General features: G+C 71.2%; 45 protein-coding genes. 4 read left to right on the top strand and 41 right to left on the bottom strand.

The genetic code is table 11. The features are described from left to right. Positions 1-75: 75 nt before the first annotated feature. From metK to pyrR, 13 genes are all read right to left on the bottom strand, one after another. The gene (metK, locus tag ACWFR1_RS31770) at positions 76-1,284 is read right to left on the bottom strand and encodes a methionine adenosyltransferase (RefSeq protein WP_453557322.1); all 1,209 of its coding nucleotides are present in this window, start codon (positions 1,282-1,284) and stop codon (positions 76-78) included. Positions 1,285-1,568: 284 nt separating this feature from the next. Beyond that, positions 1,569-2,804 (bottom strand): bifunctional phosphopantothenoylcysteine decarboxylase/phosphopantothenate--cysteine ligase CoaBC, encoded by a 1,236-nt coding sequence (gene coaBC / locus ACWFR1_RS31775; RefSeq protein WP_453557324.1) that lies wholly within the window; start codon positions 2,802-2,804, stop codon positions 1,569-1,571. 96 nt (positions 2,805-2,900) lie between these two features. Then, positions 2,901-3,173 (bottom strand): DNA-directed RNA polymerase subunit omega, encoded by a 273-nt coding sequence (gene rpoZ, locus ACWFR1_RS31780; RefSeq protein ID WP_017242218.1) that lies wholly within the window; start codon positions 3,171-3,173, stop codon positions 2,901-2,903. A 65-nt stretch (positions 3,174-3,238) separates the two neighbouring features. Next, entirely contained in the window at positions 3,239-3,826 is a 588-nt protein-coding gene (gene gmk / locus ACWFR1_RS31785) for a guanylate kinase (protein WP_453557326.1), read from the bottom strand. A gap of 49 nt (positions 3,827-3,875) precedes the next feature. Beyond that, positions 3,876-4,199: an integration host factor gene (locus ACWFR1_RS31790; protein WP_121828861.1), complete on the bottom strand. Its 324-nt coding sequence runs from the start codon at positions 4,197-4,199 to the stop codon at positions 3,876-3,878. A 330-nt stretch (positions 4,200-4,529) separates the two neighbouring features. Then, positions 4,530-5,360 (bottom strand): orotidine-5'-phosphate decarboxylase, encoded by an 831-nt coding sequence (pyrF, locus tag ACWFR1_RS31795; RefSeq protein WP_453557392.1) that lies wholly within the window; start codon positions 5,358-5,360, stop codon positions 4,530-4,532. Between the two features lie 53 nt (positions 5,361-5,413). After that, on the bottom strand, positions 5,414-6,523 hold the full coding sequence (locus ACWFR1_RS31800) for a quinone-dependent dihydroorotate dehydrogenase (protein WP_453557328.1): 1,110 nt from the start codon (positions 6,521-6,523) through the stop codon (positions 5,414-5,416). Positions 6,524-6,777: 254 nt separating this feature from the next. Next, positions 6,778-10,086 (bottom strand): carbamoyl-phosphate synthase large subunit, encoded by a 3,309-nt coding sequence (gene carB / locus ACWFR1_RS31805; RefSeq protein ID WP_453557330.1) that lies wholly within the window; start codon positions 10,084-10,086, stop codon positions 6,778-6,780. Further along, on the bottom strand, positions 10,079-11,242 hold the full coding sequence (carA, locus tag ACWFR1_RS31810) for a glutamine-hydrolyzing carbamoyl-phosphate synthase small subunit (RefSeq protein WP_453557332.1): 1,164 nt from the start codon (positions 11,240-11,242) through the stop codon (positions 10,079-10,081). The genes carB and carA overlap by 8 nt, the downstream gene beginning before the upstream one ends. Beyond that, complete coding sequence (locus ACWFR1_RS31815) at positions 11,239-11,817, bottom strand: PH-like domain-containing protein (RefSeq protein WP_453557334.1); 579 nt, start codon at positions 11,815-11,817, stop codon at positions 11,239-11,241. The genes carA and ACWFR1_RS31815 overlap by 4 nt, the downstream gene beginning before the upstream one ends. Then, a complete protein-coding gene (locus tag ACWFR1_RS31820) occupies positions 11,814-13,100 on the bottom strand; it encodes a dihydroorotase (RefSeq protein WP_453557336.1) in 1,287 nt (428 codons plus the stop codon). Before ACWFR1_RS31820 ends, ACWFR1_RS31815 begins: the two co-directional genes overlap by 4 nt. Positions 13,101-13,102: 2 nt before the next feature. Further along, positions 13,103-14,092, bottom strand: coding sequence for an aspartate carbamoyltransferase catalytic subunit (locus ACWFR1_RS31825; RefSeq protein WP_453557338.1), 990 nt, complete (start codon positions 14,090-14,092; stop codon positions 13,103-13,105). An 84-nt stretch (positions 14,093-14,176) separates the two neighbouring features. Next, positions 14,177-14,740 (bottom strand): bifunctional pyr operon transcriptional regulator/uracil phosphoribosyltransferase PyrR, encoded by a 564-nt coding sequence (gene pyrR, locus ACWFR1_RS31830; RefSeq protein WP_453557340.1) that lies wholly within the window; start codon positions 14,738-14,740, stop codon positions 14,177-14,179. Between the two features lie 245 nt (positions 14,741-14,985). On the opposite strand from pyrR, the gene bldD reads away from it, so the two are divergent. Further along, complete coding sequence (gene bldD / locus ACWFR1_RS31835; protein ID WP_015032294.1) at positions 14,986-15,486, top strand: transcriptional regulator BldD; 501 nt, start codon at positions 14,986-14,988, stop codon at positions 15,484-15,486. A gap of 212 nt (positions 15,487-15,698) precedes the next feature. Here the strand turns inward: bldD and nusB are convergent, their stop codons facing one another. From nusB to ACWFR1_RS31910, 15 genes are all read right to left on the bottom strand, one after another. Continuing rightward, positions 15,699-16,136 carry a transcription antitermination factor NusB gene (gene nusB / locus ACWFR1_RS31840; RefSeq protein ID WP_453557342.1) on the bottom strand — a complete coding sequence of 146 codons (438 nt, stop codon included), beginning with the start codon at positions 16,134-16,136 and terminating at the stop codon, positions 15,699-15,701. Between the two features lie 2 nt (positions 16,137-16,138). Further along, on the bottom strand, positions 16,139-16,705 hold the full coding sequence (efp, locus tag ACWFR1_RS31845; protein ID WP_024758650.1) for an elongation factor P: 567 nt from the start codon (positions 16,703-16,705) through the stop codon (positions 16,139-16,141). 49 nt (positions 16,706-16,754) lie between these two features. Further along, the gene (locus ACWFR1_RS31850; RefSeq protein WP_453557344.1) at positions 16,755-17,867 is read right to left on the bottom strand and encodes an aminopeptidase P family protein; all 1,113 of its coding nucleotides are present in this window, start codon (positions 17,865-17,867) and stop codon (positions 16,755-16,757) included. Between the two features lie 76 nt (positions 17,868-17,943). After that, positions 17,944-19,014, bottom strand: coding sequence for an AAA family ATPase (locus ACWFR1_RS31855; protein ID WP_453557346.1), 1,071 nt, complete (start codon positions 19,012-19,014; stop codon positions 17,944-17,946). A gap of 160 nt (positions 19,015-19,174) precedes the next feature. After that, a complete protein-coding gene (gene aroQ / locus ACWFR1_RS31860; protein ID WP_453557348.1) occupies positions 19,175-19,621 on the bottom strand; it encodes a type II 3-dehydroquinate dehydratase in 447 nt (148 codons plus the stop codon). Continuing rightward, positions 19,618-20,715: a 3-dehydroquinate synthase gene (gene aroB, locus ACWFR1_RS31865; RefSeq protein ID WP_453557349.1), complete on the bottom strand. Its 1,098-nt coding sequence runs from the start codon at positions 20,713-20,715 to the stop codon at positions 19,618-19,620. The genes aroQ and aroB overlap by 4 nt, the downstream gene beginning before the upstream one ends. Continuing rightward, positions 20,712-21,233, bottom strand: a complete 522-nt coding sequence (locus ACWFR1_RS31870) for a shikimate kinase (protein WP_453557351.1) — start codon at positions 21,231-21,233, stop codon at positions 20,712-20,714. The genes aroB and ACWFR1_RS31870 overlap by 4 nt, the downstream gene beginning before the upstream one ends. Beyond that, entirely contained in the window at positions 21,230-22,414 is a 1,185-nt protein-coding gene (gene aroC, locus ACWFR1_RS31875; protein WP_453557353.1) for a chorismate synthase, read from the bottom strand. The genes ACWFR1_RS31870 and aroC overlap by 4 nt, the downstream gene beginning before the upstream one ends. 114 nt (positions 22,415-22,528) lie before the next feature. After that, complete coding sequence (locus tag ACWFR1_RS31880) at positions 22,529-22,777, bottom strand: hypothetical protein (protein ID WP_453557355.1); 249 nt, start codon at positions 22,775-22,777, stop codon at positions 22,529-22,531. Positions 22,778-22,824: 47 nt separating this feature from the next. Continuing rightward, positions 22,825-23,652, bottom strand: coding sequence for a shikimate dehydrogenase (locus tag ACWFR1_RS31885; RefSeq protein ID WP_453557356.1), 828 nt, complete (start codon positions 23,650-23,652; stop codon positions 22,825-22,827). Then, positions 23,649-25,442 carry an endolytic transglycosylase MltG gene (gene mltG, locus ACWFR1_RS31890; protein ID WP_453557358.1) on the bottom strand — a complete coding sequence of 598 codons (1,794 nt, stop codon included), beginning with the start codon at positions 25,440-25,442 and terminating at the stop codon, positions 23,649-23,651. The genes ACWFR1_RS31885 and mltG overlap by 4 nt, the downstream gene beginning before the upstream one ends. 101 nt (positions 25,443-25,543) lie before the next feature. Continuing rightward, a complete protein-coding gene (gene ruvX / locus ACWFR1_RS31895; RefSeq protein WP_099054263.1) occupies positions 25,544-26,008 on the bottom strand; it encodes a Holliday junction resolvase RuvX in 465 nt (154 codons plus the stop codon). 2 nt (positions 26,009-26,010) lie between these two features. Beyond that, a complete protein-coding gene (gene alaS / locus ACWFR1_RS31900) occupies positions 26,011-28,680 on the bottom strand; it encodes an alanine--tRNA ligase (protein ID WP_453557359.1) in 2,670 nt (889 codons plus the stop codon). Further along, positions 28,680-29,036 (bottom strand): DUF6167 family protein, encoded by a 357-nt coding sequence (locus ACWFR1_RS31905; RefSeq protein WP_453557360.1) that lies wholly within the window; start codon positions 29,034-29,036, stop codon positions 28,680-28,682. Before ACWFR1_RS31905 ends, alaS begins: the two co-directional genes overlap by 1 nt. 6 nt (positions 29,037-29,042) lie before the next feature. Next, positions 29,043-29,480: a DUF948 domain-containing protein gene (locus tag ACWFR1_RS31910; protein WP_453557362.1), complete on the bottom strand. Its 438-nt coding sequence runs from the start codon at positions 29,478-29,480 to the stop codon at positions 29,043-29,045. A gap of 166 nt (positions 29,481-29,646) precedes the next feature. On the opposite strand from ACWFR1_RS31910, the gene ACWFR1_RS31915 reads away from it, so the two are divergent. After that, the gene (locus tag ACWFR1_RS31915) at positions 29,647-31,878 is read left to right on the top strand and encodes an ATP-binding protein (protein ID WP_453557364.1); all 2,232 of its coding nucleotides are present in this window, start codon (positions 29,647-29,649) and stop codon (positions 31,876-31,878) included. A 49-nt stretch (positions 31,879-31,927) separates the two neighbouring features. On the opposite strand, the gene rpsD is transcribed toward ACWFR1_RS31915, so the two are convergent. The 5 genes from rpsD to ACWFR1_RS31940 all read right to left on the bottom strand — a co-directional run bounded on the left by rpsD (position 31,928) and on the right by ACWFR1_RS31940 (position 37,076). Then, entirely contained in the window at positions 31,928-32,542 is a 615-nt protein-coding gene (rpsD, locus tag ACWFR1_RS31920) for a 30S ribosomal protein S4 (RefSeq protein ID WP_024758279.1), read from the bottom strand. A gap of 369 nt (positions 32,543-32,911) precedes the next feature. Beyond that, positions 32,912-34,264, bottom strand: a complete 1,353-nt coding sequence (locus ACWFR1_RS31925) for a replication-associated recombination protein A (RefSeq protein ID WP_453557394.1) — start codon at positions 34,262-34,264, stop codon at positions 32,912-32,914. 42 nt (positions 34,265-34,306) lie between these two features. Further along, a complete protein-coding gene (locus ACWFR1_RS31930) occupies positions 34,307-34,933 on the bottom strand; it encodes a vitamin K epoxide reductase family protein (RefSeq protein WP_453557366.1) in 627 nt (208 codons plus the stop codon). A gap of 161 nt (positions 34,934-35,094) precedes the next feature. Beyond that, complete coding sequence (gene hisS / locus ACWFR1_RS31935; protein ID WP_453557368.1) at positions 35,095-36,357, bottom strand: histidine--tRNA ligase; 1,263 nt, start codon at positions 36,355-36,357, stop codon at positions 35,095-35,097. A gap of 11 nt (positions 36,358-36,368) precedes the next feature. Further along, on the bottom strand, positions 36,369-37,076 hold the full coding sequence (locus tag ACWFR1_RS31940) for an MBL fold metallo-hydrolase (RefSeq protein ID WP_453557370.1): 708 nt from the start codon (positions 37,074-37,076) through the stop codon (positions 36,369-36,371). A 163-nt stretch (positions 37,077-37,239) separates the two neighbouring features. Here ACWFR1_RS31940 and ACWFR1_RS31945 point away from each other — a divergent pair, with 163 nt between their 5' ends. Further along, entirely contained in the window at positions 37,240-38,034 is a 795-nt protein-coding gene (locus tag ACWFR1_RS31945) for a peptidylprolyl isomerase (RefSeq protein ID WP_453557372.1), read from the top strand. A gap of 201 nt (positions 38,035-38,235) precedes the next feature. After that, positions 38,236-39,465 (top strand): DUF349 domain-containing protein, encoded by a 1,230-nt coding sequence (locus tag ACWFR1_RS31950; RefSeq protein ID WP_453557374.1) that lies wholly within the window; start codon positions 38,236-38,238, stop codon positions 39,463-39,465. Positions 39,466-39,551: 86 nt separating this feature from the next. Here ACWFR1_RS31950 and ACWFR1_RS31955 read toward each other — a convergent pair whose 3' ends face one another. The 8 genes from ACWFR1_RS31955 to ruvC form a co-directional block, all read right to left on the bottom strand. After that, positions 39,552-42,035 carry a RelA/SpoT family protein gene (locus ACWFR1_RS31955; protein WP_453557376.1) on the bottom strand — a complete coding sequence of 828 codons (2,484 nt, stop codon included), beginning with the start codon at positions 42,033-42,035 and terminating at the stop codon, positions 39,552-39,554. Positions 42,036-42,289: 254 nt separating this feature from the next. Further along, complete coding sequence (locus ACWFR1_RS31960; protein ID WP_453557378.1) at positions 42,290-42,841, bottom strand: adenine phosphoribosyltransferase; 552 nt, start codon at positions 42,839-42,841, stop codon at positions 42,290-42,292. After that, the gene (gene secF / locus ACWFR1_RS31965; RefSeq protein WP_453557380.1) at positions 42,838-43,908 is read right to left on the bottom strand and encodes a protein translocase subunit SecF; all 1,071 of its coding nucleotides are present in this window, start codon (positions 43,906-43,908) and stop codon (positions 42,838-42,840) included. Before secF ends, ACWFR1_RS31960 begins: the two co-directional genes overlap by 4 nt. Before the next feature lies 1 nt (position 43,909). Continuing rightward, positions 43,910-45,673 (bottom strand): protein translocase subunit SecD, encoded by a 1,764-nt coding sequence (gene secD / locus ACWFR1_RS31970; protein ID WP_453557382.1) that lies wholly within the window; start codon positions 45,671-45,673, stop codon positions 43,910-43,912. 144 nt (positions 45,674-45,817) lie between these two features. Next, on the bottom strand, positions 45,818-46,306 hold the full coding sequence (yajC, locus tag ACWFR1_RS31975; protein ID WP_453557384.1) for a preprotein translocase subunit YajC: 489 nt from the start codon (positions 46,304-46,306) through the stop codon (positions 45,818-45,820). A gap of 165 nt (positions 46,307-46,471) precedes the next feature. Continuing rightward, positions 46,472-47,572: a Holliday junction branch migration DNA helicase RuvB gene (gene ruvB / locus ACWFR1_RS31980; RefSeq protein WP_453557386.1), complete on the bottom strand. Its 1,101-nt coding sequence runs from the start codon at positions 47,570-47,572 to the stop codon at positions 46,472-46,474. 86 nt (positions 47,573-47,658) lie between these two features. Next, positions 47,659-48,291, bottom strand: coding sequence for a Holliday junction branch migration protein RuvA (ruvA, locus tag ACWFR1_RS31985; protein ID WP_453557388.1), 633 nt, complete (start codon positions 48,289-48,291; stop codon positions 47,659-47,661). Further along, positions 48,288-48,926: a crossover junction endodeoxyribonuclease RuvC gene (gene ruvC, locus ACWFR1_RS31990; RefSeq protein ID WP_453557390.1), complete on the bottom strand. Its 639-nt coding sequence runs from the start codon at positions 48,924-48,926 to the stop codon at positions 48,288-48,290. The genes ruvA and ruvC overlap by 4 nt, the downstream gene beginning before the upstream one ends. Positions 48,927-49,084 lie beyond the last annotated feature (158 nt).

Here is a 49,084-nt window from a genome sequence, read left to right on the forward strand (position 1 = left end):
CCCCTGAGGGGTGCCGGGCTTCCGTCACGTGCGGCCTGGAGTTCCGGGAGCCCTCAGGCTCCGGGACTCCGGGGATTACAGACCGGCGGCCTTCTTGAGAGCGTCCACGCGGTCGGTGCGCTCCCAGGTGAAGTCGGGCAGCTCGCGGCCGAAGTGGCCGTAGGCGGCGGTCTGGGCGTAGATCGGGCGGAGGAGGTCGAGGTCGCGGATGATCGCGGCCGGGCGGAGGTCGAAGACCTCGCCGATGGCGTTCTCGATCTTCTCGGTGTCGACCGTGTGCGTGCCGAAGGTCTCGACGAACAGACCGACGGGCTCGGCCTTGCCGATCGCGTAGGCGACCTGGACCTCGCAGCGCGAGGCGAGGCCCGCGGCGACGACGTTCTTGGCGACCCAGCGCATGGCGTAGGCGGCCGAGCGGTCGACCTTCGACGGGTCCTTGCCGGAGAAGGCACCGCCGCCGTGGCGGGCCATGCCGCCGTAGGTGTCGATGATGATCTTCCGGCCGGTGAGGCCGGCGTCGCCCATCGGGCCGCCGATCTCGAAGCGCCCGGTCGGGTTCACCAGGAGGCGGTAGCCCTCGGTGTCGAGCTTGATGCCGTCGTCGACGAGCTGCTGGAGCACGTGCTCCACGACGAACTCGCGGATGTCGGGGGCGAGCAGCGACTCGAGGTCGATGTCGGAGGCGTGCTGCGAGGAGACGACCACCGTGTCGAGGCGGACGGCCTTGTCGCCGTCGTACTCGATGGTGACCTGGGTCTTGCCGTCGGGACGCAGGTACGGGATGGTGCCGTTCTTGCGGACCTCGGTGAGGCGGCGCGAGAGACGGTGCGCGATGTGGATCGGCAGCGGCATCAGCTCGGGCGTCTCGTCGGAGGCGTAACCGAACATCAGGCCCTGGTCGCCGGCGCCCTGCTTGTCCAGCTCGTCCTCGTCGCCCTCGACCCGCTTCTCGTACGCGGTGTCGACACCCTGCGCGATGTCCGGCGACTGCGACCCGATGGACACCGACACGCCGCAGGAGGCGCCGTCGAAGCCCTTCTTCGAGGAGTCGTAACCGATCTCGAGGATCTTGTTCCGGACGAGGGTGGGGATGTCCGCCCACGCCTTGGTGGTCACCTCACCGGCGACGTGCACCAGGCCGGTGGTGATCAGCGTCTCGACGGCGACGCGCGAGGTGGGGTCCTCTCGCAGCAGTGCGTCGAGGATGGTGTCGCTGATCTGGTCAGCGATCTTGTCGGGGTGCCCCTCGGTGACGGACTCCGAGGTGAACAGACGACGGGACACAACGCTCCCTGGGGTTGCAGCGGCTGCTGGCTACTCGTGACGGACCGGCAGGGGGCTGCGCCCCGCGACGTTCCACGAACAGTCTATCGGTCGTGGTCGGGCAATGGACCAGGTGTCTCGCCTGGCGAATGGTCGGGCGTGACCGGAACCGGCCTCGGGCCCGGCGGAGGCGCCTCTTCCGGTGCGGCGTAAATCACTCGCGAGTCGGCGTTTCCCGCCCTGCGGCGCGCCTCCGCAGGGTGACATCTCGCCAAGATCACGCCCCGCCGGGCCGGCGGGATCCGTCAGGTCGAGGAGAGCGGGGCGGGCTGCGCGGCAGGGCGGAGGAGCGGCAGGACCAGGTCCCAGACCGTCTCGGCGAGCGCTTCCTTCGGTCCGTACGGTACGGGGGTCTCGGCACCGTCCGCCGCGAGCACGACGGCTTCGTTCTCCTCGGAGCCGAAGGTCTGGCGCTCCCCCACCTCGTTGACGACGAGCAGGTCACAGCCCTTGCGGCGGAGCTTCTCGCGTCCGTTGGCGAGGACGTCGTCGGTCTCGGCGGCGAAGCCGACGACGACCTGACCCGGCAGGGCGCGGTCGGCGGAGAGCTCGGCGAGGATGTCGGGGTTGCGGACGAGCTCGACGGTCGGCGCTCCCCCGTCGTCCTTCTTCTTGATCTTGCCGGAGGCGTAGACGGCCGGGCGGAAATCAGCCACGGCGGCGGCCATCACCACGGCGTCGGCGTCACCCGCCGCCTTGAGGACGGCCTCGCGGAGCTGGAGCGCGGTGCCGACGTGCACGACGTCGACCCCGGCGGGGTCGGGGATGCCGGTATTGGCCTCCACGAGCGTGACCCGGGCCCCCCGCGCGGCGGCGGCCCTGGCGAGGGCGTACCCCTGCTTGCCGGAGGAGCGGTTGCCCAGGTAGCGGACCGGGTCGAGGGGCTCGCGCGTACCGCCCGCGCTGACCACGACGTGACGTCCGGCGAGGTCGGGGGCGGCGACGCCACGCGCGAGGACGCGTCGGCAGACCTCGAAGATCTCACCGGGGTCCGGCAGCCGGCCCTTGCCGGTGTCGACGCCCGTGAGGCGGCCGACGGCGGGCTCGATGACGACGGCGCCACGGCGGCGCAGCGTGGCCACGTTCTCCTGGGTGGCCGGGTGCTCCCACATCTCGGTGTGCATCGCCGGGGCGAAGACGACGGGACAGCGCGCGGTGAGCAGTGTGTTGGTGAGGAGGTCGTGGGCGAGGCCGTGGGCGGCCTTGGCGAGCATGTCGGCGGTGGCGGGGGCGACGACGACCAGGTCGGCGCCCTGGCCGATCCGTACGTGCGGCACCTCGTGGACGGACTCCCACACCTCGGTCGAGACGGGGTGCCCGGAGAGCGCGGACCAGGTCGCGGCGCCGACGAAGTGGAGGGCGGAGTCGGTGGGCACGACCCTTACGTCGTGGCCCGACTCGGTGAGCCGGCGCAGCAGCTCGCAGGCCTTGTAGGCGGCGATGCCGCCGCTGACCCCCAGAACGACCTTCGGCTTCGTCACCACTGCCACTCCCCGCACTCGGTTGCCTACGACTCCATGAGACACCAAAGGCCCGGCGGATGTTCCGCCGGGCCTTCGGTGACAAGCGTTACGTGCTTACTGCGCCGGGCCCTCGATGGCCTCGGACGTCAGCAGACCCGCGTTGATCTCCCGCAGGGCGATCGAGAGCGGCTTCTCGTGGACGTGGGTGTCGACGAGCGGACCCACGTACTCCAGCAGGCCCTCGCCGAGCTGGGAGTAGTACGCGTTGATCTGACGCGCGCGCTTGGCCGCGTAGATCACGAGGCTGTACTTCGAGTCGGTTGCCTCGAGCAGCTCGTCGATCGGCGGGTTGATGATGCCCTCGGGCGCAGTCATGGAAGAGGACACGCTCTACCTTCCGAAGAATGGAAAAAAGATCAGACGATTACTGTGGATTCCAGGGGCCCGCGGCGTCAGCCGCTAATGTCCGGGCCCTCAGAAGACAGCAGCATCAACGTTAGCAGCTCGCGGGCGACGTCCTCGACGGAGGTGTTGACGAGTGTGGTGTCGAACTCCGATTCGGCCGCCAGCTCGATCTTCGCGGCCGCCAGCCGGCGCTCGATCACCTCGGGCGACTCGGTGCCGCGGCCGGTGAGCCGGCGGACCAGCTCCTCCCAGCTCGGCGGCGCCAGGAAGACCAGCTGGGACTCGGGCATCGAGTCCTTGACCTGGCGGGCGCCCTGGAGGTCGATCTCGAGGAGTACGGGCTCACCCGAGTCGAGGCGGTCGAGGACCGCGGCCCGCGGGGTGCCGTATCGGTTGCCCGCGAACTCGGCCCATTCGAGGAGTTCGCCGTTGGCGATCAGCTTGTCGAACTCGTCGTCCGCGACGAAGAAATAGTGGACGCCGTGCTTCTCGCCGGGGCGGGGCTTTCGTGTCGTGGCCGACACCGAGAGCCAGACCTCGGGGTGGACCTTGCGCATATGAGCGACGACCGTGCTCTTGCCGACCCCTGAGGGGCCGGAGAGCACGGTCAGCCGCGGACGTACCTCTGCTGCCATGCAGCGATTATTCCAGCTTTACCGGTGTGCCCGGGACGCGCGTCCCGGATCAGGCGCCGGTGCTGCCGAACTCGCGCTCCAGGGAGGCGATCTGGTTGGAGCCGAGACCACGGACACGGCGGCTCTCGGAGATGCCGAGGCGCTCCATGATCTGCTTGGCGCGGACCTTGCCCACGCCGGGCAGGGACTCGAGCAGTGCGGAGACCTTCATCTTGCCGATGACGTCGTTCTCCTGCCCGGTCTTGATGACGTCGTGGAGCGACGCGCCGGAGTGCTTGAGTCGATTCTTGACCTCGGCCCGCTCCCGGCGAGCCGCGGCGGCCTTTTCGAGCGCGGCTGCGCGCTGTTCAGGGGTAAGGGGCGGAAGAGCCACGCCTACGTCACCTCGGATGTCGATCTGTCGGATACGGACCGGTGAGGAACCCAGCGCCCCACACCAGTGGAGCAACGTTCAACGGAGTGGCCGCTGAACGCCTGCTCTGCCCCGGAGACTAGCGGCCGAGGCCGCTCCAGTCAGCGAGTACAGCGGAAAAGTCCTGGTCAGCATCGACCGACCAGGACTTTTCCGGCATAACGACCCGGTTTTGAGCCAAGTTTTCGTCAAGTGGCGAGACGGCTGGTGAGACGGTTCCTCTCTCCGGGCCGATTCACGGGTCGATCCGCTCCCACCTGCGGATTGACCGCGAGCCCGGCGAGAACACGCTCACGCGCCGACGGCCGCGCGGATCTCGTCCGCGTACCGGTCCGCCGAGGCCCGCAGGGCGGACACATCGGGACCGTGACGGAGAACACCCCGACTGACGTTCGGGACGACGTTGCGGACCGCGGCGCCGAAGACGGCGGGGAGGTCGGCCGGGGTGGCGCCCTGGGCGCCGATGCCGGGGGCGAGGAGCGGACCGTTGATGTCCAGGTCGAACGAGGACAGGTCGCCGAGCGTGGCGCCGACGACCGCGCCGAAGGAGCCCATGGGGGTCTCCCCCGCGTTCTCCTCGGCGAGGTGCGCCAGCATGGTCGCGCCGATGGTGCGCCCGTCCTCGCGGACGGCCCGCTGGACCTCCGCGCCCTCCGGGTTCGAGGTGAGCGCCAGGACGAAGAGCCCGGCCCCGGACTCCCGGGCCAGGTCGACGGCCGGCTTCAGGGAGCCGTAGCCGAGGTACGGGGAGACCGTCAGCGCGTCGGAGAAGAGCGGCGAGTCCTTGCGCAGGAAGGCCTCCGCGTACGCGGCCATCGTGGAGCCGATGTCGCCGCGCTTGGCGTCCATGACGACCAGGGCGCCCTCGGCGCGCAGATCGGCGACGGCGCGCTCCAGGACGGCGATGCCGCGCGAGCCGAAGCGCTCGAAGAAGGCGGCCTGCGGCTTGAAGACGGCGACGGTGCCGGCGAGGGCCTCGACGACCGTGAAGGTGAAGCGCTCCAGGCCGGCGATGTCGTCGGTCAGGCCCCAGGCGTCGAGCAGGGCGGCGTGCGGGTCGACGCCGACGCAGAGGGGGCCGCGCTCGTCCATGGCGGAGCGCAGGCGGGTACCGAATGTCAGGGGCCGCCCGGAGGGCGTCGGTGAGGGGCGGTGGTCGGGCGACGGGAGGGCAGTCACTTGGCGGCCTTTCGGGAGTCGGCGCCGACGGCCTCGGCGAGGGTGGCGTACGGGGAGGCGGCGAGGCGCGCGGCGAGGCCCTTGTGGATCGCGCGGGCGTAGAACGGGCCCTCGTAGATGAAGGCGCTGTAGCCCTGGATCAGGGTGGCACCGGCGAGGATGCGCTGCCAGGCGTCCTCGGCGTTCTCGATGCCGCCGACGCCCACCAGGACCAGCCGGTCCCCCACGCGCGCGTGGAGGCGGCGCAGGACGGCCAGGGAGCGCTCCTTGACGGGCGCGCCGGAGAGGCCGCCGGTCTCCTTGACCAGAGCAGGGTCGGAGGTCAGGCCGAGGCCCTCGCGGGCGATGGTGGTGTTGGTGGCGATGATGCCGTCGAGGCCGAGCTCCAGGGCGAGGTCGGCGACGGCGTCGACGTCCTCGTCGGCGAGGTCGGGGGCGATCTTGACGAGGAGGGGGACGCGGCGGTCGGTGACCACGCGGTCGGCCGCCTCCCGTACCGCCGTGAGCAGCGGGCGGAGGGACTCCGTGGCCTGGAGGTTGCGCAGGCCGGGGGTGTTCGGTGAGGAAACGTTCACGACCAGGTAGTCGGCGTGCGCGGCGAGGCGCTCGGTGGACTTCACGTAGTCGGCGGCGGCCTCGGCCTCCGGGACGACCTTTGTCTTGCCGATGTTGACGCCGACGACGGTCCTGAAGACGGGCACGCGTGCGTGGAGGCGGTCGGCGACGGCGGCGGAGCCCTCGTTGTTGAAGCCCATGCGGTTGATCAGGGCGCGGTCGGGGACCAGCCGGAAGAGGCGCTTCTTGGGGTTGCCGGGCTGGGCCTCACCGGTGACCGTGCCGATCTCGACGTGGTCGAAGCCGAGCATCGCCATGCCGTCGATGGCGACGGCGTTCTTGTCGAAGCCGGCGGCGAGGCCGAAGGGGCCGTGCATCCGCAGGCCGAGGGCCTCGGTGCGCAGTTCCTTGTACCGGGGCGCCAGGACGGCGGCGACGAAGGTCCGCAGGACGGGGACGCGGGCCGCGAAGCGGATCCAGCGGAAGGCCAGGTAGTGGGCCTTCTCGGGGTCCATGCGCTTGAAGACGAGGTCGAAGAAGAACTTGTACATGTGATTCCGGTCCAGGTGTGCTCATGAAGAGGGGGACACCGCGGTGTCTCCGGTGTCCCCCCTGCTTCGTACGGGCTGCTAGGGCGTGTTGCGAAGGTCCCGTCTGCCGGGCGACGCCTGGCACGCACGCTCGCCGCGTTGTCGGGATCATCCCGATACACCAGTATCGGGACGACCCTCCGCCTTGCGATCGCACGCACCAGACGCCGCCCGGCCTGCCCTCCGGGCAGACGACGCTACTTTCGAAACACGCCCTAGTCGCGGGCCGCGGTCAGATGCTCCGCGTGTTCCTGGAGCGAGCGGACGCCGACGTCGCCGTGGTTGAGCGCGTCGATGCCCTGGACGGCCGCGGCGAGCGCCTGGACCGTGGTGAGGCACGGGACGCTGCGCGCCACCGCGGCCGTACGGATCTCGTAGCCGTCGAGGCGGCCGCCGGTGCCGTACGGGGTGTTGACGATCAGGTCGACCTGGCCGTCGTGGATCAGCTGGACGATGGTCTTCTCGCCGTTCGGGCCCTCGCCCTCGCTGAGCTTGCGCACGACGGTGGCGTTGATGCCGTTGCGCTTGAGGACCTCGGCGGTGCCGGAGGTGGCGAGCAGCTCGAAGCCGTGGGCGACGAGCTCGCGGGCCGGGAAGATCATCGAGCGCTTGTCGCGGTTGGCGACGGAGATGAACGCGCGGCCCTTGGTGGGCAGCGGGCCGTAGGCGCCGGCCTGCGACTTGGCGTACGCCGTGCCGAAGACCGCGTCGATGCCCATGACCTCGCCGGTGGAGCGCATCTCCGGGCCGAGGACCGTGTCGACGCCGCGGCCGTGGATGTCGCGGAAGCGCGACCACGGCATGACGGCCTCCTTGACGGAGATCGGCGCGTCGATCGGCAGGGTGCCGCCGTCGCCGTTCCTCGGCAGCAGGCCCTCGGCGCGCAGCTCGGCGATGGTGGCGCCCAACGAGATGCGGGCGGCGGCCTTCGCGAGCGGCACGGCGGTCGCCTTCGAGGTGAAGGGGACGGTCCGGGAGGCGCGGGGGTTCGCCTCGAGCACGTACAGAATGTCGCCGGCCATGGCGAACTGGATGTTGATCAGGCCGCGGACGCCGACGCCCTTGGCGATCGCCTCGGTGGAGATGCGCAGGCGCTTGATGTCGAAGCCGCCGAGGGTGATCGGGGGCAGGGCGCAGGCCGAGTCGCCGGAGTGGATGCCGGCCTCCTCGATGTGCTCCATGACGCCGCCGAGGTAGAGCTCCTCGCCGTCGTAGAGCGCGTCGACGTCGATCTCGATGGCGTCGTCGAGGAAGCGGTCGACCAGGACCGGCCGGGTGGGGCTGATCTCGGTGGACTCGGCGATGTACGACTCCAGGCGGGTCTCGTCGTAGACGATCTCCATGCCGCGGCCGCCGAGCACGTACGACGGGCGTACGAGGACGGGGTAGCCGATCTCGTCGGCGATGGCCTTGGCGCCGGCGAAGGTGGTCGCGGTGCCGTGCTTCGGGGCGGGGAGGCCGGCCTCGGCGAGGACCCGGCCGAAGGCGCCGCGGTCCTCGGCTGCGTGGATGGCCTCGGGCGAGGTGCCGACGACCGGCACGCCGTTGTCCTTGAGCGCCTGCGCCAGGCCCAGCGGGGTCTGGCCGCCGAGCTGGACGACGACACCGGCGACGGGGCCGGCGAGGGTCTCGGCGTGGACGATCTCCAGCACGTCTTCCAGCGTCAGCGGCTCGAAGTACAGGCGGTCGGAGGTGTCGTAGTCCGTCGAGACGGTCTCGGGGTTGCAGTTGACCATCACGGTCTCGTAGCCCGCGTCGCTCAGGGCGAAGGAGGCGTGGACGCAGGAGTAGTCGAACTCGATGCCCTGGCCGATGCGGTTCGGGCCGGAGCCCAGGATGATCACGGCGGGCTTGGTGCGCGGTGCGACCTCGCTCTCCTCGTCGTACGAGGAGTAGAAGTACGGGGTCTTGGCGGCGAACTCGGCGGCGCAGGTGTCGACCGTCTTGTAGACCGGGCGGACGCCGAGGGCGTGCCGGACCTCGCGGACGACGTCCTCGCGCAGACCGCGGATCTCGGCGATCTGGGCGTCGGAGAAGCCGTGCCGCTTGGCCTCGGCGAGGATCTCGGGGTCGAGCTTCTCGGCGCCGGCCAGCTCGTCGGCGATCTCCTTGATCAGGAAGAGCTGGTCGACGAACCACGGGTCGATCTTCGTGGCGTCGAAGACCTCCTGCGGGGTGGCGCCCGCGCGGATCGCCTGCATGACGGTGTTGATTCGGCCGTCGGTGGGGCGGACCGACTCGGCGAGGAGCTCGGCCTTGTCGCCGGGCTCGCCGACGAAGGTGAACTGCGAGCCCTTCTTCTCCAGGGAGCGCAGGGCCTTCTGGAGCGCCTCGGAGAAGTTGCGGCCGATCGCCATGGCCTCGCCGACCGACTTCATGGTCGTGGTCAGCGTGGAGTCGGCGGAGGGGAACTTCTCGAAGGCGAAGCGCGGGGCCTTGACGACGACGTAGTCGAGCGAGGGCTCGAAGGACGCCGGGGTCTTCTCCGTGATGTCGTTCGGGATCTCGTCCAGCGTGTAGCCGACGGCGAGACGGGCCGCGATCTTGGCGATCGGGAAGCCGGTCGCCTTGGAGGCGAGCGCCGAGGAGCGGGAGACGCGCGGGTTCATCTCGATGACGATGATGCGGCCGTCGACCGGGTCGATCGCGAACTGGATGTTGCAGCCGCCGGTGTCGACGCCGACCTCGCGGATGATCGCGATGCCGATGTCGCGGAGCCGCTGGTACTCGCGGTCGGTGAGGGTCATCGCCGGGGCGACGGTGATCGAGTCACCGGTGTGGACGCCCATCGGGTCGAAGTTCTCGATGGAGCAGACGACCACGACGTTGTCGTTCTTGTCGCGCATCAGCTCCAGCTCGTACTCCTTCCAGCCGAGGATGGACTCCTCCAGGAGCACCTCGGTGGTCGGGGAGAGCGTGAGGCCCTGGCCGGCGATGCGGCGCAGCTCTTCCTCGTCGTGGGCGAAGCCGGAGCCGGCGCCGCCCATGGTGAAGGAGGGGCGGACGACGACGGGGTAGCCGCCGAGCGTCTCGACGCCCTGGATCACGTCGTCCATGGTGTGGCAGATGACCGAGCGGGCGGACTCGCCGTAGCCGATCTTGGCCTTGACGGCCTCGACGACACCCTTGAAGAGGTCGCGGTCCTCGCCCTTGTTGATCGCCTCGACGTTGGCGCCGATGAGCTCGACGCCGTACTTCTCGAGGACGCCCTGCTCGTGCATGGAGATCGCGGTGTTGAGCGCGGTCTGGCCGCCGAGGGTGGGCAGGAGGGCGTCGGGGCGCTCCTTGGCGATGATCTTCTCGACGAACTCGGGGGTGATCGGCTCGACGTACGTGGCGTCGGCGATCTCCGGGTCGGTCATGATCGTGGCCGGGTTGGAGTTGACCAGGATGACCCGCAGGCCCTCGGCCTTCAGGACGCGGCAGGCCTGGGTGCCGGAGTAGTCGAACTCTGCGGCCTGTCCGATGACGATCGGGCCGGAGCCGATGACCAGGACGGACTGGATATCGGTGCGCTTAGGCACGCTCGGCCTCCATCAGGGATACGAAACGGTCGAAGAGGTACGCGGCGTCGTGCGGGCCCGCGGCCGCCTCGGGGTGGTACTGGACGGAGAAGGCCGGCTGGTCGAGCAGCTGGAGGCCTTCGACGACCTGGTCGTTCAGGCACACGTGGGAGACCTCGGCGCGCCCGAAGGGGGTGTCGGAGACCTTGTCGAGCGGCGCGTCGACGGCGAAGCCGTGGTTGTGCGCGGTGACCTCGACCTTGCCGGTGGTGCGGTCCTGGACCGGCTGGTTGATGCCTCGGTGGCCGTACTTCAGCTTGTAGGTGCCGAAGCCGAGGGCGCGCCCGAGGATCTGGTTGCCGAAGCAGATGCCGAAGAGCGGGGTCTTGCGCTCCAGGACGGCCTGCATGACGGCGACGGGGCCGTCGGCGGTGGCCGGGTCGCCCGGGCCGTTGGAGAAGAAGACGCCGTCCGGGTTCACCGCGTAGATGTCCTCGGCGGTGGCGGTGGCGGGCAGCACGTGGACCTCGATGCCGCGCTCGGCCATCCGGTGCGGGGTCATGCCCTTGATGCCGAGGTCGACGGCGGCGACGGTGAACTTCTTCGTACCGATCGCGGGGACGACGTACGCCTCCTTGGTGGCGACCTCTGCGGCGAGGTTCGCGCCCTTCATCTGGGGCTGCTCCTGGACCTTCGCGAGGAGGGCCTCGTCGCGGACGCCGTTCCAGGCCTCGCCGGAGAAGATGCCGACGCGCATGGCGCCGCGCTCGCGCAGGTGGCGGGTGAGGGCGCGGGTGTCGATGCCGGAGATGCCGACGACGCCCTGGCGCTCCAGCTCCTCGTCCAGCGAGCGCTGGGCGCGCCAGTTGGAGGAGACGCGGGCGGGGTCGCGGACGACGTAGCCCGAGACCCAGATGCGGCCGGACTCGGGGTCCTCGTCGTTGACGCCGGTGTTGCCGACGTGCGGGGCGGTCATGACGACCACCTGGCGGTGGTACGACGGGTCGGTGAGGGTCTCCTGGTAGCCGGTCATACCGGTGGAGAACACGGCCTCGCCGAAGGTCTCCCCCACGGCCCCGTAGGCGCGGCCGCGGAAGATGCGGCCGTCCTCCAGGACGAGTACGGCGGGAGCAGCCTTCTGCCTCGGAGAGGCGGCTCCCTTGATGGAGGTCGTCATCGTGCGATGCCTTCCGTCGTGGTGGTGTGGTTCATGGAGTTGAGGGCCTCGACCCAGGCGGTGTGTTCGGCCGCCCGGTCGGAGCGGAAGCCGGAGTCGAGCAGCTTGCCGCCGTGGGCCCAGGTGACGATCAGCAGGCCGCCCTCGGCGAGGACCTTGCCGGCGATGCCCTTGTCGAGGCGGGCCTCGCGCAGGGCGTCCGTCGGGATGAGGAAGTCGTGCGCGCCCGGGCGGACGACCGCGAGCCCGGCGTCGGTGAGCGTGAGCTCGACGCGGCTGCGGGTGCCGAGGCCGTGGGCGACGATCCGGTCGAGCCACTGCCCGGCGGTCGTGGACCCGTGGTAGCGCCCGACGAGAGTCAGTTTCGCCTCACCGGGGGTCTCCGGCACGGCAAGCAGCTCGGGCAGGTCGGACTGGAGGCTGCCGCGCCACTTCCATCCCTGGCGCATCAGCCAGTAGACGAAGGCGATGAAGAGCAGCAGTCCGGCGACCCAGCCGATCCGTCCGGCCCAGTCGGTCACCTCCGCCGACTTCTGATCCGCTGCCTCTGCGGCGATTGCGATGAGTGGTGTCACGCCAGCTTCCCGTCCACGACCGTTGCCCGGCCCCGCAGGATGGTGTGGGTGACGCGTCCCGGCAGCTCACGACCCTCGTAGGGGGTGTTGCGGCTGCGGGAGGCGAATTCCGCGGGGTCCACCACACCACGGTAAGCCGGATCGACCAGCGTCAGGTTCGCGGGCTCACCAGCCGAGACGGGTCGTCCGTGGCCCTTGGCCTGTCCGATGCGGGCGGGGGCGAAGGACATGCGGTCGGCGACGCCGGCCCAGTCGAGGAGGCCGGTCTCGACCATCGTCTGCTGGACGACGGAGAGGGCGGTCTCCAGGCCGACCATGCCCATGGCGGCGGCTGCCCACTCGCAGTCCTTGTCCTCGTGGGGGTGCGGGGCGTGGTCGGTGGCGACGATGTCGATCGTGCCGTCGGCCAGCGCCTCGCGGAGCGCGAGGACGTCCTGCTCGGTGCGCAGCGGCGGGTTGACCTTGTAGACGGGGTTGTACGAGCGGACCAGCTCGTCCGTGAGGAGGAGGTGGTGCGGGGTGACCTCGGCGGTGACGTCGATGCCGCGGGACTTGGCCCAGCGGACGATCTCGACGGAGCCGGCGGTGGAGAGGTGGCAGATGTGGACGCGGGAGCCGACGTGCTCGGCGAGGAGGACGTCGCGGGCGATGATCGACTCCTCGGCGACGGCCGGCCAGCCGCCGAGGCCGAGCTCGGCGGAGACGATGCCCTCGTTCATCTGGGCGCCCTCGGTGAGGCGGGGCTCCTGGGCGTGCTGGGCGACGACGCCGCCGAAGGCCTTCACGTACTCCAGGGCGCGGCGCATGATCACGGCGTCGTCGACGCACTTGCCGTCGTCGGAGAAGACGGTGACGCCGGCGGCGGAGTCGTGCATGGCGCCGAGCTCGGCGAGCTTCTTGCCCTCCAGGCCGACGGTGACGGCGCCGATGGGCTGGACGTCGCAGTAGCCGTGCTCCTGGCCGAGGCGGTAGACCTGCTCGACGACGCCGGCGGTGTCGGCGACCGGGTGGGTGTTGGCCATGGCGAAGACGGCGGTGTAGCCGCCGGAGGCGGCGGCGCGGGTGCCGGTGAGGACGGTCTCCGAGTCCTCGCGGCCGGGCTCGCGGAGGTGCGTGTGAAGGTCGACCAGGCCGGGCAGCAGGACCTGGCCCTCGGCCTCGATCACGGTCGCGCCCTCGGCGGACAGTCCGGTCCCCACCTCGGCGATGGTCTCGCCGTCGATCAGGACGTCCTGGGTCTCGCCGCCGAGCACCTGCGCACCACGGATAAGGATCTTGCTCATGGTTACTTGTTCTCCTCGGTGCGGGTGGTGCTGGGGGCGGTGGCGGCGGAGTCGTTGCCGCCGAGCAGCAGGTAGAGGACGGCCATCCGGATCGAGACGCCGTTGGCGACCTGCTCGATCACCGTGCAGCGGTCGGAGTCGGCGACCTCGGCGGTGATCTCCATGCCGCGGACCATGGGCCCGGGGTGCATGACGATGGCGTGCTCGGGCATCTTCGCCATCCGGTCGCCGTCGAGCCCGTACCGGCGCGAGTACTCGCGCTCGGTGGGGAAGAAGGCGGCGTTCATCCGCTCGCGCTGCACACGCAGCATCATCACCGCGTCGGACTTCGGCAGCACCCTGTCGAGGTCGTACGAGATCTCGCAGGGCCAGGTCTCGACGCCGACGGGGACGAGGGTCGGCGGGGCCACCAGGGTGACCTCGGCGCCGAGGGTGTGCAGCAGGTCGACGTTGGAGCGGGCGACGCGGCTGTGCAGGACGTCGCCGACGATCGTGATGCGCCGGCCGTTCAGGTCCTTGCCGAGGCCCGCGTCACGGCCGACCAGGCGGCGGCGCATGGTGAAGGCGTCCAGGAGGGCCTGGGTGGGGTGCTGGTGGGTGCCGTCACCGGCGTTGATGACGGGGGCGTCGATCCAGCCGGAGGTGGCGAGGCGGTACGGGGCGCCGGAGGCACCGTGCCGGATGACGACCGCGTCGACTCCCATGGCCTCCAGGGTCTGCGCGGTGTCCTTGAGGGACTCGCCCTTGGAGACGCTGGAGCCCTTGGCCGCGAAGTTGATCACATCGGCGGAGAGGCGCTTCTCGGCGGCCTCGAAGGAGATCCGGGTCCGGGTGGAGTCCTCGAAGAACAGGTTGCAGATGGTGCGGCCGCGCAGGGCCGGCAGCTTCTTGATGGGCCGGTCGGCGACCCGGGCCATCTCCTCGGCGGTGTCGAGGATCAGGACGGCGTCGTCGCGGGTGAGGTCGGCGGCCGAGATGAGGTGACGCATCATCGGGGATTCTCTCCGTGGTGGGGAGGTGTGCGGGCATGCGGGGGCGCAGGGGTGTGCCCCTGCCCCGCGGGGAAGCCGGTCCGGCTAGGAGGAGGTCTGGGTGCCGAGCAGGACGGTGTCGCGACCGTCCTCCTCGGCGAGCTGGACCTTGACCGTCTCCCGCAGCGACGTGGGGAGGTTCTTGCCGACGTAGTCGGCGCGGATCGGAAGTTCGCGGTGGCCGCGGTCGACGAGGACCGCGAGCTGGACGGCGCGCGGGCGGCCGATGTCGCCGAGGGCGTCGAGGGCGGCGCGGATGGTGCGGCCGGAGAAGAGCACGTCGTCGACGAGGACGACGAGGCGGCCGTCGATGCCGTCACCGGGGATGTCGGTGCGGCCGAGGGCGCGGGCCGGCTTCAGCCGCAGGTCGTCCCGGTACATGGTGATGTCGAGGGAACCGACCGGGATCTTGGCGCCGGTGATCGATTCGAGCTTCTCGGCGAGCCGGCGGGCGAGGAAGACACCGCGGGTGGGGATGCCGAGGAGCACCACGTCGTCGGCGCCCTTGGCGCGTTCGACGATCTCGTGGGCGATGCGGGTCAGGACCCGCGCGATGTCCGGGGCCTCGAGTACGGGCCGGGCGTCATCGCTGTACTGCTGAGCGTCCATAGGAAACGGACCTCCTTCTCCGCCTCACGGGACGGCTCTTAAAGGACGTCGGATTTGCGCGTTCCACACTACCAGGGGCGGGTGGTCGCGCTTTCGACGCCCCCGCCTCCTCCCGGGGTGACGTCCCCCGGGAGGAGGCGGTACGGACCTTTCGGCTTGACGGGCGAGCGTAACGCTGCGTAACCTCACAGTGAGTTACCAGCCGCGCGGCGCAGCCGCATGTCGTCACAGCGTCCGGGAGCGTTATGTCCAGCGAATACGCAAAGCAGCTCGGGGCCAAACTCCGTGCCATCCGCACCCAGCAGGGTCTTTCACTCCACGGGGTGGAGGAGAAGTCCCAGGGCCGCTGGAAGGCCGTGGTGGTCGGCTCCTACGAGCGTGGTGACCGCGCGGTGACCGTGCAGCGTCTCGCCGAGCTGGCCGACTTCTACGGGGTGCCGGTGCAGGAGCTCCTGCCGGGAACGACTCCGGGTGGGGCCGCCGAGCCGCCGCCGAAGCTGGTCCTGGACCTGGAGCGCCTCGCGCACGTCCCCCAGGAGAAGGCCGGCCCGCTCCAGCGCTACGCGGCGACGATCCAGTCGCAGCGCGGCGACTACAACGGCAAGGTGCTGTCGATCCGCCAGGACGACCTGCGCACCCTCGCCGTCATCTATGACCAGTCCCCCTCGGTCCTCACCGAGCAGCTGATCAGCTGGGGCGTCCTCGACGCGGACGCGCGCCGCGCGGTCGCCCACGAGGAGAACTGACCTTCCGCTGTCCTTCCGAGGCAACAGCAGAAACGTACCGCCGGGCCCGTGGACGTCATCGGACGTCCACGGGCCCGGTGCTTTCTCCCGCCTGTACGGGCCACTCAGGGCCCCCGGAGCCGTCCGACGCCCTGGAGGGGTCCTGACACGCCGAAGGGGCCCGCAGCGCTCATGCTGCGGGCCCCTTCGGCGTGCCGGTGACGGCTGCGGACTCAGACGTCCGCGTCGCGGCGCAGACGCGGCTTCAAGTCCTTGAAGCGCGCCAGCAGGCCGTTGACGAAGTTCGGGGACTCGTCGGTGGAGAACTCCTTGGCGAGCTGGACCGCCTCGTCGATCGCGACCGCGTCCGGCGTACCGTCCTCCCAGATCAGCTCGTACGCGCCGAGGCGCACGATGTTCCGGTCGGCGACCGGCATCCGGTCGAGGTCCCAGTCCACCGCGTAGGTGGCGATGAGCTCGTCGATGCGGTGGACGTGCGACGCGTACCCCTCGACCAGCTGCATGGTGAAGTCGCTGACCGGCGGCTGACGGTCGTCCGACCGTGCGAGCCGGACCTGGTCCGCGAGGACCTCCTGCACGGAGGCGTCGCGCTGGTCGGCCTCGAAGAGGATCTGGAAGGCGCGCTTGCGGGCCTTGCTCCGAGCGGCCACGGTTAGCTGTTCACCCGGCCGAGGTAGTCGCTGGTGCGGGTGTCGACCTTGACCTTCTCACCGGTGGTGATGAAGAGCGGGACCTGGATCTCGTGGCCGGTCTCCAGCTCGGCGGGCTTGGTGCCGCCGGTGGAGCGGTCGCCCTGGACGCCCGGGTCGGTGTGCTTGATCGTCAGGACGACGGCGGCGGGGAGCTCGACGTAGAGCACCGAGCCCTCGTGCTGCGCGACCGAGGCGGTGAAGCCCTCGATCAGGAAGTTGGCGGCGTCGCCGACCGACTTGCGGTCGACGTGCAGCTGGTCGTACGTCTCCTCGTCCATGAAGACGAAGTAGTCGCCGTCCATGTAGGAGAACTGCATGTCGCGGCGGTCGATGGTGGCCGTCTCGACCTTCACACCGGCGTTGAAGGTCTTGTCGACGACCTTGCCGGACAGCACGTTCTTGAGCTTGGTGCGCACGAAGGCCGGGCCCTTGCCGGGCTTGACGTGCTGGAACTCGACGACGGACCAGAGCTGGCCGCCTTCGAGCTTGAGCACCATGCCGTTCTTGAGGTCGTTCGTGGAAGCCACGGTTGCGGAATCTCCTGGACTGACGTGGGACCGTGGAGGCGTACGCGCCTTACAGCGCGAGGAGCTCCTTGGTCGTGATGGTGAGTAGCTCGGGTCCGCCGTCCGCCTCCTGGCGCACGACGAGCGTGTCATCGATCCGGACTCCGCCCCGGCCCGGGAGGTGGACCCCCGGTTCGACGGTGACCGGCACACAAGCGTCCAGTTTACCCATGGCCGAGGGTGAGAGCTGCGGGTCCTCGTCGATTTCGAGCCCCACCCCGTGCCCGGTGAGCGGCACGGCGGCCTCCGCGTGGCCTCCGGCGTCCAGGATCTGCCTGGCCGCGCGGTCCACGTCGCGGTACTCCGCGCCCGGCGCGAGGGACTCGCGTCCGGCCCGCTGAGCGGCGAAGACGAGCTCGTACAGCTCGATCTGCCACTCGGCGGGCGTCGTGCCGATGACGAAGGTGCGACCGATCTCGCACCGGTAGCCGCGGTAGTCGGCGCCCAGGCAGACGGAGAGGAAATCGCCCTCCTCGACCCGGCGGTCGGTGGGCCGGTGCCGCCGGCGCCCGGAGTGCGGGCCGGTCGCCACCGAGGTCGCGAAGGCGGCCCCGTCGGCGCCGTGGTCGACGAGCCGCCGCTCCAGCTCCAGGGCGAGGTGGCGCTCGGTCCGCCCCACCAGGATCGACTCCAGGAGCTCGCCGAGGGCCTGGTCGGCGATCTCGGCGGCGATCCGCAGACAGGCGATCTCGTCCTCGTCCTTGACGATCCTCAGCTGCTCCACGGCGCAGGCGAGGTCGGCGAGACGGAGGCCGGTCGCCACGGAACCCATCGCGCGGTGCCGGGCCACGGTCAGGTCGTGTTCCTCGACGGCGAGCGCGTCGGCGCCCGCCCGGCGCGCGAGATCGACGGCCGCGACCGCCGGATCGCCCCCGCCGGCCGGCAGGACCTGCTGCCGGAGCAGCTCGTCGAGCCGTCCGTCGACCGGCTCGCCACCGGGCGCGACGGGGCAGAGCAGGACGTCCGCTTCCGGTTCGGGGCCGACGAGCAGAACGGCTCCGGCGGGCGAACCGCCCGCGAGATAGCGGACGTTGGCGGGGCGGGAGACCAAGGCCGCCGGGCTGCCCGCGGCCGCGCACCGATCGCGCAGCCGTACACGGCGGTCCGCATACACCTCTGACATGCTCCGAGCCTACGAGGAGCTCGGCACGGTGGCCTGTTCTGCGCGGCCGACCGTGCGAGGCGCGGTCCCCGGCCGGTCACCAGGCGGGCGGGCTCGCTATCGCGCGGGCGAGGACGTCGTCGAGGACGCGCGCGGTGGTCTCGACGTCGTACGTGGAGTTGTCGATGATCGGGAGGCCGGAGCCGTACCAGCCGGCCATGCGGCCGTGGATGGCGGCGACCTCCTCGTCCGAGAGGCGTCGGTTGCCGCTGCGCTCCGCGTTGCGCTCCAGGACGATCTCCAGGCCGGGCAGGAGTACGACGGGCAGCAGGCCGGGGCCGACGTGGCGCTTCCAGCCGCCGAGGCCGACGACGGGGCGGTCGGGGAAGACCGCGTCGTCGACGATGCAGGAGATGCCGTTGGCGAGGTAGTTGCGGGCGGCGAAGCCGCAGGTGCGGCGGGCGAGCCGGTACTGCGCCTCGGAGTGCTCGTTCCACCCGGACTGCGGGTCGGCGAAGCCGGAGCAGACCCACTCGCGTACGTCGTCGAGGCTGATGTGCGCGGTGGGCACCCTGCGGCGCTGGGCCCAGTGGCGGGCGACGGTCGTCTTGCCGGCCCCCGCGGGACCGATGAGCAGGACGGCGAGGGTCGCGGCGCCGGTCCCCCCGCCGTGGTCCACGGGCGGCGCGACCGGGGCGCTCACGGGCGGCAGCGGGACATGGCCGGTGAGGTCCGCACGGAGCGGTGCCGGGGCGGGGTGCCGCGGGGCGGCCGGCTGCTGCGAGGCCGCCGGATGGCGCGGTACGGCTCCGGGGGCGGCGCCCCAGCCCGATCCGCCCGGGCCGGGCCCGGACGGAGCCGCGTGCTGCTGCGGCGGCGGTGCGGGGTGCGGGGGCCTGGGGGCGCCCGCCTGAAGAGTGGGGTGCACGCCGAGCCGGGAACCGGCGGACGGCGCGGGGTACGGGGCGCCCTGAGGGGGCGCGGGCGGAACGGGCGGGTGCTGCCCGCCCTGCGCGCCGCTCCCGGGCCCGGAGACGGATCCCGGCGCGGCGCCCGCCACGGGCCCGGAGACGGATCCCTGCGCAGCCCCCGCCACGGGTCCGGTGTCGGGCGACTGGCCCGGCGACTGCTCGGGCGGTGGCAGCGGGCCCCCCACTGCGTGCTGCATCCGGTGCCACTCCGTCTCGTACGACTGACTGATGAATCAGGGACGCCGGAACGTTACCGCCCCTGCCCCCCACAGGGGGAACGGTGGGGGCGGGCCCATAGTGCCCCGCCCGCCCCCGTCCCGCTCACCGTCCGATCGGCAGGGTCGGTCGGCAGGTCGGTCAGCCCGTCAGTTCCTCGGCCAGCGCCCGCAGGGCCAGCCGGTAGGAGCCGATCCCGAAGCCGGCCACCGTCCCGGTCGCCACGGCCGCGACGACCGAGGTGTGCCGGAACTCCTCCCGGGTGTACGGGTTCGAGATGTGCACCTCGATCAGCGGGGCCGTCCGCTGCGCGGCCGCGTCCCGCATCCCGTACGAGTAGTGCGTGAACGCCCCCGGATTGAGTACGACCGGGACCGCTCCGTCCGCCGCCTCGTGGAGCCAGCGGATCATCTCGCCCTCGTCGTTGGTCTCCCGGACCTCGACGTCGAAGCCGAGCTCCGCGCCGAGGGTCCGGCAGGACTCGACGAGCCCCTTGTACGAGGTGGCGCCGTAGATGTCGGGCTCGCGGGAGCCCAGCCGCCCGAGGTTCGGGCCGTTCAGCACCAGGACGGGCCGGCGGTCGGTCACACCGCCACCTCGCCGTACGCCGCGAACAGCACGGCCGGGTCAGGCCCTTCGAGGACGGCCGGCTTGCCGAGTCCGTCGAGCACGATGAAGCGCAGCATGTCGCCGCGGGACTTCTTGTCCACCTTCATCGTCTCCAGGAGCTTGGGCCACTGGTCGCCGCGGTAGGTGAGCGGCAGACCGACGGACTCCAGGACCGCGCGGTGCCGGTCGGCGGTGGCGTCGTCGAGGCGCCCGGCGAGCCGGCCGAGCTCGGCGGCGAAGACCATGCCGACGGAGACCGCGGCGCCGTGGCGCCACTTGTACCGCTCGTTCTTCTCGATGGCGTGGGCCAGCGTGTGGCCGTAGTTGAGGAACTCGCGGCGGCCGGACTCCTTGAGGTCGCCGGAGACGACCTCCGCCTTGACCTCGATCGACCGCACGATCAGCTCGGCGGTGTGCGGACCGGCGGGCGTACGGGCGGCCTCGGGGTCCTCCTCGACGAGGTCGAGGATCACCGGGTCGGCGATGAAACCGGCCTTGATGATCTCGGCGAGCCCGCTGACGTAGTCGTTCACCGGCAGCGAGTCGAGCGCGGCGAGGTCGCAGATGACGCCGGCCGGCGGGTGGAAGGCGCCGACGAGGTTCTTGCCCTCGGCGGTGTTGATGCCCGTCTTGCCGCCGACGGCCGCGTCGACCATCGCCAGGACCGTCGTCGGTACGGCGATCCAGCGCACGCCCCGCAGCCAGGTCGCGGCCACGAAGCCCGCCAGGTCGGTGGTCGCGCCGCCGCCGACGCCGACGATGACGTCGGTCCGGGTGAAGCCGGTCTGGCCCAGCGCCTTCCAGCAGTAGGCGGCGACCTCGACGGTCTTCGCCTCCTCCGCGTTCGGCACCTGGATGGCGACGGCCTCGTAGCCCTGGTCGGCGAGGTCGGCGCGGAGCGCCTCACCGGTGCCGGCGAGCGCCTCCGGGTGGATGACGGCGACCCGCTTGGCCCGGGAGCCGATCAGGGCGGGGAGCTCGCCGAGCAGCTGCCGGCCGACCAGCACCTCGTAAGGCTCCGTGCCCGCGCTGCCCGCGACCTGGATTCGGGTCACTTCCTGGTCCGTCGTCATGCGTCCTTCTTCAGATCCAGTGCCGAGAGGACCGCGTCCGCGACCTCTTCGGGGGTGCGGTCGTCGGTGGTGACGACCACCTGTGCGACTTCGGTGTAGAGAGGGCGGCGCGCTTCCATCAGCTCGCGCCACTGGCGGCGCGGGTTGACGGCGAGCAGCGGCCGCGCGGTGTTGAGGCCGACGCGGCGGACCGCCTCCTCGACGTCCATGGAGAGGTACGCGACGGGGAGCCCGGCCAGCAGGGCGCGGGTGTCGGCGTCGAGGATCGCGCCGCCGCCGAGCGCGAGGACGCCCTCGTGCGCGGCGACGGCCGCGCGGACGGCGGCCCGCTCCAGGGCGCGGAAGTGCTCCTCGCCGTCCTCGACGAAGATGTCGGAGATCTCCCGGCCCTCGGCGGCGACGATGTCGGCGTCGGTGTCCCGGTAGGGCGCGCCGAGCCGTTCGGCCAGGAGCGCGCCCACCGTGGACTTGCCGGAACCCATGGGTCCGACGAGGACGACCAGCGGTCCGGCGGTCACCGGATGTGCAGGTTGTCGAGGTACGACTGGACGTTACGGCGGGTCTCCGGGACCGAGTCGCCGCCGAACTTCTCGACGACGGCGTCCGCGAGGACGAGCGCGACCATGGCCTCGGCGACGATGCCGGCGGCGGGGACGGCGCAGACGTCGGAGCGCTGGTGGTGGGCGGCGGTGGCCTCGCCGGTGACGACGTCGATCGTGGCGAGGGCGCGGGGGACGGTCGCGATCGGCTTCATCGCGGCGCGGACGCGCAGCAGCTCGCCGGTGGTCAGACCGCCCTCGGTGCCGCCGGAGCGGCCGGAGGTGCGCTTGATGCCGTCCTCGGTGCGGACGATCTCGTCGTGGGCCTTGGAGCCGGGCACGCGGGCGAGGTCGAAGCCGTCGCCGACCTCGACGCCCTTGATGGCCTGGATGCCCATGAGAGCCGCGGCGAGCCGGGCGTCGAGGCGCCGGTCCCAGTGGACATGGGAGCCGAGCCCGACGGGCACACCGTACGCGAGCACCTCGACGACACCTCCGAGGGTGTCCCCGTCCTTGTGGGCCTGGTCGATCTCGGCGACCATCGCCTTCGACGCGTCGGCGTCGAGGCAGCGGACCGGGTCGGCGTCGAGCCGCTCGACGTCGCCGGGGGTCGGGTAGACGCCGTACGGGGCCTTGGCGGCCGCCAGTTCGACGACGTGCGACACGATCTCGATGCCCGCGGTCTCCTTGATGAAGGAGCGGGCGATGGCGCCGAGGGCGACACGGGCCGCGGTCTCCCGGGCGCTGGCGCGCTCCAGGATCGGGCGGGCCTCGTCGAAGCCGTACTTCTGCATGCCGGCGAGGTCGGCGTGGCCGGGCCGGGGCCGGGTCAGGGGCGCGTTGCGGCCCGTCTCCTTGAGCTCGGCCGGGTCGACGGGGTCGGCCGACATGACCTTCTCCCACTTGGGCCACTCGGTGTTGCCGACCATGACGGCGATCGGGGAACCGAGGGAGAGCCCGTGGCGGACACCGCCGAGGAACGTGATCTCGTCCTGCTCGAACTTCATCCGGGCGCCGCGCCCATAGCCGAGGCGACGCCGCGCGAGGTGGTCCGCCACCAGCTCGGTGGTGACGGGGACGCCGGCGGGAAGGCCCTCCAGCGTCGCGACCAGCGCGGGTCCGTGGGATTCCCCAGCGGTCAGCCAACGCAACCTGCTCAACGATGCTCCTCATGCTCGCGCCTGGGCACTGCGACGGCGCGGCCGGGTGCGCGGCCCTGGCCCGCCGTCACCGATCCTCCCACGTCCGGGGCGACCACTTGGTCCCCGGTCCAGCTATCGGACGCGGGTCTCGTCCTCCTGGACGCTCTCCACGCCCTCCGGGGCGGTCTCCTCGGGCTCCGGGGCGGCGGACGAACGATTCCGCAGCCAGGTGACGAAGCCGTACAGCAGGGTCGCGCCGAAGAGGGCGAGTGCGGTGCACCGCGCCCACAGGGGCAGCGAGCTGAAGAGCCCCACCCACAGAAAGCGCACCACGTCGAAGCCGAAGTCCCACTTGGACGCCAGTACCAGGTCTTCGCCCATGTCCCCGTATTCCCCCCGTTACGCCGATCGGTCCGGCGCAGGCGAGCCTACCGGGCGGCCAGCGCCCGCTCCCCCGCCGCACGCATCGCCGCGAGCGGGGCGGGCGTACGGCCCGTCATCTGCTCGACCTGGAGGACGGCCTGGTGGACGAGGAGGTCGAGGCCGCCGACGACCTTGCCCCCGCGGTCGGACCAGGCCGCGGCGAGCGCCGTCGGCCAGGGGTCGTACAGGACGTCGAAGAGCGTGCCGACCGCGTCGGGGACGGCGGTGGCGAGGGCGTTCGTGGTGCCGGCCGGGGTGGTCGCGACGACCAGCGGGGCGGCGAAGGCCTCCGCCGCGTCGTCCCACGAGGCGGTACGGACGTCCACGCCGAGCCGCTCGCCCCAGCCGCGCATCTCCTCCGCGCGCGCCTCGCTGCGGACATACGCGGTGACGGAGCCCGCGCAGACCCGGGCGAGCGCGGCCAGCGCGGAGGAGGCGGTGGCGCCGGCGCCGAGGATCGCCGCGGACTCCACCTTCTCGACGCCCCGCTCACGCAGGGCGGCGATCATGCCGGGAATGTCGGTGTTGTCCCCGACCCGGCGGCCGTCCTCGCGGAGGACGACCGTGTTGACGGCTTCCACGGAGGCCGCCGTGTCACTGATCTCGTCGAGCAGCGGGATGACCGCCCGCTTGAGCGGCATGGTCAGGGAGAGACCCGCCCAGCTGCCGTCCAGCTCGCCGACGAAGCCGGCGAGCCCGGCCTCGTCGACCTCGAAGCGGTCGTAGGACCAGTCGTCGAGGCCCAGCTCGGCGTAGGCCGCCCGGTGCAGGACCGGGGAGAGCGAGTGGGCGATCGGCGAACCGAGGACGGCCGCGCGGTGCTGCTTGCTCACTGGCCCTGTTCCCGTTCCTTCTCGTACTCCGCGACGTTCTGGTTGTGCTCCTTGAGGGTCACGGAGAAGACGGTCTTGTTCTCGTTGATCGACACGAAGTAGTACCACGGCCCGTCGGCCGGGCTCATCGCCGAGTTCAGCGCCTCGACGCCGGGGTTGCTGATGGGACCGGGGATGAGGCCCTTCACGTCGTACGCGTACGTGTTGTACGGGTCCTTGATCTTGCGCATCTCCTCGACCGAGCCGACGTCGAGGGTGCTGGTGCCCCTGAAGTAGTTGACCGTGGAGTCGAACTCCAGACGGCCCACGGTCTCGACGTTGTTCGGCTTGAGCCGGTTGTAGACGACCCGCGCGACCTTGTCGAAGTCGTGCTTGTACTTGCCCTCGACCTGCACGAGGCTCGCCACGGTCAGCAGCTCCCAGGGCCCGCTCAGCCCCAGTTCCCTCGCCTTCGCGTCCATGTCGAGCTTGGTGTACTCCGCGTTCGCGCGGGACACCATCTTGCGCAGCGCGTCCTCGGGCTTGGCCGACTTGGAGACCGGGTAGCTGGCCGGGAAGAGGAAGCCCTCCAGGGGGTCCTTGACGTCCGCGTGGTTCTTGGCCCAGTCGGGCAGCCCCAGGGAGTCCGCCTTCGCGCGGGCGATGCCCTTGGTCGTGCCGGCCTTGAGGTCGAGACGCTTGTCGAGCTGTTCGTACACCCAGGCGTTGCGCTTGCCCTCGGGGATGACGAAGTTGGCCTGGCTCGCCGGGTTGAGCATGAGGGAGACGGCGCTCTCGGCCGACATCTCCTTCTTCAGCGTGTAGACGCCCGCCTGGATCGAGAGACCCTTCGGGTTCCGTCCCTGCGCCGAGACGAAGGCGTCGACGCTCTTCACGACGCCGGCCTTCTTGAGGATGTTGCCGATCTGGTAGCCGCCGGAGTCCTTCGGGATCTCGACCTGGACCTCGCCGGAGCCGCTGCCCGCGTAGTCCTCGGCCGCGCCGAACTCGCCCTGCCAGAACTGGTAGCCGAAGTAGCCGATGCCACCGACGCCGCCCACGAGGACGAGCGCGACGACCAGGCAGGCCACGCCGTTCTTGCCCTTGCGCTTGTTCGCCTTGCTCCGGCGTTCGCGGTCGCCGCCCCGGGAGTTCCGTCCCGGGGCCGGCTCGTCGTCGTACTCGTCGTCCGCGTCGTCGGCGCCCGTGAAGAAGGGGTGCTGCTCCTCCTCCGGCTCCGGACGCGCCTCTTCCTCCGGCGCCCAGTCGATCACCGGCTCCGGCGGGTTCCGCCGGTGGCCGGGGGGCTGGGGCGGCGGGTACGCCTCAGGGGTGCCGTAGAGGTCGGGGTTCTGGCCGCCGTACGGATCGGCCGGGGGCGCGCTGTACGCCATGGCCGCCTGGCCCGACTCCCAGTTGCCGTCGTACTGCTGTCCGAGGTTCCCGGGCGTGTCGTAACCGCCCGGGTACCCCGTCCCGTACTGCTGCTGCTGCTGTGGATGCTGCTGATGCTGTGGGTGCTGCTGGTACTGCTGCGGCGGCATCTGCTGCTGGTACTGCGGATCCACATAGCCATGCGGCTGCTGCGGCTGCTGGTACTGCTGCTGCTCCTGGTACGGAGGCTGCTGGTACTGCTGCTGCTGATACGGGTCGCCCTCGTACCCCTGACCGCCGCCCTGGCCGTACTGGCTCGCCTGCTGCGGCTGCTGCGGGTGCTGGTACTGCTGCTGACCTTCCCACCCCTGGTCCCCGAACAACGGGTCCGTGGGGTGCCACGGTTCGGAGCCGGGGCTCCGGCCATACTCAGTCATCGATCCCCAAACAGCCGCGAGGCTTCCGGACGATCCGCCTCTACGTAGTGCGGCAGCAATTCGAACACCGCCGCAACGCGCGGAACGTTACCGTATCGCGATCAGATGACCACTTCGACGCCCTCACCGGGCGGATTACCTGATACCCGTTCGGACTCAAGAGCTGCTTGCAGGATGATCACAGCGGCGGCCTGGTCGATGACGGACCGCCCCTTCTTCGCCTTCACTCCCGAGGCCCGCAGCCCCTGGGTCGCGGTGACCGTCGTCATCCGCTCGTCGACCAGCCGGACCGGCACGGGCGCGATGCCCTTGGCCATCTCACGGGCGAAGGCACGCACCTTGGTCGCGGCCGGCCCCTCCCGCCCGCTGAGCGAACGGGGCAGGCCCACGACGACCTCGATGGGCTCGTACTCCTCGACGATCTGGCGGAGCCGCCGGTGGGCGGCCGGGACGTCACGTCCCGGCACGGTCTCCACCGGCGTGGCGAGGACCCCGTCGGGGTCGCACGAGGCGACCCCGATCCGGGCGTCCCCGACATCGACCGCGATACGGCGGCCGCGACGCATCGTCACACCGTCTCCGTCACGAGACGCTCGACGGCGGCGATGGCCTCGCCGACGGCCTCCGGGTTCGTACCGCCGCCCTGGGCGACGTCCGGCTTGCCGCCGCCACCGCCACCGAGGGTCTTGGCGGCCGTGCGGACCAGCTCGCCGGCCTTGAGACCGCGCTCACGAGCGGCCTCGTTGGTGGCGATGACCGTGAGCGGCTTGCCGTTGGCCGTGGTGAACAGCGCGACGACCGCCGGGCGGCCACCGGAGATGCGGCCACGGACGTCGAGGACCAGCTTGCGCAGGTCGTCGGCGGTGGTGCCGTCCGGGACCTGACCGGTCACGAGGGCGACGCCGCGGACGTCCTTGGCGGAGTCGACGAGACCGGCGGCGGCCTGGAGCACCTTCTCCGCGCGGAACTTCTCGATCTCCTTCTCGGCGTCCTTCAGCTTGCCGAGCATGGCGGAGATCTTCTCCGGCAGCTCCTCCGGGCGGCCCTTGACCAGCTCCTGGAGCTGGGCGACGACCGTGTGCTCCTTGGCGAGGAAGTTGTACGCGTCGACACCGACGAGGGCCTCGATACGGCGCACACCGGAGCCGATGGACGACTCGCCGAGCAGCTTCACCAGACCGAGCTGGGCGGTGTTGCGGACGTGCGTACCGCCGCACAGCTCCTTGGAGAAGTCGCCGATGGTGACGACGCGGACCTGCTCGCCGTACTTCTCGCCGAACTCGGCGATGGCACCCTGGCGCTTGGCCTCGTCGATCGCCATGACCTCGGCGTGGACCTCCAGCTCGCGCGAGAGGATCTCGTTGATCTTCTGCTCGACATCCGTGAGGACCGTGCCGGGGACGGCGTTCGGCGAACCGAAGTCGAAGCGGAACCGGCCGGGCTGGTTCTCGGAGCCGGCCTGGGCGGCCGTCGGGCCGAGGGCGTCGCGCAGCGCCTGGTGGGTGAGGTGGGTGGCCGAGTGGGCGCGGGCGATGGCGGTCCGGCGCCTGACGTCGATGGTGGCGTAGGCGGTGGAGCCGACGGTCACCTCGCCGACCTGGACGGATCCCTTGTGCACGGAGACGCCGGGGACCGGCTGCTGCACGTCGCGGACCTCGATCACGGCGCCGCTGTGCAGCCGGATGCGGCCCTGGTCGGCGATCTGGCCGCCGCCCTCGGCGTAGAACGGGGTGCGGTCGAGGACGACCTCGACCTCGTCGCCCTCGGAGGCCGCCGGCGAGGAGACGCCGTTGACGAGGAGGCCGACGACCGTGCTCTCGCCCTCGGTGTTGGTGTATCCGGTGAACTCGGTGGCGCCGCTGCCGTCGGCGATCTCGCGGTACGCCGTCATGTCGGCGTGCCCGGTCTTCTTGGCCTTGGCGTCGGCCTTGGCGCGCTCCCGCTGCTCCTTCATGAGGCGGCGGAAGCCGTCCTCGTCCACGGAGAGGCCCTGCTCGGAGGCCATCTCCAGGGTGAGGTCGATCGGGAAGCCCCAGGTGTCGTGGAGCAGGAACGCCTTGTCGCCGGAGAGGATCGTGCCGCCGGCGGCCTTGGTCTCGGTGACGGCGGTGTCGAGGATGTTCGTGCCGCCCTTGAGGGCCTTGAGGAAGGCGGCCTCTTCGGCGAGGGCGACCGTCTCGATGCGCTTGCGGTCGGTGACCAGCTCCGGGTACTGCTCGCCCATCGTGTTGATCACGGTGTCGACGAGTTCCTGGACGACCGGGCCGGTGGCGCCGAGCAGGCGCATGTTGCGGACGGCGCGGCGCATGATGCGGCGCAGCACGTAACCGCGGCCCTCGTTGCCGGGGGTGACGCCGTCGCCGATGAGCATGACGGACGTACGCATGTGGTCGGCGACCACGCGCAGCGAGACGTCGCTGTCGTGGGCCTTGCCGTAGGCGACGCCGGTGAGCTCGGTGGCCTTGTCGATGACGACCTGGAGGGTGTCCGTCTCGTACATGTTCTGGACGCCCTGGAGGATCATCGCCAGGCGCTCCAGGCCGAGGCCCGTGTCGATGTTCTTCGACGGCAGCTCGCCGAGGATCGGGAAGTCGTCCTTGCCGGAGCCCTCACCGCGCTCGTACTGCATGAAGACGAGGTTCCAGATCTCCACGTACCGCTCGTCGTTGACGGCCGGGCCGCCCTCGACGCCGAACTCGGGGCCGCGGTCGTAGTTGATCTCGGAGCACGGGCCGCAGGGTCCGGGGACGCCCATCGACCAGTAGTTGTCCTTCTTGCCGAGGCGCTGGATGCGCTCGGCCGGGACGCCGACGACGTCGCGCCAGATCCGCTCGGCCTCGTCGTCCTCCAGGTAGACCGTGATCCAGAGCTTCTCCGGGTCAAGGCCGTAGCCACCGTGCTCGACGGAGCTGGTGAGCAGCTCCCAGGCGAGCTTGATGGCGCCTTCCTTGAAGTAGTCGCCGAAGGAGAAGTTGCCGCACATCTGGAAGAACGTGCCGTGGCGGGTGGTCTTGCCGACCTCTTCGATGTCGGGCGTACGCACGCACTTCTGCACGCTGGACGCGCGCGTGAAGGGCGGCTTCACCTCACCCAGGAAGTAGGGCTTGAAGGGCACCATGCCGGCGGGGACGAGCAGCAGAGTCGGGTCGTCCGCGATGAGCGACGCCGAAGGGACGACGGTGTGCCCGCGCTCCTCGAAGAAGCTCAGCCAGCGGCGGCGGATTTCAGCCGACTCCATCAGTGGTCCTCATTCCGGTTGTACGAGATCGTGGGTGTCGAATACGTCGTGGTGGGGCGCGCGGTGGGGTCGAGCGCGGCCCTGCGCCGCGGCGGCGGAAGCTCGCGCTCCCGGCCGTTGTCGGCCGGGGGGCCGTCCAGGCCGAGTGCCTCGCCCAGTTCGGCCTCCCGCTGGACCATGCCCGCCCTCACGTCGAGGGCGAAGTCCTTGAGCCGGTGACCCGTCTCGACCGCCTTGTTCGCGGCCTGGGCCGCGAGGCTCTCGGGGGTCAGCTGCTTCAGCTTCCGGTTGACCTTGGCGGTGGCCCACACGCCGGCGGCTGCGCCGGCCGTGAACCAGAACGTGCGGCGGAACATGGTGGCTCAGCCCTTCTGCTTACGGCGCCGTGCGGACGGCACCGTACGGCCGACGATCACCGTACGTCGCGCCGTGGCCCGCGGCACGTCCTCACCGGCCCGGCCGCGGCCGAGCGCCTTGCGCACGCCGTAGCCGAAGGCGGCCACCTTGACGAGCGGGCCACCGAAGGTGGAGGCGACGGTGGAGGACAGCGCGGACGCGTTGGAGGTGACTTCCTGGACGTCCGAGGCGATGGCGTCGACCCGGTCGAGCTGGGTCTGCGCGGAGCGCACGGTCGCGGAGGCGTCGGCCAGCAGGGGAACAGCCTGCTCGGTCACGTCCGCCACGAGCTTGGTGGTCGCCCTGAGCGTCTGCGCCAGCCTCACCAGCACCACGGCGAGGAAGGAGACCAGGATCGCCCAGAAGACGGCCACCAGGATCCCGGCAACCTCTCCACCGGTCACTCTGCACCGCTCTCTGCTGTCGTCGGCCTTGCGAGCCCTTGCCAAAAGTAGTCACCCGACCCTATCGCGCCCGGGCTGTCCCGCCGTACCGCATTACCGCTCGTGGGAAGGGAGTTACGGAATCCGATTGTACGGAGCGCGCGCGGATGGGTACGCTCCGTGTCCCATGCGACGGAGCAATCTCCCGGCGGAGCCGAACCGGTTCGTCGGACGGGCCGCCGAGCAGGCCGAAGTGGCGCGAATTCTCGAGGAGTCGCGCCTCGTAACGGTCGTCGGGGTGGGCGGGGTCGGCAAGACGAGGCTCGCCCTGCGCGTCGCGTCAGGAGCGCAGAAACGCTACGGCGACGAGGTGCGGCTGGCCGGGCTCGCGCCGCTGCGCGACCCGGAGCTGGTGGAACACGCCCTGGTCGAGGCGCTCGGGCTGACCGACCACACGCTGCGCGGCCCGCGCGAGGTGCTGGTCGAGCATCTCGCGGAGCGGCGGTTCCTGCTGGTGCTCGACGGTTTCGAGCACCTGGTGGAGAGCTGCGCGCCGCTGGTGGGGGAGCTCCTCGCGCACGCTCCCGGGCTCACCGTGCTCGCGGTGGGCCGCCGTCCGCTGCGGGTGGCGGGCGAGGCCGTGTTCAGGCTGGCGCCGATGGGCGAGGCGGACGCGGTCGCGCTGCTCGCCGAGCGGGCGGCGGAGGCGGGCGCGCCGGTCGTCCCCGTACCCCCTTCCCCCGCGCCCCTTCCCTCCGTACCCCTCTCCCCCGTCGCCCGCGGCCCCCTCGTCGACGATTCCGTGCGGGAGCTCTGCCGTCGGCTCGACGGCATCCCGCTCGCCCTCGAACTGGCCGCAGGCCGGCTGCCCCTCCTCTCCGTCGAGCAGATGCTGCACCGTCTCGACGACCGCTTCCGGCTGCTCACGGACGGCCCGCGCGGGGCGCTGCCCCGGCACCAGACCCTGCGCACGGCGATCGGCTGGAGCCACGAGCTGTGCACCCCGGAGGAGCGTCTGCTGTGGGCGCGCGTCTCGGTCTTCACCGGCCCCTTCGACCTGGAGGCGGTGGAGTACGTGTGCGGCGGCCCCGAGCTGCCGCCGGAGCGGATCCTGGACCTGCTCGGGGGGCTGCTCGCACAGTCGCTGGTGGCGCGGGAGGACACGCCCGCCGGTCCCGGCTACCGGATGCTGGACACGGTCGCCGCGTACGGGGCGGAGTGGCTGGCCGCGCTCGGCGACACCGAGCGGCTGCGCCGGAGGCACCGCGACTGGTACATGGGCCTGGCGACCTGGTGCGAGCTCGAGTGGTTCAGCCCGCGCCAGGCGGAGGTGGCGGCCCGGACGGACGCGGCGCTGCCGAACCTGCGGGCGGCCCTCGACCTGTGCCTCGAACTCCCGGAGGACGCGCATCTCGCCCAGCACCTGGCGGGCACGCTCTGGTTCGCCTGGGTGGGTTGCGGGCGGCTCTCCGAGGGCCGGCACTGGCTGGAGCGGGCACTCGCGCTGGAGTCCGGGCACGAGGAGGCCAGGCTGAAGGCGCTGTGGGTGCTCGGGTACGTGACGATCCTGCAGGGGGACGGTACGGCGGCGGTGGCGGCGCTCCACGAGTGCGGGGAGCGGGCGCGGGCCTCCGGGAACGCGCTGGCGGAGGCGTACGCGACGCATCGGATGGGCTGTCTCGCGCTGCTCTCGGACGACATGCCGCGCGCCGAGGAGCTGATCGGGCGGGCCCTGGACGCGTACCGCGAGCTCGGCGAGCTGAACAGCAACGTGCTGATGGGGCAGGTCGAGCTGGCGATGGCGCGGGCCTTCGTGGGTGACCTGGAGGGGGCGGTCGCGATCTGCCGCGAGGTGCGGGAGGTCTGCGAGGAGCGCGGGGAGCGCTGGACCCGGGCGTACGCCCTCTATGTGCTCGCGTTCTCGGCGTGGACCCGGGGCGCTTACGGGGAGGCGCGGGAGCTGCTCGCCGAGTGCGTGACGATCAACCACGCCTTCCGTGACCAGGTCGGGCTCGCCCTCGCGGTCGAACTGCTCGCGCTGGTGACGGTGAGCGAGGGCGATCCGGTGGAGGCGGCGGTGCTGCAGGGCGCGACGGTGCCGGTCTGGGACACGGTGGGGATCCGGCTCTTCGGCTCGGCCTCGTTCAACGGGCCGCGGACGCTGTGCGAGCAGCGGGCGGGCGAGGCGCTGGGCACGGAGGTGTACGCCGCGGCGTTCCGTGAGGGCCGGGGGCTCTCCCTGGACGCGACGGTGGAGCGGGCACTCGCACACCGTCGGGAACCGGCGCTCGGCGGCCCGGTGCGAACGGCCGGGCGGGAGGCCCCGCGCCCCTTCCGTACGGCCCGTTCGGCGGCGGTCCCGGGAACGCGGAAGCCCGCCGGCTCCCCCACCGGTAAGGGCGGGGAAGCGGCGGGCTGAACACCGCGAGGGTGGTACTACGTCCCCCGGCTTCCGCCGGGGGCCCGGATCAGCGGGCGTAGTACTCGACGACCAGCTGCTCGTCGCAGATGACCGGGATTTCCTTGCGGTTCGGGTCGCGGTCGAGACGGAAGGCCAGGGCCTTCAGGTTGACCTGCAGGTAGCGCGGGGTCTCACCGTCGGCGGCGAAGCCACCCTCACGGGCGACCTCGAACAGCGGCTTGGTGCGGCTGCGCTCGCGGACCATCACGACGTCGTCGGGACGGACGCGGAACGACGGCTTGTCGACCTTGCCACCGTTGACCTGGATGTGGCCGTGGACGACCATCTGGCGGGCCTGGTAGATGGTGCGGGCGATGCCCGAACGCAGGACCAGGGCGTCGAGGCGACGCTCGAGCTCGACGACCAGCGCCTCGCCCGTCTTGCCTTCGGCCTTCTTGGCGCGGTCGTAGGCGCGCGCCATCTGGCGCTCGCTGATGTCGTACTGGGCGCGCAGACGCTGCTTCTCGAGCAGACGGACCTTGTAGTCCGAGTTCTGCTTGCGGCCACGGCCGTGCTCGCCCGGCGGGTAGGGGCGGGCCTCGAAGTACTTGACAGCCTTCGGGGTCAGCGCGATGCCGAGGGCACGCGACTTCTTGACCTTGGGACGGGACTGGTTCGGCATGAACCAACCTCTCTACTGTGTACGAAACGGCTTCACCAGGGTTAGGGGAGGTCGCATCCGCAGCCGGGAAACCCGTCGGGTCCGTCGAGACGGACCTGTTGGGCAGCCGCTCCCAGGTCTGGGCACATACGTGCAGCACGCGAACGACCCACCGCCGTGTCCGGGAATCCGGGTGGTGGTGGGTTGCCAGCGACACCTTCGAAGGTGCGCGACGCTCCTGGAAACCCCGCCCGAGGGCAGGGTCTCCGGCTGACTGTCCCGTTCTGGTGGTGCCGACCGGAGCCGGGCACGGGACGCAGCGATCCTGATCAGTGTACCGGGTCCGCGCGGCGCTCTCGCCCGGGGGCCGGCGGACCGGGGCGGCGGGTGCTACTCGTCGCCCTTCAGGCGGGACCGCACCCGCTCCACCACGTCCGCGTAGCGCGCCTCCGCGCCGTAGCGCGTGGGCTCGTAGTACTGGCGGCCGTGGATCGCGTCCGGCGCGTACTGCTGCGCCGCGATGCCGCCCGGGACGTCGTGCGGGTAGACGTACCCCTGGGCGTGGCCGAGCTTGGCCGCGCCCTTGTAGTGGCCGTCGCGGAGGTGGGGCGGGACCGAGCCCGCGAGGCCGTTCCGCACGTCCGCGAGGGCGGCGGAGATCGCGGTCGTCGCCGCGTTCGACTTCGGGGCCAGGGCGAGGGCGATCGTGGCGTGGCTCAGGGTGAGCGCGGCCTCCGGGAAACCGATCATGGCGACTGCCTGGGCGGCGGCGACGGCGATCGGCAGCGCGTGCGGATCGGCGAGGCCGATGTCCTCGCTCGCCGAGATCATGAGCCGCCTGGCGATGAAGCGCGGGTCCTCCCCCGCCTCGATCATGCGCGCCAGGTAGTGCAGGGCCGCGTCCACGTCCGAGCCGCGGATCGACTTGATGAGCGCGCTGGCCACGTCGTAGTGCTGGTCGCCGTCCTTGTCGTACTTCACGGCCGCGCGGTCGACGGTCTCCTCGACCGTCTGGAGCGTGATCTCCGGCTCGCCCTTGGCGATGGCGGCGCCGGCCGCGGCCTCCAGGGCGGTCAGGGCGCGCCGGGCGTCGCCGCCGGCGACCCGGAGGAGGTGCCCCTCGGCGTCCTCCGGCAGGGTCACGGACCCGCCGAGGCCCCGCTCGTCGGTGAGCGCGCGGGCGAGGAGGCCGCGCAGGTCGTCGTCGGTGAGCGGCTCCAGGGTGAGGAGCAGCGAGCGGGAGAGGAGCGGGGAGATGATCGAGAAGTAGGGGTTCTCGGTGGTCGCGGCGATCAGGGTCACCCAGCGGTTCTCCACGGCGGGCAGGAGCGAGTCCTGCTGGGCCTTGGAGAAGCGGTGGATCTCGTCGAGGAAGAGGACGGTCTCCTTGCCGTAGCCGCCGACCGCGCGCCGGGCGCCGTCGATGACGGCCCGGACCTCCTTGACGCCGGCGGTGATCGCGGACAGCTCCACGAACCTCTTGTCGGTCGCCTTCGAGACGACGTACGCGAGGGTGGTCTTGCCGATGCCGGGCGGGCCCCAGAGGATCACCGAGGAGGCGCCGGCGGGGCCGCCGTCGCCGTCTCCCACGAGTCGGCGCAGCGGTGAGCCGGGCTTGAGCAGGTGCTGCTGGCCCACCACCTCGTCGAGGGTGCGGGGGCGCATCCGGACGGCCAGCGGGCTGCTGGACGGGTCCTTCTCCTGGCGGTCTTCGGCGGCTGCGGTAAAGAGGTCGGGCTCCACAGTCATGAAGCCTAGGTCACGCCACTGACAGCGCGGTCGCCGTCAGCTGGTCCAGAAGTCCCACCAGCGGGTCAGGATCAGCATCCCGATGATCCCGACGTGCAGGACGGGCAGGAGCCAGGTGAACTCGTCGAAGAAGGTCCGCAGGCCGCGAGGGGCGGGGATGACACCGTGCCGGACGTTGTGCGAGGTCACGTACCAGAACATGACGATGGTGGCGACCCAGGCCAGGCAGCACCAGAGGCAGAGCGAGTTGATCTCGTACAGCGACTGGTACATGAGCCAGGTGCAGAAACCGACGCCGAACAGCGTGCCGGCGTTGAGGCCGAGCCAGTACCAGCGGCGGTAGCGGGCGCCCGCGAGCAGGCCCACGCCGATCGCGATCACCATGGCGTACGTGACGAGGCCGAGCATCGGGTTGGGGAAGCCGAAGACCGCGGCCTGCTCGCTCTTCATGATGTTGCCGCAGGAGACGACCGGGTTGAGGCTGCAGCCCGGCGTGAAGTTCGGGTCCTCGAGGAGCTTGAACTTGTCGATCGTGATGATCCAGGAGGCGAGCAGTCCGGCCGCTCCGGTGATCACGAGCAGCCAGGAGAAGGCCCGGCCCGCTCCGATCGTGCCGCCGCCGTCCGGGCCTGAAGCGACCTCGTCCACCGCTGCCTTCGCCATGTCACCTGTTCCCTCGATCGCGGGCCTTGTGGGCACCGTCATTCTGCCGCACGAGCCCCCTTCCCCACCGTTCGGTGGGGATAAGTCCGGTGGGCGTGAGGACGAAGCGGAGGGGCCCGGACCGCGTCACGCGATCCGGGCCCCTCCGTCCGTACGGTCCGTCAGGCCAGCTTGGCCCGTACCGCGTCCAGCAGGGCGTCCACGGCGACGGCCTCCTGCTCGCCGGACTCCATGTCCTTGAGCTGGACGACGCCCTCGGCGAGGTCGCGCTCGCCGGCCACGACCGCGAGCCTGGCACCCGAGCGGTTGGCGTCCTTCATGGCGCCCTTGAGGCCCTTGCCGCCGAAGGAGAAGTCCGCGGCGATGCCCTCCCTGCGCAGCTCGGTGATCTTGCCGAAGAGGATCCGGCGGGCCTCCTCGCCGAGCGCCACGGCGAAGACGCTGGTGGCGCCGGGGATGTCGAGCGCGACGCCCTCCGCCTCCAGGGCGAGGACGGTGCGGTCGACGCCGAGTGCCCAGCCCACGGACGGCAGCGCGGGGCCGCCGATCATCTCGGAGAGGCCGTCGTAGCGGCCGCCGCCGCCGACCGCCGACTGCGAGCCGAGACCGTCGTGCACGAACTCGAAGGTGGTGCGGGTGTAGTAGTCGAGGCCGCGCACCAGCTTGGCGTCGTCCTCGAAGACCACGCCCGCCGCGGTGATGAGGGCGCGCACCTCCTCGTGGTACGCCTTGCACGCGTCGCACAGGTAGTCGCGCAGGAGCGGCGCGCCGACGAGCTGCTTCTGCACGGACTCGCGCTTGTCGTCGAGGACGCGCAGCGGGTTGATCTCGGCGCGGCGCAGGGTCTCCTCGTCGAGGTCGAGGCCACGCAGGAAGCTCTGGAGGGCCTCCCGGTAGACGGGGCGGCACTCCTTGTCGCCGAGCGAGTTCAGCAGGATGCGGAAGTTCCGCAGACCGAGCGAGCGGTACGCCTGGTCGGCGAGGATGATCAGCTCGGCGTCGAGCGCCGGGTCCTCGGCGCCGATCGCCTCGGCGCCGACCTGCGAGAAGTGGCGGTAGCGGCCGGCCTGGGCGCGCTCGTAGCGGTAGTACGAGCCGGAGTACCAGAGCTTGACCGGCAGGTTGCCGAGCTTGTGGAGGTTGCCCTGGAGCGCCGCGCGCAGGACGGACGCGGTGCCCTCAGGACGCAGGGCCAGCTCGTCGCCGCCCTTGGTCGTGAGGGTGTACATCTCCTTGGAGACGATGTCGGTGGACTCGCCGACACCGCGGGAGAACAGCTTCACGTCCTCGAAGCCGGGGGTCTCGACGTAGCCGTAGCCGGAGTTCCGCAGCGGGGTGGAGATCGCCTCGCGCACCGCGAGGAACGTCGCGGAGCGGGGCGGCAGCAGGTCGTAGGTGCCCTTGGGGGCCTTGAAGGTGCTCACGTGGATCTTCGTCACATTCCTCGTCGGGGAGCCTTCGTGCTCCCGAGGCCGCCGGCCACGTCCCGCAGATACGGGTTCGTGGCGCGTTCCTGGCCGATGGTCGTCTGGGGACCGTGTCCCGAAAGCACCACGGTCGAGTTGTCGAGGGGCAGGCACACGCGGGCCAGCGATTCGAGCATCTCGTCCATGTCACCGCCGGGCAGGTCGGTGCGTCCGATGGAGCCGGCGAAGAGCAGATCTCCCGAGAAGAACACGGACGGAACGTCCGAGCTCGGGGGCATCCGGAAGGTCACCGACCCCTTGGTATGACCGGGCGCGTGGGCGACGGAGAACTCCAGACCGGCGAGCTTCAGCTCGGCGCCGTCGGTGAGCTCCCGCACGTCGTCGGGCTCCCCCACCGTCAGCTCGCCCATGAGGGGCATCCCGATGGAGCGGCCGAGGGCCTTCTCCGGGTCGCTCATCATGTACCGGTCGGACGGGTGGATCCACGCGGGGACGTCATGGGCGCCGCACACCGGAACGACGGAGGCGACGTGGTCGATGTGTCCATGCGTGAGGACGACGGCGACGGGCTTGAGCCGATGCTTCTTGAGCGTCTCCTCGACTCCCTGGGCGGCCTGGTGGCCCGGGTCGATGATCACGCACTCCTCGCCTGCGGCGGGGGCGACCAGATAGCAGTTGGTCCCCCAGGCCCCGGCGGGGAACCCGGCAATCAGCACGTTCGTCCTTAGATGTCGTCCGGCACGGGGGCGCGGAACTCGGGTAAATCACGGAATGCGGCAGATCAGAGCCTACCGGCGCTGCCGGTTCCACAGCCAACCCGTATACGGTACGGGCACATCCGGCCAGGACAGGAACAGACGAGCGACAGGAGCGGAACCGGTGGTCACGAGCGATCAGCGGCGGCGGCAGCTTGCCAGGGAGAAGTACGCGCGGCAGCAGCAGCGTCGGGAGGAGAACCGGCGCAGGGCGAAGCGCCGCAACACCGTCATCGCGGCCGCGCTGGCGGTGGTACTGGCGGCCGGGGGCGCCGTGTACGCCTCGGTGGCGCTGACCGACGACTCGAAGAAGGGCTCGGACGCGGCCTCGGGCGACTCGTCCGCGTCCCCGACGCCCACGCAGAGCGAGTCGGCGGCCCCCGAGCCGAAGATGGCCGTCGATGCCAAGGGCACGTACACCATGTCCCTCAAGACCGACGGGGGCGACATCGCGATCGCGATGGACGCGGCGAAGACCCCGCGTACGGTGAACTCCTTCCACCACCTCGCCGCGAAGAAGTACTTCGACGGGACCAAGTGCCACCGTCTGACGACCGAGGGCATCTTCGTGCTCCAGTGCGGCGACCCCACGGGGCAGGGGACCGGCGGCCCGGGCTACACCATCCCGGACGAGAACCTGGACGCCCTGGGCAAGGCGGGCGCGGACGGCAAGGTGACCTACCCGGCCGGCACCGTCGCCATGGCCAACACCGGCCAGCCCGGCACGGGCGGTTCGCAGTTCTTCCTCGTCTACAAGGACAGCAAGCTGCCGCCGCAGTACACCCCGTTCGGGACGATGGACGCGGCCGGTCTCAAGGCGGTCCAGGACGTGGCCGCGGCCGGTGTCGCGGACGGTGCCTCGGACGGCGCCCCGAAGAAGCCCGTCACCATCGAGAAGGCCACCGTCGCGAAGAAGTGAGCCGGGGGTCCGCACACGTGCGTGACCGTGGAATTTCGGTCGCGCTGAGTGCGGACAGCCGGGCCGCCGTTCGCCTAGATTGGCGTTGTGCAGCGCGGGCCGTCGGCCGCGCGCTGCGGATGGCGGGCGAGGCCCGCCGGGAAACTGTGGACGATGCCCGGGGGGTACGACCCCGCGACGGCATCATGGTGAGGAGGCGCTGTGAGCAGCGACCCGTGGGGCCGCGTCGACGAGACGGGCACCGTGTACGTGCGGACGGCCGAGGGCGAGAAGGTCGTCGGATCGTGGCAGGCCGGCACCCCTGAGGAGGCCCTGGCCTACTTCGAGCGCAAGTACGAGGGCTTGGTGGTCGAGATCGGCCTCCTCGAGAAGCGTGTGAGGACCACCGACCTCTCGGCGAAGGACGCCACCGCGGCGATCGAGCACATCCGCCAGCAGATCGACGAGCACCACGCCGTCGGCGACCTGGCCGCGCTCGGTGCCCGGCTGGACAAGCTCGTCGCGTCGGTCGACTCCCGCCGCGAGGAGCGCAAGGCCCAGAAGGCCAAGCAGACCGACGAGGCACGGGTCGCCAAGGAGGCGCTCGTCACCGAGGCCGAGGAGCTGGCGCAGAGCGAGCAGTGGCGCTCCGCTGGTGAGCGGCTCCGGGCGCTCGTGGACACCTGGAAGGGTCTCCCCCGGCTGGACCGCAAGTCCGACGACGAGCTGTGGCACCGCTTCTCGCACGCCCGCTCGGCGTTCTCGAAGCGCCGCAAGGCCCACTTCGCCTCGCTGGACGCCCAGCGCGAGGACGCCCGCAAGGTGAAGGAGCGTCTGGTCGCGGAGGCGGAGGCGCTGTCGAAGTCCACCGACTGGGGGACGACGGCGGCCCGCTACCGCGAGCTGATGACGGACTGGAAGGCGGCCGGCCGGGCGCAGCGCGAGCACGAGGACGACCTGTGGAACCGCTTCCGCGGCGCCCAGGACGTCTTCTTCGCGGCCCGTGGCGAGGTCTTCGCCGAGCGGGACGCGGAGCAGACCGAGAACCTCAAGCTGAAGGAGGAGCTCGCGACCGAGGCCGAGAAGCTGCTGCCGGTGACGGACCTGAAGGCGGCCCGCGCGGCCTTCCGCTCCCTCAACGAGCGCTGGGAGGCCATCGGCCACGTACCGCGTGACGCCCGCCCGAAGGTCGAGGGCCGGATGCACACGGTGGAGCGGGCGCTCCAGGAGTCCGAGGAGGCCGAGTGGCGGCGGACGAACCCGGAGGCACGCGCGCGTGCCGCGGGTCTGACCGGTCAGCTCCAGGACGCGGTCGAGAAGCTGCGCAAGCAGATCGACGCGGCCCGCGCCGCCGGGAACGACGCCAAGGCCGACAAGCTCGCCCGCGAGCTGGAGGGCCGTCAGGCCCTGCTCGACCAGGCCATGAAGGGCCTGGAGGAGTTCGGCGGCTGACGCCGAAGCCCTGAGCGTACGAGGAAGGCCCCCCGGCAGCGAGCCGGGGGGCCTTCCTCGTGGCATCCGTTACGGCGGGACAGCGCCTACGGCCTGCGCGCCGAGGTCACGCGGTAGACGTCGTAGACGCCCTCCACACCCCGGACCGCCTTCAGGACGTGTCCCAGGTGCTTCGGGTCGCCCATCTCGAAGGTGAAGCGCGAGGTGGCCACCCGGTCGCGGGACGTCTGGACGGCCGCCGAGAGGATGTTGACGTGCTGGTCCGAGAGGACCCGGGTGACGTCCGAGAGGAGCCGGGAGCGGTCGAGGGCCTCGACCTGGATGGCGACCAGGAAGACCGAGGACTGGGTGGGTGCCCACTCGACGTCCAGGATGCGCTCCGGCTCACGGGAGAGCGACTCCACGTTCACGCAGTCGCTGCGGTGAACCGATACACCGCTGCCGCGGGTGACGAAGCCGATGATCGGGTCGCCGGGAACGGGCGTACAGCAGCGCGCCAGCTTCACCCAGACGTCCTCGACGCCCTTGACGACGACACCCGGGTCGGCGCTGGAGCGGCGCTTGGAGCGGCCTCGGGTCGGCGGGGCGGCCTCGTCGATGTCCTCGGTGGCGGCCTCCTCGCCGCCGAGCGCCTGGACCAGCTTCTGGACGATGGACTGGGCCGTGACATGGCCCTCGCCGATCGCCGCGTACAGCGAGGAGATGTCGCTGTAGCGCATCTCGTGGGCGAGCGTGACGAGCGAGTCGCCGGTGAGGATCCGCTGGATCGGCAGGTTCTGCTTGCGCATGGCCCGCGCGATGGCGTCCTTGCCCTGCTCGATGGCCTCGTCGCGGCGCTCCTTGGAGAACCAGGCGCGGATCTTGTTGCGGGCGCGCGGGGACTTGACGAAGCCCAGCCAGTCGCGGGAGGGTCCGGCGCCGGCGGCCTTGGAGGTGAAGACCTCGACCAGGTCGCCGTTGTCGAGGGTCGATTCGAGCGGGACGAGCCGCCCGTTGACCCGTGCTCCTATCGTGCGGTGGCCGACCTCGGTGTGGACCGCGTAGGAGAAGTCGACGGGGGTGGCGCCCGCGGGCAGCGCGATGACGTCGCCCTTGGGCGTGAAGACGAAGACCTCGTTGCGCGAGAGGTCGAAGCGCAGGGACTCCAGGAACTCGCTGGGGTCCTCGGTCTCCTTCTGCCAGTCGAGGAGCTGGCGCAGCCACGCCATGTCGTTGAGGTGGTCTTCCTTGCCGGTCTTCTTCGGCATGTCGGTGCGCACCTTGGAGGCGCCGGCGGAGGGGTCCTGCTTGTACTTCCAGTGCGCGGCGATGCCGTACTCGGCGCGCCGGTGCATGTCGAAGGTGCGGATCTGGAGCTCGACGGGCTTGCCGTTGGGTCCGATGACCGTCGTGTGCAGCGACTGGTACATGTTGAACTTCGGCATCGCGATGTAGTCCTTGAACCGGCCGGGGACCGGGTTCCATCGCGCGTGGACGGTGCCGAGCGCCGCGTAGCAGTCGCGGACGGTGTCCACGAGGACGCGGATGCCGACCAGGTCGTAGATCTCCGCGAAGTCACGGCCGCGGACGATCATCTTCTGGTAGACGCTGTAGTAGTGCTTGGGGCGGCCGGTGACGGTGGCCTTGATGCGGGCGGCGCGCAGGTCGGTCTGGACCTCGTCGGTCACTATGGCGAGGTACTCGTCCCGCTTGGGGGCGCGCTCCGCGACGAGCCGGACGATCTCGTCGTACATCTTGGGGTAGAGGATCGCGAAGGCGAGGTCCTCCAGCTCCCACTTGATGGTGTTCATGCCCAGGCGGTGGGCCAGGGGCGCGTAGATCTCGAGGGTCTCTCGGGCCTTCTTCTCCTGCTTCTCCCGCTTGAGGTAGCGCATGGTGCGCATGTTGTGCAGGCGGTCGGCGAGCTTGATGACCAGGACGCGCGGGTCCTTGGCCATGGCGACGACCATCTTGCGGACGGTCTCGGCCTGCGCCGCCTCGCCGAACTTGACCTTGTCGAGCTTGGTGACGCCGTCGACGAGCAGGGCGACCTGGTCGCCGAAGTCGCGGCGCAGGGTGTCGAGGCCGTACTCGGTGTCCTCGACGGTGTCGTGCAGGAGCCCGGCCATCAGCGTCGCCGGGTCCATGCCGAGCTCGGCGAGGATCGTGGTGACGGCGAGCGGGTGCGTGATGTACGGGTCGCCGCTCTTGCGCTTCTGGCCGCGGTGCCAGCGCTCGGCGACCTGGTAGGCGCGCTCGATCTGGCGGAGGGTCGCCGTCTCGATCTTGGGGTCGTTGGAGCGGACGATCCGCAGCAGCGGTTCCAGGACAGGGTTGTACGGGGAGGAGCGCTGGACGCCGAGGCGGGCGAGACGCGCGCGGACGCGGTTCGACGAGCCGCCCGAGCGGGCGGGGGCGGCCGGGGCGGGCCGGGCGGTGGGGGCCGGAGTGGGCGCCGGGGCCGGGGCGGGCGTCTCGGGCGCGGGCCCGGTCTCCGCGGGCTTGTCCTGGGGCGCACTCGTTCCCTGCGCGGCCTTTTCGGCCTTCGGGTCGGGCTGCGCGGCGGAGAGTGACTGGGCCTCGTCTGGCAAGAGCGCTCCTTGGGGGTCCCCCCGGACGGAGTCTGGGGGAGGTTCCGGGTCCCCCGGTCAGGCCCGGAGAGCCCATGGTATCGAGCCACGACCGGCCCTGCTCACGCGCCCGGGGCGCGGACGGCTCGGGCGCCGGGCAGGCGCGCCTTTCGGGCCCCGAACGGGGACATACCGGGAAAACAGCAGGGGCGCCCCGGGGATTCCCGGGGCGCCCCTGCGGGCCTTGCCGTGGTCCGTGCTGTCGGACCGTGGGGTCAGACCGTGATCAGTGCCTTGAGCGGGGCTCCGTCCAGGACCGGTTCCAGCCGGGCACGGCCCGGGAGGAAGCCCAGTTCCATGAGGACCGCGACGCCCGCGACCTCGGCGCCGGCGCGGCGGACGAGCTCGATGGAGGCCTCGGCGGTGCCGCCGGTGGCGAGGACGTCGTCGATGACCATGACGCGGTCGCCCGCGGCCAGGTCCTCGGCGTGCACCTCGATCTCGGCGGTGCCGTACTCCAGCTCGTAGGCCTGGCGGAGAGTGGCTCCGGGGAGCTTGCCGGCCTTGCGGACCGGGATGAAGCCCAGGCCCGCGCGGACGGCCACGGGGGCCGCCAGGATGAAGCCGCGGGCCTCCAGGCCGACGATCTTCGTCGCGCCGTGCGCGGAGCACAGCCCTGCGAGGGCGTCGGTGAGGGCCGTGAAGGCCGCCGGGTCCGCGAGCAGCGGCGTGATGTCCTTGAACAGCACGCCCGGCTTCGGGTAGTCGGGGACGTCGCGGATGCGGCTGAGCAGCAGCTCCCTGACGTCCTGCGTACCGTCGGTCATCCGCGGTGCTCCTGGGCACCGTGCCGGCTCACCCGCGGACCCACGACGGCGGCCTCCGCGGACAGCTCGTCCGCGGCGTCCAGCGGCTCGCCCTTCGCGGCGGCGGAGGCCCGCTTGACCATGATGCGCTTCTTGAGCGCCTTGATCGCCGGCTCGCGCTCCTTGAGGTCGGCGACGAGCGGGGTGGCGATGAAGATCGACGAGTACGCGCCGGCGGCGAGACCCACGAACAGCGACAGCGAGATGTCGTTCAGCATGCCGGCGCCGAGGACGCCGCCACCGATGAAGAGCAGGCCGGCGACCGGCAGCAGCGCGACGACGGTGGTGTTGATCGAACGGACCAGGGTGCCGTTGATCGAGCGGTTGGCCAGCTCGCTGTAGGTGAAGCGGGTCTGCTTCGTGATGTCCTTCGTCTGCTCTTTGAGGGAGTCGAAGACGACGACTGTGTCGTACAGCGAATAGCCGAGGATCGTCAGCAGACCGATGACCGTACCGACGGTGACCTCGAAGCCGACCAGGGAGTAGATGCCCACGGTGATGGTGAGGTCGTGGATGAGGGCGATGAGCGCCGCGACCGCCATTCTCCACTCGAAGGCGATGGCCAGGTAGATCACCACGAGGATCATGAAGACCCCCAGGCCGGTCCAGGCCTTGGTGGCGATCTGTTCACCCCAGCTCGGGCCGACGATCTCGGCCGCGATCTTGTCCTCGGGGACGTTCAGGTCCTTGGCGAGCTCCGCGCGGACCTGGTCGGACTGGGCGGTGTCGAGGCCGCCGACCTGGATCCGGAGGGAGCCGTTGCCGAGCTGCTGGACGATCGCGTCGTGGCCGGAGGCCTCCTCCGCGTACTCCTGGGCCTGGCTGACGGAGACTTCCGACTTCGGGGTGGTGAAGACGGCACCGCCCTGGAACTCGATGCCCATGTTGAGGCCGCGGACGGCCAGGGCGACGATGGCGGTGATGGTGATCAGGATGGACAGGCCATACCAGATCTTGCGGTTGCCGATGAAGTCGTAACCGACCTCACCGCGGTGGAGCCGGGCGCCGAGATCTCCGAGCTTCGACATCTCACGCCTCCTTCGGGTCGGCGGCGGCAGGGGCAGTGGCGCGGCGGGTGCGGCGCAGCGGCGGCTTGGCGCCGAGCCGCTTCGGGTCCAGGCCGGACCACGGGTGGCCGTTGCCGAAGAACTTGGTCCGCGCGAGCAGCGTCATGACGGGCTTGGTGAAGAGGAAGACCACCACGATGTCGAGCAGGGTGGTCAGGCCGAGCGTGAACGCGAAGCCCTTGACCTTGCCGACGGTGACGATGAACAGCACGGCCGCGGCCAGGAACGACACGAAGTCGGAGACCAGGATGGTGCGGCGGGCGCGCGGCCAGGCGCGCTCGACGGCCGGGCGGAGCGTGCGGCCCTCGCGGAGCTCGTCGCGGATGCGCTCGAAGTAGACGATGAACGAGTCCGCGGTGATACCGATGGCGACGATGGCGCCACACACGGCCGGCAGGTTCAGCGCGAAGCCGATGGCCGGGCCGAGCAGGGCCATGAGCACATAGGTGAGGAGCGCCGAGACGCCGAGGCTGAGGATCGCGATCATCGACAGGCCGCGGTAGTAGGCGACCAGGTAGACGACGACCAGTGCGAGACCGATGGCGCCGGCGATCAGGCCGGCCTCCAGCTGGTCGCTGCCGAGCGCGGCCGTGACGGTGTCGACGCTCTGGGTCTCGAAGGAGAGCGGCAGGGCACCGTACGACAGGATGTTGCCGAGGTCCTGGGCCGACTGCTGGTTGAAGTTGCCGGAGATCTCCGCGCTGGCGCTGAGCGTCTGGCGCACGGAGGGAGCCGAGACGACCTCGCCGTCCAGGACGATCGCGAAGCGGTTCTGCGGGTCGGCCTGCTGCGACAGCTTGCCGGTGATCGACTGGAACTTCTTCGAGCCCTCGCCCGTGAAGTCCATGGTGACGATCCACATGCCGCGCTGCTGGTCGAACTGGCCCTTGGCGTCGTCGACGTCACGGCCCTCGACCTCGGCCGGGCCGAGGAGGTACTTCGCCCACACGCCTGGGGCGTCCTCGCCACAGGCCACGGTGGGCTCGGCCGGCTTGACGCCCTGGCCGGCGGCGGAGCGCTGCTTCGGGTCGAGGCAGTTCAGGCCGGCGAACTTCTGCTGCAGGGCGGCCGTGGCGGCGTCGGCCGTCGGGGTCGCCTGCGGGGTTCCGGTGGCCGTCGGCTTCGCGGAGGCCGAGGAGCTCGCCGTGGGCGTCGGGCTCGGGGCCTTGAGGGCCTCGCTGACCGCACGGCCCTGCGTGGTGGCGGTGGCCGTCGGCGTGGCCGACTTCTCGCCGGCGCTCGCGCCGGAGGCGGAGGAGGACGGCTTGGCCGAGGGAGTTCCCGAGGGGTTGGCGCTCGGCGCCGCCGCGGGGGCGCCGTCGGCGACGGTGAGAACGGGCCGGAAGTAGAGCTGGGCGGTGGTACCGACCTGCTCGCGGGCCTGCTTCTCGTTCGTGCCCCGGGGGATGTTGACGATGATGTTCTCGCGGCCCTGGGTCTGGACCTCGGCCTCGGAGACACCCAGACCGTTGACACGGCGCTCGATGATGTCGACCGCGGTGTTCATGTTGGTCTCGTTGACCGCCGACTCCTGGCCGGGTTCGGCCTTCGCCTTGAGCGTGATCGACGTTCCGCCGGCGAGGTCGATGCCCAGGCGCGGGGTGGTGTGCCCCGACCAGAACATGCCGCCGGTGAGCGCGACCATGGCGATCAGGATGAGTGCCAGGGCGCGGCCCGGACGGCTCTGTCCCCCCGCCGGCCTTCGGCCCTTGTTCGGTGCTGCCACCTGTCGTATCTCCCTGTCCAACCGCCTCCCGCCGGGTATGCGTGAGACGGCCACGAAGTGTGTGTGGGGACCTGCCCCCGCAGACGTGCAACCGTTCCGGGGACCGCGCACGCCGGTGGGCGTGCGCCGGGTCCCCGGCCGCGACTACTTCGCGTCGGTCTCGCCGTCGGCCTTGCCGTCCTTCTGCCCCTCGATGCCGGCCTCGGCCGCGTCCGCCTTCTTCGTCAGATCGGCCTTCGGCGCCGCGTCCTCGGACTCGGCGGTCTCCGCGTCCTTCTCCGTGGCCTCGGCGGTCTCGGTGAGCGAGGAGGCGTCGTCCGGGACGACGGCGTCGGTGTCCGACTCCGGGTCGTCGCCGTGGACGATGCGGTTGTACTCGGAGTCCTCGAGGACCGCGCCGATCGAGTTCTTGGCGTAGACGGCGTGGACGCCCGGGGCGACCTCGAGGAGGACGGTCTCGTCGCCGATCTCCTTGACGGTGGCGTACATCCCCCCGATCGTCCGGACGCCGGTGCCGGGCTGCATCTCGTTGCGCATCTGCGCGGCCGCCTGCTGCTTCTTCTTCGCAGAGCGGGTCATCAGGAACATGGCCCCGATGAGGACGATGAAGGGGAGAAGGGTCACGATGCTCACGGGACGGGTTTCCTTCGCACGGTCGCGGAGAACCCGCGGCCTGATCTTCGGGGGTGGGCGCGCCGACCAGAAAGGGCGGCATCGGCGGAGTCTAGGCGAGTCCGCATCGATGGAACAACGTCCAGCATCGCACCCCGGTTCCGGTCCGGGCGAGTGTCACAGCCGTCACGCCCCGAAGAGCCCCTGTTGTCCCTTTCCCACGCGGTTCCCCGTGGCGTCCGGGCCCGCTGCCTGCGGCGGAACAAGTCCGAGATGCGTCCATGCGGCGGGAGTGGCGACCCGGCCACGGGGCGTGCGGGCCAGCAGGCCCTCCCGTACGAGGAAGGGTTCGGCGACCTCTTCGACGGTCTCGCGCTCCTCCCCCACGGCGACCGCGAGGGTGGACAGGCCGACGGGGCCGCCGCCGAAGAGCTTGAGCAGGGCCTCCAGGACGGCGCGGTCCAGCCGGTCGAGGCCGCGGCTGTCCACCTCGTACACCCGGAGGGCGGCCTCGGCGATCTCCCGGGTGATCACTCCGTCGGCCCTGACCTGCGCGTAGTCGCGGACCCGGCGGAGCAGGCGGTTGGCGATACGGGGGGTGCCGCGGGAGCGGCCGGCGATCTCGGCGGCGCCAGCGGGGTCGATCTCGACGTCGAGGAGGCCGGCGGAGCGGTGGATCACGCGCTGGAGCTCGCCCGGGTCGTAGAACTCCATGTGGGCGGTGAAGCCGAAGCGGTCGCGCAGCGGGGGCGGCAGGAGTCCCGCCCGGGTGGTGGCGCCGACCAGCGTGAAGGGCGGGAGCTCCAGGGGGATGGCGGTGGCGCCGGGGCCCTTGCCGACGATGACGTCCACGCGGAAGTCCTCCATCGCCATGTAGAGCATCTCCTCGGCGGGCCGGGACATCCGGTGGATCTCGTCGAGGAAGAGGATCTCGCCCTCCTGGAGGGAGGAGAGGATCGCGGCGAGGTCGCCGGCGTGCTGGATCGCGGGGCCGGAGGTGATGCGGATCGGCGCGTTCATCTCGGCCGCGATGATCATCGAGAGGGTGGTCTTGCCGAGGCCGGGGGCGCCGGAGAGCAGCACGTGGTCGGCGGTGGCGCCGCGCTGGCGGGCCGCCCTGAGGACGAGGTCGAGCTGCTGGCGGACCTTCTCCTGGCCGACGAACTCGCTGAGGTCCTTGGGGCGCAGGGCGGCCTCGACGGCCTGGTCGTCCCCCTCGGCGGCGGCGTCGACGATCCGCGCCTCGGCCTCGGCCGCCTCGGCGGCGATGTCGTCGTCCCAGTTCACGGTGGATGCCTTCTCGTTCGTGCGGTCGGGGTGGCGCCCGGCCCGCCGGGGGCCGGTGAGGGGTCAGCGGGAGGGCGGGTGCGCGGTCAGCGGGTGCGGTTGAGGGTCTGCAGGGCGGCGCGGAGCAGCTGCGGTACGGGCGCGGTGCCGGTCTCCGCGAGGGCGGCCTCGGCCTGCGGGGTGACGGCGCTGACGGCCTCCTCGGCCTCGCGGCTCGCGTAGCCGAGCCCGATCAGCGCGGCGGCCAGCTGCTCGGTCCAGGGCGCGGGGCCGGAGGCCGCGGCGCGCTGGGCGCCGACCAGGCCGCTGCTGCCCAGGGGGGCGCCGAGCTTGTCCTTCAGTTCGAGGAGGAGTTTCTGCGCGCCCTTCTTGCCGATGCCGGGGACGGCGGTGAGCGCCTTCTCGTCGCCGGTGGAGACGGCGACGCGCAGCGCGTCGGGGCTGTGCACGCCGAGCATCGCCTGCGCGAGGCGGGGGCCGACGCCGCTGGCGGTCTGGAGGAGCTCGAAGACCTGCCGCTCGTCGTCGTCGGCGAAGCCGTACAGGGTGAGCGAGTCCTCGCGCACGACCAGGGAGGTGGCGAGCCGGGCCTCCTGGCCGATCCTCAGGGTGGAGAGGGTGTTCGGCGTGCACTGGACGGCCATGCCCACGCCGCCGACCTCGATCACGGCGGTGGAGGGGGCGAGCGCGGCGACCGGGCCGCTCACGAAGGCGATCATCGGGTTCGGCCTTTCAGGGCGGATGCCTGGTGCTGGGCGGATGCCTGCTGTTGAGCGGCTGCCTGCTGCTGAGCGGCCGCTTGTTGCTGAGCCGCGGCCTGGTGCTGGGCGGCCGCCTGCTGGAGGCGGTTCTGGGCGACGGCCTGCTGGAGGCGGTTCTGGGCGGGGGCCCGCCAGATGTGGCAGATGGCGAGCGCGAGGGCGTCGGCGGCGTCGGCCGGCTTGGGCGGCGCGGAGAGCCGCAGGAGCCGGGTCACCATGGCGCCGACCTGGGCCTTGTCGGCCCGTCCGCTGCCGGTGACGGCCGCCTTGACCTCGCTGGGGGTGTGCAGGGCGACGGGGATGCCGCGGCGCGAGGCGCACAGCATGGCGACCGCGCTGGCCTGGGCCGTGCCCATCACCGTACGGACGTTGTGCTGGCTGAACACCCGCTCGACGGCGACCAGTTCGGGCGAGAAGCGGTCGAGCCACTCCTCGATGCCGCGCTCGATGCCGACCAGGCGCACACCGATGTCGACGTCGGCCGCCGTTCTGACCACGCCCACCCCGAGCATGGTGAGAGGCCGGCCTGCGACGCCCTCGACGACGCCGACGCCGCACCGGGTCAGCCCGGGGTCCACCCCGAGAACGCGCACTGTGCCCCTCCCTGGACCGCTGTCGCTCAACTGTTTGTGCAGGCTATCGGCTGCCACTGACAACGCAGCGGGGGGCCCGGGGGGGGGGGCCCCCGGGCCCCCCCCCAAAAAACCAGAGAAAGCAGTGTAAAACCCCGAAGCCCACAAAACCCCCCCAA

It is taken from the genome of Streptomyces sp. NPDC055103 (assembly GCF_053607625.1).

Bases quoted from the DNA above. Each gene is read 5' to 3' on its own strand.
- gmk (WP_453557326.1), bottom strand. From the start codon at position 3,826: ATGGCAGCAGAGGTACGTCCGCGGCTGACCGTGCTCTCCGGCCCCTCA.
- ACWFR1_RS31800 (WP_453557328.1), bottom strand. From the start codon at position 6,523: ATGTACAAGTTCTTCTTCGACCTCGTCTTCAAGCGCATGGACCCCGAG.
- carA (WP_453557332.1), bottom strand. From the start codon at position 11,242: ATGACGACCTCCATCAAGGGAGCCGCCTCTCCGAGGCAGAAGGCTGCT.
- ACWFR1_RS31820 (WP_453557336.1), bottom strand. From the start codon at position 13,100: ATGAGCAAGATCCTTATCCGTGGTGCGCAGGTGCTCGGCGGCGAGACC.
- ACWFR1_RS31825 (WP_453557338.1), bottom strand. From the start codon at position 14,092: ATGATGCGTCACCTCATCTCGGCCGCCGACCTCACCCGCGACGACGCC.
- pyrR (WP_453557340.1), bottom strand. From the start codon at position 14,740: ATGGACGCTCAGCAGTACAGCGATGACGCCCGGCCCGTACTCGAGGCC.
- bldD (WP_015032294.1), top strand. From the start codon at position 14,986: ATGTCCAGCGAATACGCAAAGCAGCTCGGGGCCAAACTCCGTGCCATC.
- ACWFR1_RS31850 (WP_453557344.1), bottom strand. From the start codon at position 17,867: ATGTCAGAGGTGTATGCGGACCGCCGTGTACGGCTGCGCGATCGGTGC.
- ACWFR1_RS31855 (WP_453557346.1), bottom strand. From the start codon at position 19,014: ATGCAGCACGCAGTGGGGGGCCCGCTGCCACCGCCCGAGCAGTCGCCG.
- aroB (WP_453557349.1), bottom strand. From the start codon at position 20,715: ATGACGACGGACCAGGAAGTGACCCGAATCCAGGTCGCGGGCAGCGCG.
- ACWFR1_RS31880 (WP_453557355.1), bottom strand. From the start codon at position 22,777: ATGGGCGAAGACCTGGTACTGGCGTCCAAGTGGGACTTCGGCTTCGAC.
- mltG (WP_453557358.1), bottom strand. From the start codon at position 25,442: ATGACTGAGTATGGCCGGAGCCCCGGCTCCGAACCGTGGCACCCCACG.
- ruvX (WP_099054263.1), bottom strand. From the start codon at position 26,008: ATGCGTCGCGGCCGCCGTATCGCGGTCGATGTCGGGGACGCCCGGATC.
- alaS (WP_453557359.1), bottom strand. From the start codon at position 28,680: ATGGAGTCGGCTGAAATCCGCCGCCGCTGGCTGAGCTTCTTCGAGGAG.
- ACWFR1_RS31905 (WP_453557360.1), bottom strand. From the start codon at position 29,036: ATGTTCCGCCGCACGTTCTGGTTCACGGCCGGCGCAGCCGCCGGCGTG.
- ACWFR1_RS31915 (WP_453557364.1), top strand. From the start codon at position 29,647: ATGCGACGGAGCAATCTCCCGGCGGAGCCGAACCGGTTCGTCGGACGG.
- rpsD (WP_024758279.1), bottom strand. From the start codon at position 32,542: ATGCCGAACCAGTCCCGTCCCAAGGTCAAGAAGTCGCGTGCCCTCGGC.
- ACWFR1_RS31930 (WP_453557366.1), bottom strand. From the start codon at position 34,933: ATGGCGAAGGCAGCGGTGGACGAGGTCGCTTCAGGCCCGGACGGCGGC.
- ACWFR1_RS31960 (WP_453557378.1), bottom strand. From the start codon at position 42,841: ATGACCGACGGTACGCAGGACGTCAGGGAGCTGCTGCTCAGCCGCATC.
- secF (WP_453557380.1), bottom strand. From the start codon at position 43,908: ATGTCGAAGCTCGGAGATCTCGGCGCCCGGCTCCACCGCGGTGAGGTC.
- ruvA (WP_453557388.1), bottom strand. From the start codon at position 48,291: ATGATCGCCTTCGTGAGCGGCCCGGTCGCCGCGCTCGCCCCCTCCACC.